Annotated in this window: 59 protein-coding genes and 3 pseudogenes (1 of these 62 cut by a window edge); 27 read left to right on the forward strand and 35 right to left on the reverse strand. The window is 69.2% G+C overall.

The genetic code is table 11. The features are described from left to right. Positions 1–99: 99 nt before the first annotated feature. Positions 100–849, forward strand: a complete 750-nt coding sequence (locus MHN84_RS08875) for a GntR family transcriptional regulator (protein WP_241204550.1) — start codon at positions 100–102, stop codon at positions 847–849. On the opposite strand, the gene MHN84_RS08880 is transcribed toward MHN84_RS08875, so the two are convergent. The 3 genes from MHN84_RS08880 to MHN84_RS08890 all read right to left on the reverse strand — a co-directional run bounded on the left by MHN84_RS08880 (position 815) and on the right by MHN84_RS08890 (position 2,931). After that, positions 815–1,255 (reverse strand): SRPBCC family protein, encoded by a 441-nt coding sequence (locus MHN84_RS08880; RefSeq protein WP_221353008.1) that lies wholly within the window; start codon positions 1,253–1,255, stop codon positions 815–817. The two genes, MHN84_RS08875 and MHN84_RS08880, sit on opposite strands and share 35 nt — an antisense overlap. Positions 1,256–1,462: 207 nt before the next feature. Beyond that, positions 1,463–2,218, reverse strand: a complete 756-nt coding sequence (locus MHN84_RS08885) for a DUF72 domain-containing protein (protein ID WP_241204280.1) — start codon at positions 2,216–2,218, stop codon at positions 1,463–1,465. A gap of 41 nt (positions 2,219–2,259) precedes the next feature. Further along, a complete protein-coding gene (locus MHN84_RS08890; RefSeq protein ID WP_241204281.1) occupies positions 2,260–2,931 on the reverse strand; it encodes a TetR/AcrR family transcriptional regulator in 672 nt (223 codons plus the stop codon). Between the two features lie 135 nt (positions 2,932–3,066). Here MHN84_RS08890 and MHN84_RS08895 point away from each other — a divergent pair. Next, positions 3,067–3,183 (forward strand): annotated as a pseudogene (locus MHN84_RS08895) (CAP domain-containing protein); the annotation flags it as partial. On the opposite strand, the gene MHN84_RS08900 reads toward MHN84_RS08895, so the two are convergent. The 5 genes from MHN84_RS08900 to MHN84_RS08920 form a co-directional block, all read right to left on the reverse strand. Then, the gene (locus tag MHN84_RS08900) at positions 3,180–3,533 is read right to left on the reverse strand and encodes a hypothetical protein (RefSeq protein ID WP_241204551.1); all 354 of its coding nucleotides are present in this window, start codon (positions 3,531–3,533) and stop codon (positions 3,180–3,182) included. The pseudogene MHN84_RS08895 and the gene MHN84_RS08900 overlap by 4 nt on opposite strands. A 94-nt stretch (positions 3,534–3,627) precedes the next feature. Next, positions 3,628–4,404, reverse strand: coding sequence for an ABC transporter ATP-binding protein (locus MHN84_RS08905; protein ID WP_241204282.1), 777 nt, complete (start codon positions 4,402–4,404; stop codon positions 3,628–3,630). Then, on the reverse strand, positions 4,388–5,425 hold the full coding sequence (locus tag MHN84_RS08910) for a glycine betaine ABC transporter substrate-binding protein (protein WP_241204283.1): 1,038 nt from the start codon (positions 5,423–5,425) through the stop codon (positions 4,388–4,390). The genes MHN84_RS08905 and MHN84_RS08910 overlap by 17 nt, the downstream gene beginning before the upstream one ends. Continuing rightward, positions 5,422–6,291 carry an ABC transporter permease gene (locus tag MHN84_RS08915; protein ID WP_241204284.1) on the reverse strand — a complete coding sequence of 290 codons (870 nt, stop codon included), beginning with the start codon at positions 6,289–6,291 and terminating at the stop codon, positions 5,422–5,424. The genes MHN84_RS08910 and MHN84_RS08915 overlap by 4 nt, the downstream gene beginning before the upstream one ends. 66 nt (positions 6,292–6,357) lie before the next feature. After that, entirely contained in the window at positions 6,358–7,446 is a 1,089-nt protein-coding gene (locus MHN84_RS08920) for an NAD(P)-dependent alcohol dehydrogenase (RefSeq protein WP_241204285.1), read from the reverse strand. A gap of 201 nt (positions 7,447–7,647) precedes the next feature. On the opposite strand from MHN84_RS08920, the gene MHN84_RS08925 reads away from it, so the two are divergent. Beyond that, on the forward strand, positions 7,648–9,171 hold the full coding sequence (locus tag MHN84_RS08925) for a Re/Si-specific NAD(P)(+) transhydrogenase subunit alpha (protein ID WP_241204552.1): 1,524 nt from the start codon (positions 7,648–7,650) through the stop codon (positions 9,169–9,171). 5 nt (positions 9,172–9,176) lie between these two features. Next, positions 9,177–10,616 carry a Re/Si-specific NAD(P)(+) transhydrogenase subunit beta gene (pntB, locus tag MHN84_RS08930; protein WP_241204286.1) on the forward strand — a complete coding sequence of 480 codons (1,440 nt, stop codon included), beginning with the start codon at positions 9,177–9,179 and terminating at the stop codon, positions 10,614–10,616. A 1-nt stretch (position 10,617) separates the two neighbouring features. On the opposite strand, the gene MHN84_RS08935 is transcribed toward pntB, so the two are convergent. Further along, positions 10,618–11,808: a sensor histidine kinase gene (locus tag MHN84_RS08935; RefSeq protein WP_241204287.1), complete on the reverse strand. Its 1,191-nt coding sequence runs from the start codon at positions 11,806–11,808 to the stop codon at positions 10,618–10,620. A gap of 7 nt (positions 11,809–11,815) precedes the next feature. After that, entirely contained in the window at positions 11,816–12,466 is a 651-nt protein-coding gene (locus MHN84_RS08940) for a response regulator transcription factor (protein ID WP_241204288.1), read from the reverse strand. Between the two features lie 125 nt (positions 12,467–12,591). Here MHN84_RS08940 and MHN84_RS08945 point away from each other — a divergent pair, with 125 nt between their 5' ends. Further along, entirely contained in the window at positions 12,592–13,548 is a 957-nt protein-coding gene (locus MHN84_RS08945) for an AraC family transcriptional regulator (protein WP_241204289.1), read from the forward strand. A gap of 1 nt (position 13,549) precedes the next feature. Here MHN84_RS08945 and MHN84_RS08950 read toward each other — a convergent pair whose 3' ends face one another. Continuing rightward, positions 13,550–15,067, reverse strand: a complete 1,518-nt coding sequence (locus MHN84_RS08950) for an FAD-dependent oxidoreductase (protein ID WP_241204290.1) — start codon at positions 15,065–15,067, stop codon at positions 13,550–13,552. A gap of 78 nt (positions 15,068–15,145) precedes the next feature. Between MHN84_RS08950 and MHN84_RS08955 the strand changes: the two genes are divergently transcribed. From MHN84_RS08955 to MHN84_RS08965, 3 genes are all read left to right on the forward strand, one after another. Further along, complete coding sequence (locus tag MHN84_RS08955; RefSeq protein WP_241204291.1) at positions 15,146–15,814, forward strand: phosphodiesterase; 669 nt, start codon at positions 15,146–15,148, stop codon at positions 15,812–15,814. 72 nt (positions 15,815–15,886) lie between these two features. Further along, the gene (locus MHN84_RS08960) at positions 15,887–17,110 is read left to right on the forward strand and encodes an acyl-CoA dehydrogenase family protein (protein ID WP_241204553.1); all 1,224 of its coding nucleotides are present in this window, start codon (positions 15,887–15,889) and stop codon (positions 17,108–17,110) included. Then, positions 17,110–17,910: a tyrosine-protein phosphatase gene (locus MHN84_RS08965; RefSeq protein ID WP_241204292.1), complete on the forward strand. Its 801-nt coding sequence runs from the start codon at positions 17,110–17,112 to the stop codon at positions 17,908–17,910. The genes MHN84_RS08960 and MHN84_RS08965 overlap by 1 nt, the downstream gene beginning before the upstream one ends. Here the strand turns inward: MHN84_RS08965 and MHN84_RS08970 are convergent. From MHN84_RS08970 to MHN84_RS09010, 9 genes are all read right to left on the reverse strand, one after another. Further along, positions 17,907–18,254, reverse strand: a complete 348-nt coding sequence (locus tag MHN84_RS08970) for a hypothetical protein (protein ID WP_241204293.1) — start codon at positions 18,252–18,254, stop codon at positions 17,907–17,909. The genes MHN84_RS08965 and MHN84_RS08970 overlap by 4 nt on opposite strands. A gap of 157 nt (positions 18,255–18,411) precedes the next feature. Then, complete coding sequence (locus tag MHN84_RS08975; protein ID WP_241204294.1) at positions 18,412–18,897, reverse strand: DUF456 family protein; 486 nt, start codon at positions 18,895–18,897, stop codon at positions 18,412–18,414. Between the two features lie 6 nt (positions 18,898–18,903). Then, complete coding sequence (locus tag MHN84_RS08980) at positions 18,904–19,311, reverse strand: PPOX class F420-dependent oxidoreductase (RefSeq protein WP_241204295.1); 408 nt, start codon at positions 19,309–19,311, stop codon at positions 18,904–18,906. A gap of 12 nt (positions 19,312–19,323) precedes the next feature. After that, complete coding sequence (locus MHN84_RS08985) at positions 19,324–20,025, reverse strand: haloacid dehalogenase type II (protein WP_241204296.1); 702 nt, start codon at positions 20,023–20,025, stop codon at positions 19,324–19,326. A gap of 25 nt (positions 20,026–20,050) precedes the next feature. Next, entirely contained in the window at positions 20,051–21,013 is a 963-nt protein-coding gene (locus MHN84_RS08990) for an NADPH:quinone oxidoreductase family protein (RefSeq protein ID WP_241204297.1), read from the reverse strand. A 7-nt stretch (positions 21,014–21,020) separates the two neighbouring features. Continuing rightward, complete coding sequence (locus tag MHN84_RS08995) at positions 21,021–21,884, reverse strand: SDR family oxidoreductase (RefSeq protein WP_221352971.1); 864 nt, start codon at positions 21,882–21,884, stop codon at positions 21,021–21,023. Between the two features lie 19 nt (positions 21,885–21,903). Then, the gene (locus MHN84_RS09000; RefSeq protein WP_241204298.1) at positions 21,904–23,322 is read right to left on the reverse strand and encodes an aldehyde dehydrogenase family protein; all 1,419 of its coding nucleotides are present in this window, start codon (positions 23,320–23,322) and stop codon (positions 21,904–21,906) included. Positions 23,323–23,398: 76 nt separating this feature from the next. Next, positions 23,399–24,328: a class I SAM-dependent methyltransferase gene (locus MHN84_RS09005; RefSeq protein WP_241204299.1), complete on the reverse strand. Its 930-nt coding sequence runs from the start codon at positions 24,326–24,328 to the stop codon at positions 23,399–23,401. Positions 24,329–24,365: 37 nt separating this feature from the next. Continuing rightward, positions 24,366–25,001, reverse strand: coding sequence for a TetR/AcrR family transcriptional regulator (locus MHN84_RS09010; RefSeq protein ID WP_241204300.1), 636 nt, complete (start codon positions 24,999–25,001; stop codon positions 24,366–24,368). A 141-nt stretch (positions 25,002–25,142) separates the two neighbouring features. On the opposite strand from MHN84_RS09010, the gene MHN84_RS09015 reads away from it, so the two are divergent. From MHN84_RS09015 to MHN84_RS09025, 3 genes are all read left to right on the forward strand, one after another. Then, positions 25,143–25,706 (forward strand): TetR/AcrR family transcriptional regulator, encoded by a 564-nt coding sequence (locus MHN84_RS09015; protein WP_241204301.1) that lies wholly within the window; start codon positions 25,143–25,145, stop codon positions 25,704–25,706. A gap of 69 nt (positions 25,707–25,775) precedes the next feature. Further along, a complete protein-coding gene (locus MHN84_RS09020; protein WP_241204554.1) occupies positions 25,776–26,240 on the forward strand; it encodes a hypothetical protein in 465 nt (154 codons plus the stop codon). 44 nt (positions 26,241–26,284) lie between these two features. Further along, positions 26,285–28,408: an FUSC family protein gene (locus tag MHN84_RS09025; RefSeq protein ID WP_241204555.1), complete on the forward strand. Its 2,124-nt coding sequence runs from the start codon at positions 26,285–26,287 to the stop codon at positions 28,406–28,408. On the opposite strand, the gene MHN84_RS09030 is transcribed toward MHN84_RS09025, so the two are convergent. Next, the gene (locus MHN84_RS09030; RefSeq protein ID WP_241204302.1) at positions 28,397–29,371 is read right to left on the reverse strand and encodes a pirin family protein; all 975 of its coding nucleotides are present in this window, start codon (positions 29,369–29,371) and stop codon (positions 28,397–28,399) included. The two genes, MHN84_RS09025 and MHN84_RS09030, sit on opposite strands and share 12 nt — an antisense overlap. A 125-nt stretch (positions 29,372–29,496) precedes the next feature. On the opposite strand from MHN84_RS09030, the gene MHN84_RS09035 reads away from it, so the two are divergent. After that, positions 29,497–29,721 (forward strand): hypothetical protein, encoded by a 225-nt coding sequence (locus MHN84_RS09035; protein ID WP_241204303.1) that lies wholly within the window; start codon positions 29,497–29,499, stop codon positions 29,719–29,721. Here MHN84_RS09035 and ptsP read toward each other — a convergent pair. Continuing rightward, a complete protein-coding gene (gene ptsP, locus MHN84_RS09040; RefSeq protein ID WP_241204304.1) occupies positions 29,718–31,487 on the reverse strand; it encodes a phosphoenolpyruvate--protein phosphotransferase in 1,770 nt (589 codons plus the stop codon). The two genes, MHN84_RS09035 and ptsP, sit on opposite strands and share 4 nt — an antisense overlap. A gap of 42 nt (positions 31,488–31,529) precedes the next feature. Between ptsP and MHN84_RS09045 the strand changes: the two genes are divergently transcribed. The 5 genes and pseudogenes from MHN84_RS09045 to MHN84_RS09065 form a co-directional block, all read left to right on the forward strand. After that, positions 31,530–32,309 (forward strand): DeoR/GlpR family DNA-binding transcription regulator, encoded by a 780-nt coding sequence (locus MHN84_RS09045; protein ID WP_241204305.1) that lies wholly within the window; start codon positions 31,530–31,532, stop codon positions 32,307–32,309. Then, positions 32,306–33,283 (forward strand): 1-phosphofructokinase family hexose kinase, encoded by a 978-nt coding sequence (locus tag MHN84_RS09050; RefSeq protein ID WP_241204306.1) that lies wholly within the window; start codon positions 32,306–32,308, stop codon positions 33,281–33,283. Before MHN84_RS09045 ends, MHN84_RS09050 begins: the two co-directional genes overlap by 4 nt. 23 nt (positions 33,284–33,306) lie before the next feature. After that, positions 33,307–35,337 (forward strand): fructose-specific PTS transporter subunit EIIC, encoded by a 2,031-nt coding sequence (locus tag MHN84_RS09055; protein ID WP_241204307.1) that lies wholly within the window; start codon positions 33,307–33,309, stop codon positions 35,335–35,337. A gap of 41 nt (positions 35,338–35,378) precedes the next feature. Further along, positions 35,379–35,636 carry an HPr family phosphocarrier protein gene (locus tag MHN84_RS09060; protein WP_241204308.1) on the forward strand — a complete coding sequence of 86 codons (258 nt, stop codon included), beginning with the start codon at positions 35,379–35,381 and terminating at the stop codon, positions 35,634–35,636. A 191-nt stretch (positions 35,637–35,827) separates the two neighbouring features. Beyond that, positions 35,828–36,439 (forward strand): annotated as a pseudogene (locus tag MHN84_RS09065) (S8 family serine peptidase); the annotation flags it as partial. On the opposite strand, the pseudogene MHN84_RS09070 reads toward MHN84_RS09065, so the two are convergent. From MHN84_RS09070 to MHN84_RS09080, 3 genes and pseudogenes are all read right to left on the reverse strand, one after another. Next, positions 36,435–36,785 (reverse strand): annotated as a pseudogene (locus tag MHN84_RS09070) (ESX secretion-associated protein EspG); the annotation flags it as partial. The pseudogenes MHN84_RS09065 and MHN84_RS09070 overlap by 5 nt on opposite strands. Next, complete coding sequence (locus MHN84_RS09075) at positions 36,785–37,087, reverse strand: type VII secretion target (RefSeq protein ID WP_241204309.1); 303 nt, start codon at positions 37,085–37,087, stop codon at positions 36,785–36,787. The pseudogene MHN84_RS09070 and the gene MHN84_RS09075, both read right to left, overlap by 1 nt. A gap of 23 nt (positions 37,088–37,110) precedes the next feature. After that, positions 37,111–38,214 carry an EspA/EspE family type VII secretion system effector gene (locus tag MHN84_RS09080; RefSeq protein ID WP_241204310.1) on the reverse strand — a complete coding sequence of 368 codons (1,104 nt, stop codon included), beginning with the start codon at positions 38,212–38,214 and terminating at the stop codon, positions 37,111–37,113. Positions 38,215–38,503: 289 nt separating this feature from the next. On the opposite strand from MHN84_RS09080, the gene MHN84_RS09085 reads away from it, so the two are divergent. Then, positions 38,504–39,649 (forward strand): MinD/ParA family protein, encoded by a 1,146-nt coding sequence (locus MHN84_RS09085; RefSeq protein WP_374238345.1) that lies wholly within the window; start codon positions 38,504–38,506, stop codon positions 39,647–39,649. On the opposite strand, the gene MHN84_RS09090 is transcribed toward MHN84_RS09085, so the two are convergent. The 3 genes from MHN84_RS09090 to MHN84_RS09100 all read right to left on the reverse strand — a co-directional run bounded on the left by MHN84_RS09090 (position 39,631) and on the right by MHN84_RS09100 (position 42,364). Beyond that, complete coding sequence (locus MHN84_RS09090) at positions 39,631–40,398, reverse strand: class I SAM-dependent methyltransferase (protein WP_241204557.1); 768 nt, start codon at positions 40,396–40,398, stop codon at positions 39,631–39,633. The genes MHN84_RS09085 and MHN84_RS09090 overlap by 19 nt on opposite strands. A 4-nt stretch (positions 40,399–40,402) precedes the next feature. Further along, the gene (locus tag MHN84_RS09095) at positions 40,403–41,413 is read right to left on the reverse strand and encodes a methylenetetrahydrofolate reductase C-terminal domain-containing protein (RefSeq protein WP_241204311.1); all 1,011 of its coding nucleotides are present in this window, start codon (positions 41,411–41,413) and stop codon (positions 40,403–40,405) included. Positions 41,414–41,635: 222 nt separating this feature from the next. Continuing rightward, on the reverse strand, positions 41,636–42,364 hold the full coding sequence (locus MHN84_RS09100) for a transcriptional regulator (protein ID WP_241204312.1): 729 nt from the start codon (positions 42,362–42,364) through the stop codon (positions 41,636–41,638). A gap of 314 nt (positions 42,365–42,678) precedes the next feature. Between MHN84_RS09100 and MHN84_RS09105 the strand changes: the two genes are divergently transcribed. After that, positions 42,679–42,972, forward strand: coding sequence for a WhiB family transcriptional regulator (locus MHN84_RS09105; protein ID WP_241204313.1), 294 nt, complete (start codon positions 42,679–42,681; stop codon positions 42,970–42,972). 151 nt (positions 42,973–43,123) lie between these two features. On the opposite strand, the gene MHN84_RS09110 is transcribed toward MHN84_RS09105, so the two are convergent. Both MHN84_RS09110 and MHN84_RS09115 read right to left on the reverse strand, forming a co-directional pair. After that, positions 43,124–44,668 carry an acyl-CoA carboxylase subunit beta gene (locus tag MHN84_RS09110; protein ID WP_241204314.1) on the reverse strand — a complete coding sequence of 515 codons (1,545 nt, stop codon included), beginning with the start codon at positions 44,666–44,668 and terminating at the stop codon, positions 43,124–43,126. Continuing rightward, positions 44,661–44,804: a DivIVA domain-containing protein gene (locus tag MHN84_RS09115; RefSeq protein WP_241204315.1), complete on the reverse strand. Its 144-nt coding sequence runs from the start codon at positions 44,802–44,804 to the stop codon at positions 44,661–44,663. The genes MHN84_RS09110 and MHN84_RS09115 overlap by 8 nt, the downstream gene beginning before the upstream one ends. An 80-nt stretch (positions 44,805–44,884) precedes the next feature. On the opposite strand from MHN84_RS09115, the gene MHN84_RS09120 reads away from it, so the two are divergent. The 4 genes from MHN84_RS09120 to MHN84_RS09135 are packed head-to-tail and all read left to right on the forward strand — an operon-like array spanning position 44,885 to position 46,938. Next, positions 44,885–45,325 (forward strand): EVE domain-containing protein, encoded by a 441-nt coding sequence (locus tag MHN84_RS09120; RefSeq protein WP_241204316.1) that lies wholly within the window; start codon positions 44,885–44,887, stop codon positions 45,323–45,325. After that, positions 45,325–46,299: a pirin family protein gene (locus MHN84_RS09125; RefSeq protein WP_241204317.1), complete on the forward strand. Its 975-nt coding sequence runs from the start codon at positions 45,325–45,327 to the stop codon at positions 46,297–46,299. Before MHN84_RS09120 ends, MHN84_RS09125 begins: the two co-directional genes overlap by 1 nt. Before the next feature lie 7 nt (positions 46,300–46,306). Continuing rightward, positions 46,307–46,609, forward strand: coding sequence for a GNAT family N-acetyltransferase (locus tag MHN84_RS09130; protein ID WP_241204318.1), 303 nt, complete (start codon positions 46,307–46,309; stop codon positions 46,607–46,609). Next, positions 46,606–46,938 carry a GNAT family N-acetyltransferase gene (locus MHN84_RS09135; protein ID WP_241204319.1) on the forward strand — a complete coding sequence of 111 codons (333 nt, stop codon included), beginning with the start codon at positions 46,606–46,608 and terminating at the stop codon, positions 46,936–46,938. The genes MHN84_RS09130 and MHN84_RS09135 overlap by 4 nt, the downstream gene beginning before the upstream one ends. A 2-nt stretch (positions 46,939–46,940) precedes the next feature. On the opposite strand, the gene MHN84_RS09140 is transcribed toward MHN84_RS09135, so the two are convergent. Beyond that, complete coding sequence (locus tag MHN84_RS09140) at positions 46,941–47,438, reverse strand: pyridoxamine 5'-phosphate oxidase family protein (protein ID WP_241204320.1); 498 nt, start codon at positions 47,436–47,438, stop codon at positions 46,941–46,943. Between the two features lie 188 nt (positions 47,439–47,626). Between MHN84_RS09140 and MHN84_RS09145 the strand changes: the two genes are divergently transcribed. Beyond that, positions 47,627–47,833 carry a DUF3072 domain-containing protein gene (locus MHN84_RS09145; protein ID WP_241204321.1) on the forward strand — a complete coding sequence of 69 codons (207 nt, stop codon included), beginning with the start codon at positions 47,627–47,629 and terminating at the stop codon, positions 47,831–47,833. 7 nt (positions 47,834–47,840) lie between these two features. On the opposite strand, the gene MHN84_RS09150 is transcribed toward MHN84_RS09145, so the two are convergent. Next, positions 47,841–48,449, reverse strand: a complete 609-nt coding sequence (locus MHN84_RS09150; protein WP_241204322.1) for a hypothetical protein — start codon at positions 48,447–48,449, stop codon at positions 47,841–47,843. Between the two features lie 65 nt (positions 48,450–48,514). On the opposite strand from MHN84_RS09150, the gene MHN84_RS09155 reads away from it, so the two are divergent. Further along, complete coding sequence (locus tag MHN84_RS09155; protein WP_374238349.1) at positions 48,515–49,231, forward strand: cutinase family protein; 717 nt, start codon at positions 48,515–48,517, stop codon at positions 49,229–49,231. Position 49,232: 1 nt separating this feature from the next. Here MHN84_RS09155 and MHN84_RS09160 read toward each other — a convergent pair whose 3' ends face one another. The 3 genes from MHN84_RS09160 to MHN84_RS09170 are packed head-to-tail and all read right to left on the reverse strand — an operon-like array spanning position 49,233 to position 52,579. Further along, a complete protein-coding gene (locus tag MHN84_RS09160; RefSeq protein WP_241204324.1) occupies positions 49,233–50,399 on the reverse strand; it encodes a zinc-dependent alcohol dehydrogenase in 1,167 nt (388 codons plus the stop codon). Positions 50,400–50,410: 11 nt separating this feature from the next. Further along, positions 50,411–50,920 carry a hypothetical protein gene (locus tag MHN84_RS09165; RefSeq protein ID WP_241204325.1) on the reverse strand — a complete coding sequence of 170 codons (510 nt, stop codon included), beginning with the start codon at positions 50,918–50,920 and terminating at the stop codon, positions 50,411–50,413. Between the two features lie 36 nt (positions 50,921–50,956). Further along, on the reverse strand, positions 50,957–52,579 hold the full coding sequence (locus tag MHN84_RS09170; RefSeq protein WP_241204558.1) for an ATP-dependent DNA helicase RecQ: 1,623 nt from the start codon (positions 52,577–52,579) through the stop codon (positions 50,957–50,959). Positions 52,580–52,678: 99 nt separating this feature from the next. On the opposite strand from MHN84_RS09170, the gene MHN84_RS09175 reads away from it, so the two are divergent. Beyond that, on the forward strand, positions 52,679–54,022 hold the full coding sequence (locus MHN84_RS09175; RefSeq protein ID WP_241204559.1) for an aldehyde dehydrogenase: 1,344 nt from the start codon (positions 52,679–52,681) through the stop codon (positions 54,020–54,022). A 38-nt stretch (positions 54,023–54,060) separates the two neighbouring features. Then, positions 54,061–54,389, forward strand: partial view of a ChaB family protein gene (locus MHN84_RS09180; protein WP_241204326.1) — the 5' portion only. Its footprint extends 91 nt past the window's final position; 329 of the gene's 420 nt are visible here — the first part of the coding sequence; the start codon lies at positions 54,061–54,063; its stop codon lies off the right edge, out of view.

Consider the following 54,389-nt stretch of genomic DNA (forward strand, 5'->3'; position numbering starts at 1 on the left):
CTGATATTTGATCAAACATTGTGTTGCCGCGGTCACACTATGGCCCAGGTGGCGTCGGGACAACCCGTCGCACCCGCAGGGGGGAAGGGCGTCATCGCCATGTCAGCTCCGGCCAGCCCGCTGTCAACGGGTAAGCCGTCCGGCAGGGTTCGGCGGGAGCAACTGTCCGACGAGGTGGCCGGCCGGCTGCGCACCGAGATCATGACCGGTGCACTGCGGCCGGACAGCTTCATCCGTCTCGACGAGACCGCTGCCCGCCTCGGCGTGAGCATCACCCCGGTGCGTGAAGCCCTGAGGACGCTGCGCGGCGAGGGCATGGTCGAGCTGGAACCTCATCGGGGCCACCGCGTGATGCCGCTGTCGCGCACCGACATCGAAGACATCTTCTGGATGCAGTCGACGATCGCGCAGGAACTGGCCGCCACCGCCACCCGGCGCATCACCGACACCCAGATCGACGAGCTGGTGGACCTCAACGCCGCACTGGCCGATGCCGTGCACCGCGACGACGCCGACGGGGCCGCGCGGGCCGAGTTCGCGTTCCACCGCGCCGTCAACCGGGCCTCCGGACGGATCAAGCTGGCCTGGTTTCTGCTGCACGCCAGCCGCTACCTACCGCCGCACGTGTTCGCCTCGGACCAGAGCTGGGGTGCCGACGCAGTGGCCGGTCACGTGGTGCTGATCGACGCGCTGCGCCGGCGCGACGTCGCCACCGTGGTGCGGCTGACCGAAGGTCAGTTCGCCGACGGGTTAACACGGCTTCTGGAGTACCTCGACCGGATCGGTCTGTGGGGGCCGTCCACCCAGGTCGAACCTAGGTCGCAGCGAGCTGCTCGGCGCGCGCCTTGAGGTTGTCGGCGAGGTAGTCCAACGTGTCGCCGATGGCTTTCTTGACCATCGGTTTGGGCAGCGGAAGCGTCGTCTCGACGTCGAGGTCGACGGTCAGCAGGGACGTCGGACCCATGGCGACCACGGAGAACTTCTGTTCCTGCTTCTCGAAGTGGTCGCCCTGCTGCAGCATCGTGAAGATCTGGTTCTCTCCCGGGTAATACACCGCGGTGATGAACGTGCCCGCCTGGCCCTGCACCACCACGTCGAGCCGCAGCTGGCTCGGTCTGCCGTCGGGATAGCGCGCCAGAATCCAGCAGCCCTTGATCTCCTCGTTCCACTGCGGGTAGGCCTCGAAGTCGGCGACGATCGCCATGATCGACTCGGCGGGGGCTGCGACCTCCACGGTCTTACTCACCAGCGGCATCGGGGAAGCATAGCGAGTTCGCGTGGGGCCTCACGCCGTCGCGGCTGCTTGCTCGCCGGGCGGCTCAGTGCCGAGTGCCGCTGGTCGTCGGGGGCAGTAACGCCAGTGCGGCGATATGGCCCTGCCGCGGTGCTGCGGCCGGGTAGCCGGTGCGCACGAAGGTGCGCATCCGCGCAAGGATCTTCGGGGCCGTCATAGCCGGGGGGACTACCCCGACGTCGACGCCGCCAAACCCAGGGCGGCCTTGAGAGTCCGGGCGTTGCGCACGGCATGTCCACCGAGGTCGTTGTTGAAGTACACGAGCACGTCGCGGCCCTGGTCGTCCCATTCTCGAACCCGGTCGGCCCACCAGCGCAGGTCGTCGTCGCTGTAGGAGCCGCCGTAGAGCGCATCGGGATCGGGACCGTGCAACCGCACGTAGACGAACGACGTCGTGGCGCGCAGCACACACGGCAGGCCCGAACCGCTCATCACCACGTACGCCGCACCGTGGCGTTCCAGCAGGTCGAACGCGGCCGCGTCGTGCCACGACGGGTGCCGGAACTCCACGGCGACGGGGATCGCGGCGGGCAGGCCGCCGAGGAAATGGTCGAGCCGCTCGAGCGTCGCCGTGTCGCGCTCCAACGTCGGCGGCAGCTGCACCAGCAGCGGTCCGGCGTGCGCTGCGAGCTCACTCCATCCGCGGTGCAGACGCTCGACCCACACCTCGGGTGAGCGCAGCCGACGCGCATGCGTCAGGCCGCGTGGCGCCTTGACGGCCATCGAGAATCCCGGCGGCACCTGCTCGCGCCAGCGGGCGAACCAGGCGTCCGGCGGCCACCGGTAGAAGCTGCCGTTGAGTTCGACGGTGTCGAACTCGGCGGCGTACCGGGCCAGACGCTGCCCGGCCGGCAGTCCCCGTTCGTAGAGCACCCCGATCCAGTGGTTGTAGGACCACCCCGAGGTGCCGATGTGGGTTGCCATACCGCACCGAGTACCCCGCCGCGTGACGTGCAGTGCACGTCCTAGGCGCCGGAGCTGGCCTGGGCCTGGTCCACGCCGAGCGGGGTGGTCTCCCGCACGGCCTCGTCACGGATCAGGCCGCGCAGCAGCGCGGTGGAGAACTCGACCGCGATCTCCTGGGCGGTGCGGCGGCCGTGGGGGCGCAGCCAGCGGTAGGAGCCCAGGGTCATGCCGATGTAGCCGAGCGCGAGCACGTGGGAATCGCAGTCGTAGAACTCGCCGCTGGCGATGCCGCGGTCGATGACGTCGCGCACGTGCTCGTAGACCTGGGTCTCCTTCTCCCGGATGTAGGCCACCTGCTCCTCGGTGAACCACTCGGTGATGTACGGGCCCTCCTGGAAGTAGACCGCCGCGCGTTCGATGTTGCTGGCGATCCCGACCAGCAGGCGCCGGGTGAAGTGGTAAATCGTCTCGCGGGCCGACGCCGACGGGTCGTCGTGCAGTGCGTCGACGGTGAAGTCCGCCGCCCCTTTGTAGATGTCGTAGAGGATCAGCGCCTTGCTCGCGTAGTAGTGGTAGACGGTCGCCTTGTTCAGCCCGACCGCGTCGGCGACGTCGTCCATCCGGGTGCCGTGGTAACCGCGGGCGGCGAACAGCCTGGTGGCGACGGCCAACAACTCCTCGCGACGGGACATCCCGTTGCCCGTGGCGGGCGGCACAGCGGTCTCGGACATGGTGCCCCACTCTAGAAGGGACCGGCAGGTCCGCGCTCCACTAACTGGTTGGTCCAGTCTAGGTGGTTGTTCTGTGACCGCGGTCGCGTCCGGTCTAGACTCGGCACCAGCGTGCACGCCCGGCCCGACGGAGGTATTGCGGTGGACCCGAATCCCGATTACGACGCGAGTGACGAACTCGAGTACGGCATCAACTGGTTCGCCTGGATCCTGCGCGGGGTGTACCCGCCGCCGGCCTACCCGCCGGTCTAGTCCGCGGCCAGCATCCGCCCAAACCGACGTTTGGGCGCGATTGTGCGAGTGCGACGCACCATTTCGTCGATCTCGGCACGGCTCCACACCACCGCGGCGGACACGTGGCCGCGGATCTCGGCGGCCCAGTCCCTCGGCGGCACCGGCTCACGGTCGGGCGGCCAGAGCAGCCGGGGCTCGACGTGCACCAGATCCGCACCCGGCGCCGGCCACATGTCCTCGGAGTAGCGCTCCCCGCATTTGCGGCACCGCACCTCGTACCGCATCCCGTGCGGTGCGGATTCGATGAAGACGTAATCGGCCATCGACACGCACCGCGGACACCTCGCCAGACCCCGCTCCACCACCATGCTCACGCGGTTATCGTGCGACTCACAGCCCAGCGGGCGCACCGGTCCGGTCCGACTCGATGCGGTTTCGGTGCCGTTTCGAGACCCACCGACCTCAGGCCGCAGCGGCTTTGACCGCCCGGCCGACCTCGGCCCGCAACCGGCCGTACTCCGGGGAGCGCCGCAGCTCATCGGGGTCGACGCCCGAGCGCGGGAGGTCGACGGGGAGGTCCAGCGCCACCTGCCCCGGCCGGCGGCTGAGCACGATGATCCGCGAGCCCAGGAACGCCGCTTCGTCGGCGCTGTGCGTGACGAACACGGTGGTGCGCCCGGATTCGGCGCTCACCGCCCGCACGTCCTCCTGCAGCCGCTCGCGCGTGAGTGCATCGAGCGCAGCGAACGGCTCGTCGAGCAGGAACAGCGGTGTCTCGGCCGCGAGGGCCCGGGCGATCGCCACCCGCTGCTGCTGGCCACCACTGATCTCCCAGATGCGGCGTTTCACCAACCCCGCCAGGCCCACCCTGTCCAGCAGTTCGTCGCGCCGCTCAGCCCGCCGCTCCCGCGGCACCTTGGCGTAGGTCAGCGCCAGCTCCACGTTGCCGCCCACGGTCCGCCACGGGAACAGCCGCGGTTGTTGGAACACCACACCCGCACTGACGCCGGGAGTCGGTGGTGCACCGCCGATCTCGACGGAACCCTCGGTCGGCGACTCGAATCCGGCGAGCAGTCGCAGCAGCGTGGATTTTCCGCACCCCGACGCGCCGACGAGCACCACGAACGAACCCGGCTCGACGGTCAGGTCCACCGGGCCGACCGCGGTCACGGCATCGCGCCCACTGCCGTATCGGTGCGACACCGATTGCAGCGCAATCACATCACTGCGCGAGGACACCCGGCAGGCCCTTCGTGTAGATCGCCTCGGTGAACGTCTGCAGCGGCGCGGCCTCCGGGATCTGCTTCTGCTCGGCCAGGAACTGCGATGCACTCTGCAGGTTCACCGCGATGTTGCCCGGTTTGCCCTCTGTGCCAAGCCATTCCGGCGACGTCACCTGTTCGGGTGTCAGGTAGACGCCCTGCTCGAGTTGGCCGGCGACATCCTCGGGGCTCAAGCCGATCTCGGCGGAGATGGCCTTGGCGGCGGCCGACGGATCCTGGTGGATCTGCGCGAGCGCACGGGCCTGTTGCTGACGCCAGATGTCGACGACATCGGGATGACGTGCGGCGAAGTCGTCGGACACTGCACCCAGATCCAGCGTCGGCTTCCCGTCCTCGGCCAGCTGCCGGCTCGTGATCAGATCCTTGCCGGTCTTGCGCAACTGGTCCAGCGTCGGCAGCCAGGTGTAGGCCGCGTCGATGTCACCACGCTCCCACGCCGCGAGGATGGCCTGCGGCTGCAGGTCGATCAACTGAACGTCGTTGGGCGACAATCCGTTCTGACTCAACGCAGCGAGCAGACTGTAGTGCGCGGTGGACGCGAACGGCGTGCCGATGCGCTTGCCCTTCAGCTGGGCGATGGTGTCGATGCCGGTCCCGTTGCGGGCCACCAGTGCTTCGTTGTCGCCCGCGACGTCGAGCACGAACGCGACCTTGTACGGGATGTTCAGCGGAGCCGACAGGCCACGCGCCACCGGGCTCGACCCCAGGGCACCGAAGTCGAGTTCATTCGCGATGAACGCGGTGTTCACGTCGGCGCCGGAGTCGAACTTCGTCCACTTGATGGTGTAGTCCGGCAGCGCCTCCTCGAGCCACCTGTTGTTCTTGACGATCAGGTCCCCGCTGGGGAAGGCCTGATAGCCGATGCGAATCGTCTCCTTCGAGCTGTCCTGACCACTGCTACCGACCGAGCAGCCGCTCAGCGTCAGCACCGCAACGAGTGCCGAAATCAGCACGGCCACCGACCATTTCCGATTCATATCTTTCCTCTCCAGGGGACCGCGCGCCGTTCGGCGGCGCGCAGCAGACCGTCGATGACCAGGCCCGAGATACCGATCGCGAAGATGCCGACCAGCACGACGGGGGTGTTGTTGTAGTTGCTCGCGTCTTTGACCAGACCGCCGATGCCGGGAATGCCGTTGAACAGCTCCGCGGCGACCACGGACGAGTACGCCATCCCGACGGCCAGCCGGATACCGGTGAACGTCTCGGGCAGCGCCGAGGGGATGACGACGTCGCGAATCACCTGTCCCCGTGTCGCGCCGAGCGCGCGGGCGGCTTCCTGCAGCGCGACGGGCGCGGCGACGACGGCGGCAGTGGTGGCGACCGCGGCGGGCGGCAGAGCGGCCAGCGCCAGCAGCGTGATCTTGGGTGCCTCGTCGATGCCCAGCCAGATGATCAGCAGGAAGAAGTAGGCCAGGGGCGGCAGCGCGCGCAGGAACGTCAGCCACGGTTCCAGCACCGAACGCAGCCAGCTCACCGAGCCCATCAGCAGCCCGAGCACGACGCCCAGCGCGACGCCGATCACGACGCCGGCGAGCACCCGGCGCAGCGTCATGTAGAGGTGCTCCCACAGCAGGTATCCGGCATAGCCGCGGGCGCCGTCGTGGGTGGTGGAGACATCGAGGAAGGCCCGCCACACCGTGGCGGGGTAGGGCACGAACGTCTGGTTCCATATGCCGCTGGCGGCCGCGAGCTGCCACACCACACCGAAGACGACCACCGACAGCAGCGGCAGCGCCGCCCGCGTCAGCCCGGAACGCCACCGGCCCGCGCGCGGACGCGCGTCAGCGACGGGCCCCGCGGTGGCGGCGTCTTCGGGCGTGATGTCGACGAAAACGGACACCGGCAGATGCTGACGGACACGTCAGGGCTGCGAAAGTGCTGTGCTCACCGCGAATTTTAGTGCCGCTCAACAGGTGAGGACGGGTTTGACGACGGCGCCGCTGCGCTGCGCCGCGAGCGCTTCGTTCACGTCCGTGTGCGGGAACGCGGTGACCAGGCGGTCGATCGGCAGCCGGCCCTGCGCGTGGAGCTCGAGCAGCTGCGGGATGAACGTGTCGGGCACCGAGTCGCCCTCAAGGCAGCCGTGCACCGTCTTGCCGCGCAGCACGAGGTCCCGCAGATCGATCGCGGGCACGCCCGCACCCAGTCCGACAGCCACCGCCGATCCCCCGACGGCCAATGCGGCGACGGCATTGGCGAGGACGTCGGCCCGGCCAGTGGTGTCCAGGGCGTGGTCGGCGCCGCCGCCGGTGAGCTCGCGCACGGCGGCCACCACGTCGTCGCCGGGCGCCAGGCTCACGTGCGCTCCGAGGCTCTCGGCCAGGGCGCGGCGGTGCGGGGACGGTTCGACCACCACCACGATCTCCGGATCGACGGTCAGCGCGGCGAGCATCCCCGCGAGACCGACTGCGCCCCCGCCGAATACGACAACCGAGCTGCCCGGCCGCGGTCGCATCAGGTTGAGCACCGCCCCGGCGCCGGTCTGGAATCCGCACCCGAGCGGCGCCGCGACCACGGGGTCGACGTCGGCGTCGACCACCACCGTGTTGTCGGGCGTGCTCAGCGCGTATCCCGCGAAGCTGGACTGGCCGAAGAAGCCGTCGAGCACCCGGGTCCCACCCGCCGTCACGCGCGCTGAACCGTCGTCGCGCTGTCCGAAACCATTGAGGCGCAACGCGTCACGACAGTAGGCCGGTCTGCGCGCAAGGCAGTTGCGGCACCGGCCGCAGCACCGGAACGTCAGCACCACCCGGTCACCCGGCCGTACCGTGTCGACCGACTCCCCCACGCTCTCGACGATCCCGGCACCCTCGTGACCGAGCAGGACCGGCCGATCTGGCGCTCCCGCAGCGCGATTGACCAGATCGGTGTGACAGATGCCCGACGCCTCGATGCGCACCAGGATCTCGTCGCCGCGCGGTTCGTCGATGCGAACCTCGGTCAGGACGAAGGGATCGGCCGCGTCATAGGACAGTGCCGCAGTGGTCGTCGGCATCAGCCCATCGTCCGTCGAACAGGGGGAACGGAGCCACGACGCGTCACCGCGCGAGGGTATCCCCCGCCCCTCCCCCGTCCGGGGGATACCCCGCATCGGGTTGTGAGCAGCGCGGGGAGTCTCTTTACACTGACATCCTCCACGTCCAGCGACGTGCCCTTCGGCGGCACGGTGCGCGAAGCCAAGATCGGATCGACATCGATGATCATCGGGATACCGAGAGAGTCCCTGCCCGGGGAGACGCGCGTCGCCGCGACTCCGCAGACAATCGCGCAACTGCTCAAGCTCGGCTACGAGGTGACGGTCGAGTCCGGCGCAGGTGCCGCGGCGAGCTTCTCCGACGCGGCGTACACCGAGGCCGGCGCGACTGTCGGTGACCCGTGGGCGGCCGACATCGTTCTCAAGGTCAACGCTCCGAACGACTACGAGATCGCCCTGCTGCGCGACGGCGCCACCCTGATCAGCCTGATCTCCCCGGCCCTGAAGCCGGAGCTGGTGGAGAAGCTGTCCGCACGGCCCGTCACGGTGCTGGCGATGGACGCGGTGCCCCGCATCTCGCGGGCGCAGTCGCTCGATGTGCTGTCCTCGATGGCCAACATCGCCGGCTACCGCGCGGTGGTCGAGGCTGCGCACCGCTTCGGCCGGTTCTTCACCGGCCAGGTCACCGCGGCGGGCAAGGTGCCGCCGGCCAAGGTCCTCGTCGTCGGCGCCGGCGTGGCCGGCCTCGCCGCGATCGGCGCGGCGGGCAGCCTGGGCGCCATCGTGCGCGCCACCGACCCGCGGCCCGAGGTCGCCGACCAGGTGAAATCCCTGGGCGGTGAGTACCTCGCGGTCGATCCGGCCGCGGCCGAAGTCTCGGCGACCGGATACGCCAAGGAGATGGGCGACGACTACAAGGCACGCGAGGCCGAGCTCTACGCCGAGCAGGCCAAGGACGTCGACATCATCATCACCACGGCGCTCATCCCCGGACGGCCCGCACCCCGCATCATCACCGCCGACATGGTCGCCTCGATGAAGCCGGGCAGCGTGATCGTCGACATGGCCGCCGCCAACGGCGGCAACGTCGAGGGCACCGTCAAGGACCAGGCCGTCGTCACCGACAACGGCGTCACGATCATCGGCTACACCGACCTCGCCGGCCGGCTGCCCGCGACCGCGTCGCAGCTCTACGGCACCAACCTGGTCAACCTGCTCAAGCTGGTCACCCCCGAGAAGGACGGCCAGCTGACGCTCGACTTCGACGACGTCGTGCAGCGGTCCGTGACCGTCGTGCGCGACGGTGAGGTCACCTGGCCGCCCCCACCGGTGCAGGTCTCTGCCGCCCCCGCGGCGAAGGCGGCCGAGCCGGTCGCCCAGAAGCCCGCGAAGCAACCGATGACAATGGGCCGACGGCTGGGCATCACGTTCGCCGCCGCAGCCGTGCTGTTCGCGCTGATCGCCCTGTCACCCGCCGCGCTGCAGGTCCACCTCACGGTGTTCGCACTCGCGATCGTGATCGGCTACTACGTCATCGGCAACGTGCACCACGCATTGCACACCCCGCTCATGTCGGTGACCAACGCGATCTCCGGCATCATCGTCGTTGGCGCCCTGCTGCAGATCGGGCACGGCAATCCCGTCATCACCGCGGTGGCCTTCGCCGCGATCCTGCTCGCCAGCATCAACGTCTTCGGCGGCTTCGCGGTGACCCGCCGCATGCTGGCCATGTTCTCGAGGAGCTAAGGACCATGTTCACTCTCGAAACCGCCGCGACCGCGGCCTATGTCGTCGCCGCCCTACTGTTCATCCTCGCGCTGGCCGGCCTGTCCAAACACGAGACCTCGCGCGCGGGGAACTCGTTCGGCATCGCAGGCATGGCGATCGCGCTCGTCGCGACGATCGTGCTGGCGCTGGCCCGTCACATCGAGCCGCTCGGGATCGCGCTGCTCGTGGTCGCGATGGCCATCGGCGCCGCGATCGGGCTGTGGCGCGCCAAGGTCGTCGAGATGACGGGCATGCCGGAGCTGATCGCCCTGCTGCACAGCTTCGTCGGCCTGGCCGCCGTGCTGGTCGGCTGGAACGGCTACCTGCACGTCGAACGGGACCTCGCCGGCGCCGAGGCGGTGCAGCTCGGCAGCGAGGGCATGCTCGGCATCCACTCCGCGGAGGTCGTGATCGGCGTGTTCATCGGCGCGGTGACGTTCACCGGCTCGATCGTGGCCAACCTGAAGCTCTCGGCCCGCATCAAGAGCGCGCCGATGATGCTGCCCGGCAAGAACGCCCTCAACGTGGGCGCGCTGGTGCTCTTCGCGACACTGACCGTGTGGTTCGTCATCGACCCGCAGCTGTGGCTGCTCGTCGTCGTCACAGTGCTGGCGCTGCTGTTGGGCTGGCATCTGGTCGCCTCGATCGGCGGCGGCGACATGCCCGTGGTGGTGTCGATGCTCAACAGCTACTCGGGCTGGGCGGCCGCGGCGTCGGGCTTCCTGCTCGGTAACGACCTGCTCATCATCACCGGCGCGCTGGTCGGCTCCTCGGGTGCCTACCTGTCCTACATCATGTGCAAGGCGATGAACCGGTCGTTCATCTCGGTGATCGCGGGCGGGTTCGGGATCGAGGCGGGGCCGGCCGACGACAAGGACTACGGCGAGCACCGCGAGATCTCCGCCGACGGCGCCGCGGAACTCCTCGCCAACGCCAGCAGCGTGATCATCACGCCCGGGTACGGCATGGCCGTCGCGCAGGCGCAGTACGGGGTGGCCGAGCTGACCCGCAAGCTGCGCGAGCGCGGTGTCGAGGTCCGCTTCGGCATCCACCCCGTCGCCGGCCGCCTGCCCGGCCACATGAACGTGCTGCTGGCCGAGGCGAAGGTGCCCTACGACATCGTGCTCGAGATGGACGAGATCAACGACGACTTCGACGGCACCTCCGTCGTGCTCGTGATCGGCGCCAACGACACCGTCAACCCGGCCGCCTCCGAGGACCCGGGCTCACCGATCGCCGGCATGCCGGTGCTGACGGTGTGGAACGCCGACAACGTGATCGTGTTCAAGCGGTCGATGGCGTCGGGTTACGCCGGCGTGCAGAATCCGCTGTTCTTCCGCGAGAACACGCAGATGCTGTTCGGTGACGCCAAGGACCGGGTCGACGCGATCAACGCGGCTTTGGGAGCCACTCAGACCGTCTGACTCAGCCCGTCTGAGGTTCCCGCGGGGACGTGGCGACGATGCGGCTGCCGCGTCCGGCTGCGGACTCGATGCGCATCGACCCGCCCATCGCGTCGAAGCGGGCCTGCAAGGAGCCTAGCCCGATGTGGCCCGCAGCCAGGGACCTGCCGACGACCCCGGGGTCGAACCCGCAGCCGTCGTCGGCGACGGTGAGGACGACGCGGTCGTCGCGACGCACCAGATCGACGTGCACGGTCGTGGCGGCCGCGTGCTTGCCGACGTTGGTGAGCAGCTCCCGGGCCGCGCGGTACAGCAGTGACTGCGACGCCGGGTGGCCCACCTCCTCGAGGTCGGCGATCACGTCGATGCCGTGACGAGTCTGGAACTGCCGCAGCAACTCTCGGACCCCCGCGGTGAGGCCGAGCTGCGCGAGCACCTGCGGGTGCAGCTCGGACACCGTCGAGCGCAGCCCGGCCGCCGTCTCCTGCAGCGCGGAATAGACGAGGTCCAGCGCGGGGTCGGGGTGCCGCTCGCGGGCCTCGTCGAGTTCCAACCGGGCGGCGAGCAGCGTCTGCAGAGGCCCGTCGTGGAGGTGCTCGGCCACCTCGCGGCTGTGCCGCTCGTCGGACTGCATGGCCTCGGACACGAGCTGCCTGCGCACCTCCTGCAGCGCGGTCAGCCGGGCGGCGCGCCAGGCCAGCACGAGGCTCAGCGCGGTCGTCGCCACCGCCATCCACACCATGAAGCCGAAGTGGGTGTAGACCATGTTCGGTAGCCCGACGCGATCGTCGCGCTTGGAGTAGAAGATCCACACCGTCAGGTAGCCGAGCGCCGTCACCCCGCCGAAGAGCGCCGACAACCCGGGTCGGTCCTGGAACGCGACAGTGATCGGGAGCAGGAAGAACACCGGCAGCAGCGCGGCCGTCGCCCCACCGGAGACCAGGCAGAGCGCGATGATGACCGTCAGGTCGATGACGGTCGACGTCCAGTCCGCCCAGCGCGGCACCGGCCCGCGCACCACCGCGATCAGCCACACCACGGCACCGATCGCGTAGCAGCCCAGGATCGCGGCGTAGAGCTGCGGCAGCCAGTGGTCGACGTCCCAGATCCACACCAGCACGCCGATCAGGGCGATCAGGGGGAGGCGCAGCAGCGCCGAGACGCGCACCGGTTCGGCGGCGAGGAAGTCTCGCCAGAGGCGCAACCGCTCCATGTCCGGGTCAGTCCAGTAGCTTGCGACGCATCGCCTCGGCCACCGCGGCGGCCCGGTCGCTGACACCGAGCTTCTCGTAGAGCCGCTGCACATGCGTCTTCACCGTGGACGGGGCCAGAAACAGCTCCTTGGCCATCGCGGGGATGCTGGCCCCGCCGGCGATGAGCACCAGCACCTCACGCTCGCGGGGGCTCAGCGCCGGGGCGTCCGGTTCGGCGCGCCGCCGGATCTCGCCGGCCAGCCCCGCTGCCAGGCTCGGCGCGACCACGTCGCGACCCTTCGCGCAGTCCAGCACCGCGGTGACCAGCTCGCCGCGCGTCGACTCCTTGGGCAGGAACCCGGCCGCGCCGTCCTGGAGCGCGCGGTACACGATCGCGGACTCGTCGTGCGCCGAGATCAGCAACACCCGGGTGGGCAGCGCGTCGCGGACCACCGCCGCGGCGACCGCGGCGCCGTCCATTCCGGGCATGCGGTAGTCGAGCAGCGCGACCTGGGGCCGATGCTCGCGGATGGCGGCCAGCGCGGCGGTCCCGTCGTCGGCTTCGGCGACCACCTCGATGGAGCCGCTGGACTGCAGGGCCCGCACCACACCGTCACGGAACATCGGGTGGTCGTCGCCGACCACCACACTGACCCGCTCCGCCATGGCGATCAGCATTCCACAGCAAACCGTCCGCGCGCCTTGTTTCCCCGCCCGGGTCCGGCGCCGAGTAAGCTGTCGCGACGTTAAGGGGGCAAAGCCATTCGCCCCGCGGCACCGCTGTCTGTTGGCGGGAGGCTGTGTTGACCGCTGCGCATGAGGATCTGGACTTCGAGAGCCGGGATCTCGCCGCCACCGAGGATTTCCTGGTCCGTGCCTACACCAAGATGTCGATCGGTGCCGGTAGCGGTGAAGCGGCGTCGACCCGCATCGAACGTCACTGGCTCGGCGAGATCAGTTACGACGAACTCGACATAGGTTTCTCGATGTCGTACGACGCGGATCCGCTGGGACGCATCTGTCTGTGCCGGATGCGGGACGGGCGCATCGAGGAGAACTTCATCGGGGAGCCGACCGACGTGTTCGTTCCCGGCGACGTCGCGCTGGTCTCCCCGCCCGAGCTGCCGTATTCGGGCCGCGTGCTGAACGCGCGATACGACCTGACGATGTTCGACCCCGCGCTGCTCGACCGGGTTGCCTCGGCATCCCGCGAGGACACGGACGTGCGGTTCACCGGTCACCGGCCGGTGTCCGCCGACGCGCAGCAGCGCCTGGATCGGGTGCTGTCCTACGTTCGTGACGTCGTGACCTCCGACGGTGTGACGGTCACCCCGCTGGTGGCCTCGACCACGGAGTCGATGCTCGCCGCGGTCGTGCTGGACACTTTCCCGACGACCGCGGTCATCGAGCCCACCGCTGTGGACCGGCTCGACGCGAAGCCCGAGATCCTGCGGCGTGCAGTGGCTTTCATCGACAGCAGCGTGGAAAGCGACATCGCCGTGACGGACATCGCCGAGAGCGTGCACGTGACACCGCGGGCACTGCAGTACATGTTCCGCAAGTACCTGGACATGACCCCGATGCAATACCTGCGCCGCGCGCGGCTCGACCAGGCCCACCGGGAGTTGCGCCGCTCCGATCCCGCGGACACGTCAGTGGGCATCATCGCGGCCCGCTGGGGATTCGCCCACACCGGCCGGTTCGCGGCGATGTACCGCCGAACCTACGGATCGAATCCGTCGGACACGTTGCGGGACTGACCTATTCGGATGCTGTCAGCCCCCGGGTCGCGGGCCCTTCGAGGAGCGCGCCGTCAGGGGCGAACCTCGATCCGTGCAATGGGCATTCCCACGCGAGGTCGGAGTCGTTCCACGTGACGACGCCGCCGAGGTGCGGGCACACCGGGGACACGGTGCGGGTCACGCCGTCGACGACGCTGGTCGCGGTCATCCGCCACGGCGCGCCGCTGACCACGCCCTGCCCCTCTTCGGGAACCTGCGACGACGCGGTCACCGGGGTGATCCACCCCTTGGCCAGGTGGAAGCCCACCTCCATGTTCAGTTGCAGCGCGGTGGGGATGCCCGTCAGTTCGTGCGGGCTCCAGCTGGCGAAGGCCGCCGCCCAGTCCATGCGTCCGCCCAGGATGCGGGAGGACAGGGCGAGCGCCGCAGCCACGCCGTTGGTCATGCCCCACTTGTCGTAACCGGTTGCCACGAGGATGTTCTCCATCTTCGGCAGCAGCGGGCCGACATAAGGCAGTTCGCCGATGGGGTGGTAGTCCTGCGCCGACCAGTAGTGGGTCTGCACCGCGCCGGGGTAGTGCAGCCCCGCCCAGCGGGCCAACTCCGAGACCGCGTCCTTCGGATGGGAGGACCGCCCGACAGTGTGGCCCGCGCCGCCGACGATGAGTTTGTCACCGGCGTCGCTGGGTGCGTAACGCACCGAGCGGCTCGGCGAGTCGACCGACAGGTACATCGACCGGGTGATGTCCCCTGGCACGTCGAAAGCCATGCAGTAGGAGCGTTTCGGTTCCATGCGGGCGAAGAAGAAGCCTCGATCGAGCACGGGGATCCCGGTGGCCAGCACCACGCGCTGCGCGGTGACGGTGTGCTCGGCGGCGCGGGTGTCCTGCTCGTCGGCGGTGCGCCGCAGCCTCACCTGCAGCGGTCCGCTGCCGGAGACCGAGGTGGCGCGCACCCCCTGCAGCAGGGTGCCGCCGTGGCGTTCGATTTCGGTGACCAGGCTCGACAGGTACGGAATCGGATCGATCTGCGCCTGGTTGCGCAGCCGCACGCCGCCCGCGAACGGAAACGGCACGTCGGCCTCGTCGACCCACTGCGCATCCAGTCCGGCCTCCCGGCAGGCGGACATCACATCCCGCGCCGTACCGAGGCCCTGCGCGTTCTGCGCATACGCATGGTCGTCTTCGCGCTGGAAGCTCAGTCCGTGCTCCTCGCAGTGCCGCACCAGCCAATCCCGGCCCTCCGTGTTGCCGGTGACGTAGGCGCGCAGCGTGTCGCTGCCGTGCTTGCCTGCGATGCTCGCCAGCTTGCTGCCCTGCAGGACACTGACCTTGCCGGTGGTGTTGCCGGTGGTCGCGGCGCCGACGTGGCGGGCTTCCACGACGACGACCGACTTGCCGGCTCGTGCGAGCAGTGCGGCGGTGGTGAGGCCGGTGATGCCGGCACCCACGACGAGCACGTCCGCGGTGGAGACGTCGTCGATCACGCTGGCCGAGGTGGGGGCTTCCAGACGCCCGTCGGTCCACAGAGAAGGCATGGCGCGCCGGATACCCGCGGCCCTTTCGGTCAAACGATGCCGCGTTTGGACGCCTCGGATCTGGGCAGACATCGTCAGGTGAGCATTTCCGACCTGACCACGCTTCCCCTCAAGGCCGGATCGGCCCTGCGCGACCGACGCGTCTTCCACCCCACCGGGGTGTTATGCGCCGGGACGGTCACGCGGGTCGCCCCCGACGGTCAGGGCCTGCCGCTGGTGTCCGGCGATGTGGTCGGCCGGATCTCCAAGGGCGCGGGCACCCCCGGCTGGCTGCCTGACTTCGCCGGTCTGGCCTGGCGCATGCAACGCGACGCCGACGCACAGGTGCCGTGGGACGTGCTGATGGTGTCGTCGACGGCACGGATCGTGCTGCGGCCCACCCGGACGTGGCCGGCCGCGCAGTACTCCACGCTGATGCCGTTGGGCTACCGCGGCGGCGTGTTCTGGTTGCGGGCTCACATGGTCACCCCGCTCGACGACGACGGCCTGTCCGTGGACGCGGTGCGCACCCGGCTGGCCTCGGGGCCGATCGAATTCAGCGTCGAGCAGGCCCGCGGTGGCGGCGCCTTCACGCCGTTGGCGACGCTGCGGTTCGATCGCGCGCTGTGCGGCGACGAGCCCGAGTGCGATCAGCCGTTCGACCCGACGCAACGCAGCGGGGCCGAGGTGGTGCTGTTGCCGCATTGGCTGACCTCGCTTCGCAAGGCCGCATACCGCAACAGTCGTGAGGGCCGCGGCGCGCAGTGATCCGCAGGTCCTGACCGCCTCGACGCTGCCTGCTTTTACAGGTGTCATATCGTGGCGGGCATGGACTTCGCGATGTCTGCCAAGGCGGCCGATTATCACCAGCGGTTGACCGATTTCATGGTCGAACGCGTCATCCCGGCCGAGGAGTCCTACGAGCGGTACCGACATGACGCGGGCCCCGACGACCACACGGTGCCGCCGGTGATCGAGGAGCTGAAGGCCGAGGCCAAGAGCCGTGGGCTGTGGAACCTCTTCCTGCCCGACGAATCCGGGTTGACCAACCTGGAGTACGCGCCCCTGGCGGAGTTGACGGGCTGGAGCATGGAGATCGGTCCCGAGGTCACCAACTGCGCGGCCCCCGACACCGGCAACATGGAGACGCTGCATCTGTTCGCGACGCCGGAGCAGCGCACGCAGTGGCTCGAGCCGTTGCTCGCCGGCGAGATCCGCAGTGCGTTCGCGATGACAGAGCCCGCGGTGGCCTCGAGCGACGCGCGCAACATCGAGACCACGATGCTGCGCGACGGGGACGACTACGTCATCAACGGTCGCAAGTGGTGGATCTCGGGGGCCGCCGATCCGCGCTGCAAGCTCCTGATCGTGATGGGCCGCACCAATCCCGATGCGGCCAGCCATCAGCAGCAGTCGATGATCCTGGTGCCGGTCGACACTCCCGGGGTGTCGATCGAGCGGTCCCTGCCGGTGTTCGGCTGGCAGGACCAGCACGGCCACTGCGAGGTCACGTTCGACAACGTGCGGGTGCCGTCGTCGAACCTGCTCGATTCCGAGGGCAGCGGGTTCGCGATCGCCCAGGCTCGTCTGGGCCCGGGCCGCATCCACCACTGCATGCGGGCGATCGGCGTGGCCGAACGGGCGCTGGCGCTGATGGTCGACCGGGTGCAGAAGCGTGTCGCGTTCGGCAAGCCGCTCGCCGAGCAGGGTGTGGTTCGAGAGTCGATCGCGTTGTCTCGCAACCAGATCGATCAAACGCGGCTGTTGTGCCACAAGGCAGCGTGGACCATCGATCAGCACGGTAACAAGCACAAGGACGCGCAGGTGCTGGTGGCGCAGATCAAGGCGGTGGCGCCGAAGATGGCGTGCGACGTCCTCGATCGGGCGATTCAGGTGCACGGCGGCGCGGGCATCTCGGATGACTTCCCGTTGGCCCGGATGTACGGCTGGCACCGTGCGATGCGGCTGTTCGACGGACCCGACGAGGTGCACATGCGGACCATCGCCCGCGCCGAACTCGGCAGGGAGAAGTCAGCTCTGGCCGCGGCGGCGGTGGCCGGCTAGTGGCGTTTTCCGGCGACGAGCTGTCGGGCGCCTGGAACTTCCGTGACGTCGCCGAGCAGACGCCGATCGTGCCCGGCCGGTTCTTCCGTGCCAGTGAGCTGTCCAAGCTCGACGACGCGGGGCGAACCGCGTTGCGTGGGTTCGGCGTGACAGATGTCGCCGATCTGCGGACGCTGCGCGAGGTGGAGCGGCATGGTCCGGGGCTTGTGCCCGAGGGGGTGGACATCCACCATCTGCCGTTCGTCGAGACGGCGGCGTCGGACGGCGAGGCGCCGCACGAGCACGCGTTCCAGCGGATGATGACCGACAAGCCGGACGGGGAGTCGGTCGCGGATGCAGCGGCGCGGTACATGACCGAGGAGTACGGGCGGATCGCGAGCGCACCGCTCGCGCAGCGGGTGGTACGCGAGGTGATCACGCTGCTGGGTTCGGGGCGACGGGTGCTGGCGCACTGCTTCGCCGGGAAGGACCGTACGGGGTTCACCACCGCGGTGGTGCTGGAGGCAGCCGGGGTGGGCCGTGACGCGGTGATGGCCGACTACCTGCGCAGCAACGACGCGGTGCCGCGGCTGCGGGAGAGCATCCTGGCCAATCTGCGGCAGCGGGCGGCGGAGGCGCCGGAGGTGCTCGAGCTCGCCGAGGCACGACTCACCGATTCGGTGCTCGGGGTGCGGGAGCAGTATCTGGCTGCGGCGCTGCGCACGGTGGATGACCACTACGGTTCTCTGACAGGCTATTTGGAGGCCAGTGGGCTCACCGCGGCGGATCTGGATCGGTTGCGCGCTCAGCTGACGGACTAGTCGAGATAGAGCGCGACTCTGTCCCAGAAGTGTTCATCGTCGCGGCCGGCGGCGATTCCGGCGCGGGCCCGAAGTTCCATGGCACGGCGACGGATGCGCTGCTCGGTGGTACGCGGCATCTCCGCGGGACCGTACTTACCGCGGCGAAGTCGGCGAACTCGGCCGCGTTCGCGCTCCCACCGCAGCGCATCGGAGACCGTCTTGGCACGTCGGCCGTTGACGGTGAAGCCCTGGTGCTCGAGCGCGTCGAGGAGATCGGGGATGGTCTGGGGGCCGACGCGGAACAGGTGGTCGGTGATCACGGATCGCAGACCGATCCCTCGGATCTCGTAGAGCTCGGACATGACGGAAGGCTCGCACGGCGCACCGACATCGCGCCGCGACGGACGCGGGTTGCATTGCTCACCGGCCCACCCCCAGCGACACAGTCGGCGGTTACTTAGCCCCGCTACCCGGGCGCCGACAAAGTCGCTCATGGCGGGCCGCTGCCACACATGACTCTCAGATCGTCAGGTACACCCCGACTGCCCACGCGACCGTCGCCAACAGCGCGCCCGTCAACTCGACGCCCACCGACAGCGCGACCCCTTTGACCGCGTGCACCGTCGACGCCCACGCGCGCCTCAGATCGCCCCGCGACGCCAATTCGGCGACGAACACCCCACCGACGAATCCGATCACCAGCCCGACCACCGGGATCACGAAGAACCCGACGATGCCGGCCAGCGCGCCGACCACCAGAACCGACGTCCGCACCTGCGCATCCCGCATCCGGCGCGCCGGCCAGGTGTACTTGACCACCGCAGCCGCCCCGAAGAACGCCGCCGCGACACCGAACGTCACCCACGCGGTCACGCCGCCTTCGATGAACGCCCATACACCGATCGCCGCGATCACCAGGATCCCACCGGGCAGGATCGGCACCAGGATGCCCACCAGGCCCACTGCGATCACCAGCCCGACCAGGACGATGCCGGCGCTGCTCACTCCCGATCAGCCCGCTATCGGGGTGTTGACCTTGTCGGCCTCGATCGTGACGATGAGCCGGGTTTCGTCAGGGTTGCCGCTGAAGTAGGGATACGGGATACCCAGGTACTTCTGCGAGAGCTCGTCGATGTGCGCTTTGCCGCCCTCGCTGGTCATCGACGTCACCCGGCCACGCACCTCGTAGAAGCGCGCGACGTTGTCAGCGTCGGCGATGTTGACCGCGATGCGCGGGTCACGGCGCAGATTCTTCTCCTTCTGCATGCCGCCGACGATGTTGAGGACGACGTTGGCGCCATCGGTCGTCACCCACGTCTCGGTGAGTTGGGGTGACCCGTCGGCCATCAGCGTCGCCACGAAGCACGGGCTCGGCTTGTCCAGCAGCTCGATCAGATCATCGGGTAGCGCAACAGCCATGGGTCAATCCTCTCAGCAGTTCAGTTGCTCGGCGAGATCGCCGAAATCATCTGCCATGACGTCGAATTCGGACTCGGCAGGTCGGTGGAGGGTACGCTCCGGGCCGTACTCGGTGGGCCGGAACACGAACCCGGTCCGCAGGCCGGCGTCGCGCGCGGCGCGCAGGTCGGATGGATGCGCGGCCACCAGCATCAGCTCGTCGGGAGCGACGTCGAGGATGTCCGCGCAACCGAGGTACGCCTCGGGATCGGGTTTGTAGTGCCGGAAGATCTCGGCGGAGAGGACGCAATCCCACGGCAGACTCGCGTGTTTGGCCATGTTCGTCAGCAGAGAGACGTTGCCGTTGGACAGCGTGGTGATGACGAACCGCTCCTTGAGCCGCGTCAGCCCGGCGACGGCGTCCGGCCACGGATCGAGGCGATGCCACGCCCGGTTCAGGTCGTCGATCTCTGCGTCGTCGACGGTGATTCCGCGGTCATCGAGGAGCTCGACGAGTCGCCCGCGATGCAGGTCGTCGATCCGCGTCCACGGCAATTCGCCCCGACGCACACGGTCCATCGCCGGGACGTAGCCGGCGCGCCAGTCGTCGGCGAACGCAGGCCAATCCTCGTCGATCCCGTGCCTGGCGCCGAACGCCGCCAGCTCGCGGCTGACGCTGGAGCGCCAGTCGACGACGGTGCCGAACACGTCGAACGCCAGCGCCCGGATCGTCATCGTCTGTTCTTCGCGCGAGTGCTCATCACGTTTCGAGGACCAGCTTCCCCTTGATCTCACCGTCGGCGAGCTTCTGCAGTGCCTCGGCCCCGTTCGAGAGCGGGAACCGCACCGGCTCAGGGGGTCTCAGACCCTGCCTCACCAATTCGCCGAGCCCGGCGCCGATCTCGGCCTGAGCGCTGGGAGTGCGCCTGACGAACTCACCCCAACCGACCCCGACGACGCTGACGTTGCGCAGCAGCAGCCGATTCACCTTCACGGTCGGAATGCCACCGGCCGCGAACCCGATCACCAGCAGCCGACCCTCGGTCGCCAACGCGCGGACCGCGTCGTCGAATGCCGATCCGCCGATCGGGTCCACCACGACGTCGACGCCGCGGCCATCGGTGTGCTCCTTGACCGCATCCAGCCACCCGTCGGACAACGGCAGAACCGCGTCGGCACCGAGGGATTCGACGAACTCGACGGCCGAGGGCCGGTGCACCATCGCGATCACGCGGGCGCCGAGGCCTTTGGCGATCTGCACCGCTGCGGTTCCGACTCCACCGCCCGAGCCGAGCACCAGCACCGTCTCGCCGGGGCGTAGGGCCGCCCGCCGCTGCAGCGCGAAATACATGGTGTAGTAGTTGCCGAGCAGCGCCGCCGCGGACGCATCGTCCACGTCAGGCGGCGTGGACACCACGCTGCCCGGGTCCACCGCCACCTGCTCGGCGTACCCACCGAGCATCGTGAACGCCGAAACCCGTTGGCCCACATCGAACGGTGACCCAGCAGGCGCGGACCGAACCGTACCCGCGACCTCCATGCCCGGTACGAAGGGCGGATCGAGCCGTAGTTGGTATTCCCCGCGCAGCAGGAGCAGATCCGGGAAGCACACCCCGGCCGCTCGCACGTCGATCACCACCTGCCCGTTGCCCGCGGGATCGGCCATGTCCATGTAGGACAACCCCGCGGGCCCGGACAACTCCTGCGCGACAAGCGCTTTCATGCAGTGGTCAGCCGAGGTTGAACGACGCGCGCTCGGCGGCCGACAGATCGGTGATCTCGCCCCACTTGCCCGCGACGTCGTCGACGGACGGCACCTCGGTGAACGTCACGCCCTTGTTCTGGAACAGCGCCACCCGCTGCACCTTGCCGCCGCCGACGATGAACACCGACGCAGTGTCGGGCACCTCCTCGGTGCACAGGTAGGCCACCACGGGTGCCACGTACTCGGGGGTGAGCTTCTCGAAGACCTCCGGCGGCAGGATGTCCTGCGTCATGCGGGTGGCCGCGATCGGGGCGATCGCGTTGGTCTTGATGTTGTACTTCGCGCCTTCCTGGGCCAGCGTGTTGATCATGCCGACGAGACCGAGCTTGGCCGCGCCGTAGTTGGCCTGACCGAAGTTGCCGAACAGACCGCTGGTCGAGGTCGCGACCACGACGCGGCCGAAACCGTTCTCGCGGAAGTGCGGCCACGCCGCGCGGACCACGTTGTAGCCGCCGTACAGGTGCACCTTCAGCACGGCATCCCAGTTGGCGAACTCCATCTTGTGGAACGTGCCGTCACGCAGGATGCCGGCGTTGCTGACGACGCCGTCGACCTTGCCGAACTCGTCGACCGCGGTCTTGATGATGTTGGCCGCACCCTCGGGCTCGGCGACGGAGTCGTAGTTCGCCACTGCCCGGCCACCGGCGTCTTTGATCTCCTTGACCACCTCGTCGGCCATGTTGTGACCGGCGCCGGTACCGTCACGCGCCCCGCCGAGATCGTTGACGACGACGCTGGCGCCTTCACGCGCCAGGGTCAGCGCGTATTCGCGCCCGAGACCGCCTCCGGCACCGGTGACGACGATGACCCGATCCTGCACTCCTGGCATGACTATCCCTTCCCGTTGTTCAGAAAAGCCGTCTGGCGAGCTTCCACGCCTTCTCTGTATACGGGGGGTAGATGAAGCCGCCGACGTCGGGTCGGGTCGACTTCGTCATCACGCTCTTCTTGTGGCTGAACGTCTCGAAGCCGAACTTGCCGTGGTAGGCGCCCATGCCGGACGGGCCCACTCCGCCGAAAGGCAGCTTGTGCGTGGCGAAGTGGAAGAGCAGGTGGTTGATCACCATGCCGCCGGAGGAGATGTCGCGGACCACGCGCTCACGCACCGCTTTGGTCTTGGTGAACAGGTAGGCGGCCAACGGCTTGGGCCGTGCGTTGACGAAACGAATTGCCTCGTCGAGGTTTTCGACGGTCACCACGGGCAGGATCGGGCCGAAGATCTCGTCGGTCATCAGTGGTTCGGCCGGGTCGGGGTCGACGACGACGGTGGGTTGGATCCTGATGTTCACCGCATCGGAGTCACCGCCGACGGCGACTGTGCCTTTCGTGGCCGCCAGCGCGTTGGTCAGCCGGTTGAAATGCCGTTCGTTGACGATGCGCTTACCGCTCGGGTTGTTCGCCTCGAACTCGGCCACGGCGTCGCGCAGCTTGTCGACGAGCTGATCGCGGATCGGGGCCTCGGCCAGCACGTAGTCGGGGGCGATGCAGATCTGCCCGGAATTGATCAGCTTGGTCCAGGCGATGCGCTTGGCGGCGACCTCGATGTCGGCGTCTGCCGACACGATCACCGGGCTCTTGCCACCGAGCTCGAGCGTGACCGGGGTCAGGTGCGCGGCTGCGCTCTCGTAGACCTTGCGGCCGACTTCGGTGCCGCCGGTGAAGAGCAGGTAGTCGAAGCCCTTTTCGATCAGTTCCTGGCTGACCGCGGCGTCGCCCTCGATCACGGCGATGGCGTCATTGTCGAGATAGCGCGGGACGAGCTCGGCCATCAGCGCCGACGATGCCGGAGCCACCTCAGACGGCTTGAGCACCATGGTGTTTCCGGCCGCGATGGCGCCGACGGCGGGGCCCAGCGTCAGGGCGAACGGGAAGTTCCACGCGCCGATGATGAGCACGGTCCCGTAGGGCTCGTACTCCACCCACCCGCGCCCGGGTAGTTGCGAGATCTCCAGCATCCGGTAGCTGCGCTTCATCCATCGCCCCACGCTCTTGGCGGCGGACTTGGCTTCGCCCGCGGTGCTCGCGACGTCGGCGAGCCATGCTTCGAACGGAGTGCGGTCGAGGTCCTTCGCGAGCGCGTCGGCGATCGCGGCCTCGTTCTCCAACATCAGCCGTTCGAGGGCGCGCAGCTGCTGTTTGCGCCATTCGATGCTGCGTGTGCGGCCACTGGCGAAGGTCTCCCGGAGCCGGCGGACGGTCGCGGCGATGTCGGGGGAACCGGCGACGTCATCGCCGACGGCGACGGGGACGGCGGAATCGGTGGTCATGAAGGGTCTCCTTGTTCTGACCGGCGGAGTACCCCGAATGGTAGCCAACCAGCCAGTTGGTGAACAGGAGGTCGGGTCAGTCCCGCACTGCGGTGGTGAAGGTGGAGAACGACCCGCTGTCGGCGTCCTCGACCTCGACGTAGCGATCGAGCCGCTGCATCTCGTCGAGCGAGGCCACGGCCATGGCGTGCCATCCGTGCGCGTCGAGCCAGTCGGCCACGTCGGCCCGATCCGGGTCCTCGTAGGTCAGCTCACTGATGTCCATCGGCTGGACGTCGAACTGCGCGGTGATCCGGGCGAACCGCTCCCGCATGCGTTCGCGGCGCTCCTCGGAGTGCAGGCCCATCGACTCCGCGGCGACGCGGCTGCCGGGTGCGCTCAGCTCGGTGACTTGTGTGAACAGCCGGTCCTGAGCGTCGGCAGGCAGGTACATGAGCAGGCCCTCGGCGAGCCACGCCGTCGGCTGGGTGGGGTCGAAACCGGCGCCGGTCAGCGCGGCGGGCCAGTCCTGGCGCAGGTCGATCGCCACCGCGCGGCGGTCGGCCGACGGACTGACGCCGTGCTCGGCGAGGATGGCGGCCTTGTACTCCAGCACCTTGGGTTGGTCGATCTCGAAGACCGTGGTGCCCGCGGGCCAGGACAGCCGGAAGGCGCGGGAGTCCAGCCCGGACGCGAGGATGACGACCTGCCGGATGCCCCCGGCCAGCGCCTCGGCGAAGAAGGTGTCGAAGAAGAGCGTGCGCACGGCCTGATAGCTCTTCATGTTCTCGAACATCGCGCCGATCTCGGGGTCTGACGCGGTGGCCTTCGCGACGAAGTCGTCGTCGAGCATCAATCCCCAGACGCCCTCGCCGGCCTGGGCGATCAAGATCTCGGCGTAGGGGTCCTGGATCAGCGGGTCGGCTCGCCGGGTCTCGGCCGCGCGCGCAGCGGCGACCATGACGGCCGTGCTCCCGACGCTGGTGCTGATGTCCCACGTGTCGTCATCGGTGCGCGCAGTGCCCATACTTCGGGAGTCTAACTATTGCAGCGGGTGAGTGCCTCTAGGCACCGAGATGCCACAGCTTGTTGGCGAGCAGGAGCTCGAGCTTGTGGACCACGGCGCCCAGCGCGGCGCGATCCCCGACGAACCCGGCGTAGAAGCCCATCCCCCACAGCACCGCGACCAGCATCTCGACCAGATGGTCGACATCGGTGTCCGAACTGAGCTCACCGCGCTCGATCGCATCGTTGACCGCCCACGCCACGAAGGAGCGGGAGTTCTTCAGCGGATCGTGTTCGTCGCTGACCAGCTCGGGATGCCGCTGGGTCTCCAGCACCGAGGTGACCAGGAACGCCGCCGCGGAGCGGTCGTCGGTGTCGACCTGGGTGGTGGCCGCCAGGAAGGTCGCCAGCCGGTCGACGAGGCCGGTTCGCTCCCGGGCGCGGGACACACCGGTGCTGACGATCGTCGTGTTCGTCTGCTCGACGACTTCACCCCACAGCACACGCTTGCTGGCAAAGTAATGATTGATGGCGGGTCGGGTCAGATCGGCCCGCACGGCGATCGCCTGGAACGTCGCGGCGTCGTACCCCAATTCGCTGAACACCTCGCGCGCAGCAAGCAAAATGCGCTCCCGCGTCTCGGCAGCCTTCGCCGCGGGGGGTCGACCTGGGCCTCTACTCGCCGTGTACGGCACCCCGAAATTGTGCCACACGTCACCGGGGCCTCCTGCACGCTGTCGTTTGCGGCCTCCGAGGCGTCGATTCGAGCAAACCTCGGACCGAATTCCCAGGGTGCACAGCGGTCGCGCGCGGGCCCGCCGAATTACAGTTTCGACATGGGGGCGACGGGGTCACGGGAGTTGTTTTTTCAGGCGGGGTTCGATGTGCTGGCCGAAGCCGGATACGGCGGGCTCAAGCTCGCGTCGGTGTGCGGTCGGCTCGGCGTCACGAGTGGATCGTTCTACCACCACTTCGCGAGCTGGTCGGAGTACACGCGCCAGCTCGTCACACACTGGCAGATGCAGATGACGGTGCGAGTGGAGGAGGCAGGCGAGGAACCCGACCCGAGGCGCCGGCTGGACCAGATCATCAAGGGTGGGTTGGCACTGCCGCACGGGGCCGAGGCGGCCATTCGCGTCTGGGGCTCGATCGATCCGCACGTGCGCGAGGCGCAGGCGGCGGTCGACCGTCACCGTTTCGACGCGGTGTTCGCGGCGGCTTTGCAAGTATTGGGGAACAGACGGCAGGCTGAGATGTTCGCGTCGTGGTCGATCTACCTGCTCGTCGGGTACGAGCAGGCGCTGTTGCCGCGCAACCCGGACGGATTGGAGTGGCTGGTGACCCAATTGCTCGACAGTCTGGACGCCGGGCGGTTCGCGTCGGTGCCCGACGGTGACTGACAGTGACTGACGGTGACTGACACAGCGGGTAACGAGACCGAGGCGGCGCCCGTCGAGCACGTCGTGGCGATGCTGCGGGAGCGCCTCTACGGGGCCATCTCGTGTCTGGCCACGCTGGTGGTCCTGACGCGCTACACCGAAGACGACACCAGCGGCTGGGCCCGGATGCTCGATGTCGCGGTGACCATGGGCGGGCTGTGGGCCGCCAGCCTGCTGGCCGACTGGGTCGCCCATCTGGCCGTGCACGAGCAGGCTCCGCACGGGGTGGAGCGCTGGCGGATCATGCAGGCGTCGGGTCAGATCCTGCAGGCCGCTGTGCTACCGCTGGCGGCGCTGGCGACCGCCGGTCTCGGCCTGCTCGACACCGATACCGCGATGTGGGCCGCCAAATGGATCCTCGTCGGTGAGCTCGGCCTGATCGCATTACTGGCGGTGCGCCGTACCCGGTTGCCGTGGTGGCAGCAAATCGCCACCGTCGCCACCCTGGTCATGGTGGGATTGCTCGTCATCGCCGTGAAGGTGCTCGCGCATTGACGACCGCACCGACCCTCGACGTGCGCGCGCGCATCGTCCGGCGGATGCATCAGCGCGACCCGGACAACGACGCGCTGCGCCGCGCCGTGCGGGCAGCGACCGTGGTGCCGATCGCGGCCGGCACGAGCTTCCTGCTCGGCGGCGGTAATCCCCAGACCTCGCTGTTCACGTTGTTCGGGTCCGTCGCGCTGCTGGTGTTCTCCGATTTCCCGGGCAATCGGCAGAACCGTGCGGTCGCCTACGCCGGACTGGGCGTCAACGGCTTCGTGTTGATCACCGTGGGCACGCTGATCGCGCCCTATCCGTGGCCGGCGGTGGCGCTGATGTTCGCCCTCGGTGTGGCGGTGACGTTTTCCGGGGTGTTGAGCGAGACGATCGCCGCGGGGCAGCGGGCGACGTTGCTGACGTTCGTGTTGCCGGCCTGCACGCCGCCCGGTCCGGTCGGTGAGCGGCTGGCCGGTTGGGCGATCGCGTTGGCGGTGTGTGTGCCTGCCGCGCTGTTCGTGCTGCCGCCGCGGCACCACGGTGAGTTGCGCCGGCGCGCCGCCCGGGCGTGCCGCACGCTGGCCGACCGCATCGACGGCTCGGCGAGCGCGGAGGACGTGCGCCGCGCGATGGACGGACTGCGTGCGACGTTTTTGGGGGCCGATTTCCGGCCGGTGGGGCTGACCGCGGGGAGCAGGGCACTGGTCCGGGTGGTCGACGACCTGGAGTGGGTGGCCGATCGGGTCGGACAGGACACCGGGGTCACGCTGCGCGACCGGAACGCGGTGGTGCGTGTGTTGCGCTGCGCTGCCGCCGTGCTCCGGATCTCGCGGCCGACCGACAGGGACGTGGCCCGCATGGATCTGGACGCGGCGCTCGAGACGTTGCGCGCCACCGCGCGGGGCCGGTGGCGGGAGGACCTGGACGAGATCCTCAGTGCCCCGGACGACGACCGCGCCGTCGCGTTGGGCCGTGAGTTACTGCGTCGTCGCACCATCGCCGCGATGATCGGCGCGACGGGGCGCATCATCGCCGCGGCCGCGGCCGCGGACGCCCGCCCGGTGTGGGCCCGCGCCCTGGGGCTGCGCCTGCCGCCGACCGGTGCATCGGACCGATTGCTCCCCGAAGCCGTTGCCGCAGCGCAGATCACGTCGGGCTTCGTCGCGAATCGCGCGGTGGCGGTGCGCAACAGCGTGCGTACCGGCCTCGGGCTGGCCATCGCGGTGGCCGTGACGCACATCTTCCCTGTCGAGCACGGGTTCTGGGTGGTGCTGGGCGCGTTGTCGGTGTTGCGCAGCAGCGCGTTGTCCACCGGGACGCGGGTGTGGCGCGCGGTGATGGGGACGACGATCGGGTTCGTGCTGGGCGCCCTGTTGATCGGCTTGGTCGGGGTGGATCCGGTCGTGTTGTGGGTGCTGATGCCGTTGGCGGTGTTCGGCTCGGCCTACGTTCCCGAGATCGCGTCGTTCACCGCGGCACAAGCCGCGTTCACGATGATGGTGCTGATCTTCTTCAACCTGATCGTGCCCACGGGCTGGCAGGTGGGGTTGATCCGGGTCGAGGACGTGATCGTCGGCGCGCTGGTCGGGGTCGTGGTCTCGGTGCTGCTCTGGCCTCGGGGTGCGACGGCGTCGGTGACGCGGGCGATCGACTCGGCGCGGGCGATCTTCGCCGCCTACCTGTGGACGGCGGTGCTGCGCATCACCCGCGGCGCATTCGAGGAACGCAACGACGAGGTGGCGATCCTGAGCCATCAGGCGCTGGCGGCCTCCCGTGTCATCGATGATGCTGTCCGCCAATATCTTTCGGAGAGCAGCGGTGATTCCGACTTCCGGGCGCCGGTGGTGCGCTCGTTCAACCGGGCGATCCGGCTGCGCGCCGCGGCCGATCTGATCGCCGACATCCCGACTCCACCGCCGCTGGCGGCCTACCCGACGGTGCGCGCCGTCGTGGAATCCCACGCCGAGGCGATCCGTGAGCGGGTGGTCGGCAGTATCGACGCCGGGCGCGCGAGCCCGCCGATCAGCGACGACTTCGTGCTGGCACTACGCAGCGAGCGGCGCGCCGAGATGCGCGAGAAGGCCACCGCCAACGATCTCGGCATCTCGGCCGCGCTGCCGCTGCTGACGGTCGCGGCGCTGCTGGGCGAGCTGGAGCTGATCTACCCGGCGTCAGCGTCCTGACCGGTGCGGCATCAACGCGCCGGGCGGGATGGTGCCGAACCGGCCGGCGTTGAAGTCCTCGACCGCCTCGATGAGCTCCGACTTGGAGTTCATCACGAAGGGGCCGTACTGGAACACCGGTTCCCGCAGCGGTTGCCCGCCGAGCAGCAGCACTTCCAGCGCGGGACGGTGCGACTCCTGGGTGGGTGCCGCGGCGACGCCGATGCGGTCGCCCGGGCCGAGAACGGCCAGCTGGCCCTGTTCGATCGGGTGACCGACGGGGCCGACGGACCCGCGGCCGGACAGCACGTAGACCAGCGCGTTGAAGTCGCGGTTCCACGGCACGTCGAGCCGGGCGCCGGGCTGGATGGTGGCGTGGGCCAGTGTGATCGGGGTGTGGGTGGCGCCGGGGCCGGCGTGCCCACCGATGTCGCCGGCGATCACCCGGAGCAGGGCGCCGCCGTCCTGGGAGGCGACCAGGCCGACCTGGGGGCCCTCGATCGACTGGTACTTGGGCGCGGCGAACTTGTCACTGCGCGGAAGGTTCACCCAGAGCTGGATGCCGTGGAAGAGTCCACCGCTGTCGACCAGTTCGGCCGGCGGGGTCTCGATGTGGAGGATGCCGGAGCCGGCGGTCATCCACTGCGTGGCGCCGTCGGTGATCATGCCGCCGCCGCCGTGCGAGTCCTGGTGGGCGAAGCGGCCGTCGATCATGTAGGTCACGGTCTCGAAGCCGCGGTGCGGGTGCCAGTCGGTGCCGCGCGGTTCGCCGGGCTGGTATTCCACCTCACCCATCTGGTCCATGTGGACGAACGGGTCGAGGTCGCGGGCGTTGACGCCGGCGAAGGCGCGGACGACGGGGAAGCCCTCCCCTTCGTAACCGCGGGGGCCGGTGGTCACCGAGCGCACGGGGCGTTCGGTGTCGGCGGGCGAGGGCGCTGACAGCCGGGGCAGGGTCAGGGTGTCTGCGGTGATTGCGGGCATGTCTCATTGAACCGGACCGCGGTCCGATTCATTCCGGACTCCTGGTGTGCAATCAGATCGCGCAGTCGGCCGGACTGGCGCGCTGGCTGCACACTAGACCCTCGCGCCGTGGGTACTCGGCGGCCATGACAGAGCACTGGCAGGTCATCGCCGCGACACCGTACGACCGGGCCGACCCGGAGCACGCGACCCGGCAGAGCACGGTGATGAGTGGGACCGAAGCCGAAGCCCGGCGGGTGTACGCCGACACGATCTCCTCGGCCGACGAGCACGGCTACTCCGCGGTGACGCTCACGCGCGGCGGCGTCGAGGTGGAGTCCTGGCCGCAGGCCACCGGCTGGACCGTCTAACCGAGGATCTCGAGCGCGGCGGCGCGGGCGTCGGCGGCGCTCGCGGTGGCCAGCACGGCGTCGGCCGCTTCGCGGCACTGCTGCAGCGTCACCTGCGCGAGTTTCGCACCGACACCCTGGACTGCCGCAGCGGCCGCCGACAGGGAGGTCACCCCCAGTCCGGTGAGCACGCAGGCCAGCAGCGGATCGGCGGCGGCCTCACCGCACACCCCGACGGGCTTGCCCGCGGCGGTCCCGGCGCGCACGGTCATCGCCACCAGCGCCACGACGGCCGGCTGCCACGGGTCGGTGAGAGTGGCCAGGTCGGCTGACATCCGGTCCGCGGCCATCGTGTACTGCGCGAGATCGTTGGTGCCGATCGACAGGAAGTCGACGTGCTCGAGAATGCGGTCCGCGAGCAGCGCGGCGGCTGGCACCTCGATCATGACGCCGGGAGTCAGCCCGCGTGCTCGGACCTCGGCCGCGAAGTTCAAGGCCTCGGACGCCGTCGCGATCATCGGCGCCATCACCCACGGCTGCTGCCCGGTGCGTTCGGCGGCAGCGGCGATCGCGTCGAGCTGATGGGCCAGTAGCCCGGGGTTGTTCTCGGCGATGCGGATGCCGCGCACGCCGAGCGCCGGGTTGGCCTCGTCCGGGTGACCCGCGAACTTGAGCGGCTTGTCCGATCCGGCGTCGAGCGTGCGGATCACGACCTTGCGCCCGGCGAACGCCTCGAGCACCTCGCCGTAGATGTGCGCCTGCTCGTCGACCGTGGGCTCGGCGTCGGTGTTGAGGAAGCACAGTTCAGTGCGGAACAGGCCGACGCCCTCGGCGGGTGTCTCCCGCGCGGCGCGGGCGGCTGCGCCGTCCTGCACGTTGGCCAGCACCGCGACCTGGTGTCCGTCGGCCGTCGCGCCCGGCCCGGTCCACCCCGCCGCCGCGGCCGCCACGCGCGCGGCGTCGTCCACAGCAGCCCGCGCCTCGGCGTCGTCGGGCGTCACGGTGACGGTGCCGCGGGTGCCGTCGACCAGGACCGTCGTCGCGGCGGGCACGTCATCCAGTCCGGCGACGGCGACCACACACGGAATGCCCAACTGCCGGGCGATGATCGCGGTGTGGCTGGTCGGGCCACCCAGCGTCGTGGCCAGCGCCACGATCAGCGCCGGGTCCAGGCCGGCGGTGTCGGCGGGGGCGAGGTCCTCGGCACACAGCACCGACGGCTCGTCGGGCAGGGGCACGCCGGGTTCCGGTAGTCCGTTGAGCTCGGCGATCACGCGGTCGCGGATGTCACGCAGGTCGGTCACCCGCTCGGCCATCAGGCCGCCCATCTTGGTGAACATCTCGACGAACTGATCGATCGCCCCGCTGACCGCGCGGACAGCGGGCGCACCGTCGGTGATGCGCTTCTCGGCGGCGCCGAGCCACCCGCGATCCTGCGCGAGCGTGGCCGTCGCGGCGAGAACCTCTGACGCCGCACCGGTCGCGTGGGCGGCGCGCTCGCGCAGCCGGGTGGCCACGGTGGCCGCTGCCGCAGCGAAGCGGTCTTTCTCGGCCGGCCGGTCGCCCTCCGCGATCTCGGGCAGGGCGGAGAGGTCCACCTCGGGCAGCCGCCCGGGGCGGATCACGGGCGCGTAGGCGACCCCGGTCACGACGGGAACGCCATGCAGAACGGTGCCGGCTGCCGGTGCTTCGGTGGCCTGTGAGCTAGACAGAGACGTCGCGGTCATGTGAACCAGGTTACAAGAATCCATTGACAAGTCAACACGTTCAGGAGTAAAACCAAACATATCAACAACCAATCGCACGAAACCCCACACAAACGGAGCTCCATGTACCCCGAAGAGCGGCAGCAGGCCATCGCCTCGCTGGTGATGGCCAGGGGCCGCGCCTCGGTGACGGAGCTCGCCGCCGCCTACGACGTGACCACCGAAACCGTCCGCCGCGATCTCGCCGTCTTGGACAAAGCCGGCATCGTCCGGCGGGTGCACGGCGGCGCCGTGCCGGTGCGGGCGCTGCACCTCGTGGAACCCGGGGTCGGAGAGCGCGACGTGACCCGCTCCGAACACAAGGATGCGATCGCCGCCGCGGCCGCCGAGTTCTTCCCGCTCAGCGGCGCGACCGTGCTGCTCGACGCCGGCACCACCACGATGCGGATCGCCGCTCACCTGCCCACCGATCGCGAGCTCGTCGTCGTCACCAACTCCGTGCCGATCGCCGCACGCCTGGCCACGATGCCGACGGTCTCGCTGCAGCTGCTGGGCGGGCGGGTCCGCGGTGTCACGCAGGCGGCCGTCGGTGAGCAGACGCTGCGGGTGCTCGACACCTTGCGCGTGGACATCGCGTTCATCGGCACCAACGCCATCAGCGTGCGGCACGGGCTGTCGACTCCCGACAGCGACGAGGCCGCGGTCAAGCGCGCCATGGTCCGGGCCGCCAACTACGTTGTCGTCGCGGCTGATTCGTCCAAGGTAGGCCGGGAAGACTTCGTCAGCTTCGCACCCATCACCAGTGTCGACACCCTCATCACCGACCCGGAGATCAGCGCCACCGACCGGTCCGCGCTGACCGATCAGGGCATCGAAATCGTCTGCGCAGGAGACCAGCTGTGATCGTCACCGTCACCCCGAACCCGAGCATCGACCGGACGGCGTCGCTGCCCTCGCCGCTGACCCGCGGCGCGGTGCACCGGGTCACGTCGGTGACCGACCAGGCCGGCGGCAAGGGCGTCAACGTCGCCCGGGCGCTGACACTGGCCGGGCTCGACGCGCTCGCCGTGCTGCCCGCCGCCGCCAACGACCCGTTGATCACCGCGTTGCAGACAGCGGCCGTGTCCTTCCGAGTCGTCCCCTCCGCCGAACCCGCCCGGACCAACTTGACGATCACCGAACCCGACGGCACCACCACCAAGATCAACGAACCGGGCGCAACGCTCGACGAGGCGACGGTGAGCGCACTGACCGACGCCGTGCTGGCCGCCGCCGAGGACGCCGACTGGGTGGTGATGTCCGGTTCGCTGCCGCCGGGCATGGCGGCGTCCTGGTACGGCGACGTCGTGGCGATGCTCGCCTCGCGTCGGTGCCGCGTCGCCGTCGACACCTCGGACGCGCCGCTGGCCGCGCTCGTGGGATCGCTCGAGCGCGGCGCACCGGATCTGATCAAGCCGAACACCGAAGAGCTGGCCAGCGTGCTGGGCCTCTCCCCCGAAGTTCTCGAACAGGCTGTCGCACAGGGGGATTACGAGCCCGTAGTGGTGGCCGCGCGCCAGCTCGTCGACCGTGGTGTCGGCGCGGTGCTCGCCACGCTAGGCGCCGAAGGTGCCGTGCTGGTCGACGCCAACGGCGCGTGGATGGCGACCCCGCCGCCCATCGTGCCGCGCAGTACGGTCGGCGCAGGCGACTCCTCGCTGGCCGGCTACATCCGCGCAGAAGTCGGTGGCGCCGTCGCCCCGCAGCGGCTGCAGATGGCCGTCGCCTACGGCAGCGCCGCCGCGGCCCTGCCCGGAACCACCCTGCCCTCGCCCTCCCAGATCGACCTGGCCGCCGTACACGTCGCGCCGATCTCCCCGATTCCTGCCACTCAGTAACACTCGACGACGAAAGTAGTGTCATGACCAGCTCCACCGCTTCTCCGCCGATCATCACCTCCGATCTGGTCCTCCTCGATGTCGCCGTCGATGGCGACAAGCAGGCCGTCATCGAGCGGATGGCCGGCGCCCTGGGCGCAGCCGGTCGCGCGACCGACACCGACGGCCTCGTGGGGGCGGCGATGGCCCGCGAGCAGCAATCGGCCACCGGTCTGCCGGGCGGCATCGCGATCCCGCACTGCCGCTCGCCGTACGTCGACACCCCGACCATCGGGTTCGCCCGGCTCAGCCCCGCAGTCGATTTCGGCGCCCCCGACGGCCCGGCCGATCTGGCGTTCCTCATCGCCGCACCGGATTCCGGCGGCCAGGAGCACATGAAGCTGCTGTCCAGCCTGGCGCGGGCGTTGGTGCGCAAGGACTTCGTCGAATCGCTGCGCACCGCGTCGTCGGCCGACGAGGTCGTGAGCCTGGTCGACGGGGTGGTGAACCCGGCGCCCGCCGGCGCCCCGGCCACGCCCGCACCGGCTCCGGCGCCCGCCGAGAAGCAGTCCGCCAAGACGCTGATCGCGATCACCGCCTGCCCCACCGGCATCGCCCACACCTACATGGCTGCCGATGCGCTCGCCGCCGCGGCCAAGGAGGCGGGCGTGACGATGGTGGTCGAGACGCAGGGATCGTCCGGCAGCACCCCGGTGCCCGCGGAGACCATCGCCAAGGCCGACGCTGTCATCTTCGCCACCGACGTGGGCGTCAAGGACCGCGGCCGCTTCGCCGGCAAGCCGGTGATCGCCTCCGGGGTCAAGCGTGCGATCAACGAGCCGGCCAAGATGGTCGCCGAAGCCGTTGCCGCAGCTGATAATCCGAACGCGCCGCGGGTTGAGGGGTCCGCGGCGACGGCATCGGCAGGGTCCGCACCCGGCGGCAACGTCGGGTGGGGCACCCGCACCCGGCAGATCCTGCTGACCGGCGTGAGCTACATGATCCCGTTCGTCGCCGCAGGTGGTCTGCTGATCGCGCTCGGCTTCCTGTTCGCGGGATACGAGATCGCGAACAAGCCCGAGGGCGAGTCACAGTCGCTGGGCAACATCATCGCGTTGAACAACTCGCTGACCAATCTGCCCAGCGGTGGCTTCACCCAGTACCTGGGGGCCATTCTGTTCAGCCTCGGCGGCCTGGCGTTCAGCTTCCTGATCCCCGCCCTGGCCGGCTACATCGCCTTCGCGATCGCCGACCGGCCGGGCCTCGCACCCGGCTTCACCGCGGGTGCGCTCGCCGGATTCGTCGGTGGGGGTTTCATCGGCGGCATCGTCGGCGGTGTCATCGCCGGGTTCGCCGCGCTGTGGATCAGCAATATCAAGGTGCCGCAATGGTTCCGCGGGCTGATGCCGGTGGTCATCACGCCACTTGGCGCGTCCCTGGTGGTCGGCTTGATCATGTTCTTCCTCGTCGGCCGTCCGCTGGCCCTGATCAACACCGGCCTCACCAACTGGCTGAGCAGCATGTCGGGCACGTCGGCGATCCTGCTCGGCGTGATCCTCGGCCTGATGATGTGCTTCGACCTCGGCGGCCCCGTGAACAAGGCCGCCTACGCGTTCGCCACCGCAGGGCTTGCCGCCTCGACCACCGCCTCGTTCCAGATCATGGCCGCGGTGATGGCCGCCGGCATGGTGCCGCCGTTGGCGATGGCACTGGCCACCACGGTGCGGCCTGGGCTGTTCAGCGAGCCCGAGCGGGAGAACGGCCGCGCCGCATGGCTTCTCGGCGCCTCGTTCATCTCCGAAGGGGCGATCCCGTTCGCCGCGGCCGACCCGCTGCGCGTCATCCCGTCGATGATGTTCGGCGGCGCCATCACCGGCGCGCTGTCCATGGCCTTCGGCGCCACGTCGAGAGCCCCACACGGCGGCATCTTCGTGCTGTTCGCGATCGACAACAAGCTGGGCTTCGTGATCGCCCTGCTGGCCGGCACCGTCGCGGCAGCAATCGCCGTCGTCGCAGCCAAGCAGTTCATCAAGCCCAACGCCGCCAAGGCCGAGCGCGAGCTCGTCGCGGCCTGATCCAGTCCGTCCACCACCACCCATCACATAGAGGAGAGTTCATGCCCACCAAGACCGTCATCGTCGGCTCGTCCATCGGACTGCACGCCCGGCCCGCCGCGATCATCGCCGAGGCCGTGGTCAACGCCGGTGTACCCGTCACGCTCTCGGTCGAGGGCGGTGAGCCGGTGGACGCCGGCTCGGCGCTGATGATCATGACGCTGGGCGCGGGCAACGGCGCGCAGGTCACCGTCGCCTCCGACGACGAATCTGCGGTGAACACGATCGCCGAGCTCGTGCAAAAGGACCTCGACGCCTGAGGGTCCGCCGGCGCCGAAAGAAAGCGGAACGACCTCCCTCCGCGGCCCCTTAGGCTTGCCGATGTGCCCGCAGCTCAGCCGTTTGACGTGACCTTTTACGCCGCGAACGAGGCGGCGCTATGTTTGCTGACGTCGGTGCGAGCGCGGCCCGTCAGGGTCCACGGAACGGGGGGTGACCAGTAGTGCGGCGACTGGCTTCTCTGTTTGCTGCTTTGCTGCTGGTCGTTTTGCTCGCTCCACCGACGGCAGGGGCGATCGAACCACCGGTCATCGACCCGGGCGCGATCCCTCCTGATGAGACGGGTCCGGATCAGCCGATGGAGCAGCGGCGGGTGTGTGCCGCGCCCACGGTGTTCCCGAACTCCAACTTCGCTGATCGGCCCTGGGCCAGCGACTATCTCCGGCTGGCCGATGCGCAGCGGTTCGCGACGGGCGCCGGGATAACTGTTGCTGTCATCGACACGGGGGTCAACGGGTCGCCGCGCGTGCCCGCCGAGCCGGGCGGTGATTTCGTCGACCAGGCCGGGAACGGCATGTCCGACTGTGATGCGCACGGCACTCTGACCGCCGCAGTGATCGCGGGCCGGCCGGCCCCCACCGACGCGTTCGTCGGTGTCGCGCCGGACGCCCGCCTCCTGTCGCTGCGCCAGACCTCCGACAGCTTTCAGCCGGTGGGTGCCCGGACCGACCCCAACGATCCGAACGCGACCCAGACCGCGGGGTCGTTGCGGAGCCTGGCCCGCGCGATCGTGCATGCGGCCAACCTGGGTGCGCAGGTCATCAACATCAGTGAGGCCGCTTGCGACAGACCACGAACCGCACCATCTTTCCGCCGAGGTCCCGGCGCCACCACCGGCAGTCGAGTGTGCGGTCGGGCCGGCTCAGTACGTCCGCCATGGCCGCCACCTCGGGGTGCGGATCGCCGAACGCGGTGAGGATGCCCTGGGCGGTGAGGTCACGGGTGACCTGCTCGGCGACGATGCGGCGCTGGTCCTCGTAGGGAATGTTGGGCCGGATCCCGAGCGCCAGCGGGAAGTCCACCAGGTGCAGCAGGTCCGCGATGACGAGCATGCCGTCGATGGTCACTTCGACACCCACCACGTCGTCGTAGTGGGTGGGTTCGGCATCGCCGAAGAGGGGGCTGGCCATCACTTCAGCCGCCGGGCCGACACGTAGTCGGTGGCTTCGTAGCGGTACGCGGCGCCGACCAGGTGCTCACCCAACGATTCCGACCGGGCGGCGAGCGCCGCGACGGCGGCGGCGCGGGCACGCTGCACGATCTGCAGCGCCCCGGCCGTACCGGATGCGATCGGGCCGTGGGACGTCAGAACCCCGGCGGCGCCATCGCGCACGCGGCCACCGGCCGACACGACCTCCGCGGCGACCCGCTGCTGGTGGATGGCCAGCTCATGCAGGTGCGCCGGGGTCACTCCGAGTTCGACGTGGGACATGACCGGTTCGTCTCCTGCTGTAGTCACTGGGGTGGGCGCGTGGCGGCCGGCGCCGGTGGCGACGGTGGCGGACTCGGCACCTGTTCCGGCGGTGTCTCAGGCACCACCGCGTCCTCGGAGTCGGCCGGTTCGGTCTCGGCCTCCGCCGCAGGATCACCCGTGTCGTCGGGGCTCTCCTTCTCTTCTGCCCGCACGTCCACCGGGGGTGCCTGCGGCGCGGCTGCCTGCGAGGCCGGCGACGGGAGCTGCCCGACGGCAGTGACCACTGCGCCCAATGCCGCGGCCAGGGGTGCCACGGCGGTGCCGATCATCCCGCCCACCGCCCCGAACGCCGATGTCAGCCCCGACAGCATGTCCCCTTGCATCGGTGACTGCTCGGAGGTGGTGACCGGACCGGGGGCCGGGCACGTCGGCGACGGGAGGAGCGGGGCCGATGTCCCTGAACCCGGCTCGGGAAGGTCATCAGGAGCTGCTGGCAAGTCGGTCGATTCGGTGTCGATCGACGCGGCCTCGCTGTCAGGCGAGTCGATGGGCCCGGCCTCCCCGACGAGCGCTTCGTACTCGCCGGCGATCCGTCGCAACCGACTCGCGTTGTCTGCGGTCTCTGCTGCCAGATCGCCCAGTTCGGTACTGCACACGCCCACGGCCGCGGTCACCGCCGCGAGCTCGATGGATGACTTCATCGCAGGCCCGACACCGGGAATCGCGGCGAGCGAGCCCGTCACGCGGCGCAGCGATGAGAGCTGGTGGGCGTGATCGTCCAACGTCTCGCGCCGGCGGATTATCTGGGTGGCCTCCCGGTCGATGACGGTGTGAACGTCCCGATCCAGCACTGCGAGCGCCTCGGCGGCGCCGGCCAGGCGACGGGTGGCCACGGTGTACGACTGAGCGGCGCCGCCCTCCCACTCGTCGCGCGGATAGGCGCATTCCACCGTCCGTGCCGCAGCGAGGAAGCCGGTCGCGCCGTACTGGAAAGATTCACCGGCGTCGGGCCGGCCGTGTCCCGTCGTCGAACGCATCCCGGCGATCACGCGTTGCCCGGCACCGAGGATGTCGGTAACGGCAACCGCGCCGCACGCGCCATCCGTGAATTTGCCCGGCGCACCGGCGGCATCGGACACAACCATGCTCGACCACCCCTTCCCACGGGGAGCCTACCAGCGCTCAACCCCCTGACCGGACACCAATTTTCTCCAGCGACAGCGCAGCAGCACTCCACTGGCAGGCTGTCCACCAGCCAGAACACTGCGCTCGCCGCCTGATGTCATGGGCACACCGGGCCGTCGCGGGCGGCCTGGCCGCCGATGGCAGCGCTGTCGATCAGCGGAGCGGCCGGCGGTCGCGGACTTCTTTGCTCGTGCGGCCGACCCGTACTCTGAGAAGCTGCCGCGGACCGCATCGAGGAGGAGACCCGCTGTGACTGACCGCGACGAGGTGGCGCGCCGAGAACACGACGACACACCGCCGACGCCCCAGCCGCCCGTCTTCGGGTCGCAGCCTCCGAACGAGGGCAACACCGGACCGGTGCCGCGACTTCACACTCCTCTGCGGCCACCGCAGGGCCCCCAGGGCCCGCCGCCCCCGCCGTGGCCGGCCGCTCCGCCCGAGCCCGACACCACCGTGCTGCCCGCGCAGCCCAATTCCTACGCCGAACGCATCCGGCCGGCCGATCTGTTGCCGACGCGCAAGAGCGTGCCGGCCCGGGGCTGGCGGCGATGGCTCTACAAAGCCACCTTCGGTGCCGTCAACGTGGGTCCATCACCGGCCGAGCGACGTATCGCGGCTCTCGAGGCGGCGATCCGCGCGCCGCTGCGCGGCCACTTCAAAGTGGGCGTACTCGGCAAAGGCGGCGTCGGAAAGACCACGGTTTCGGCCTGCATCGGCTCGGTCTTCGCCGAACTCCGGCAGGACGACAGGGTGGTGGCCGTCGATGCCGACACCGCGTTCGGCAAGCTGGGCAGCCGGGTCGATCCGCGTGTGCAGGGCTCGTTCTGGGAGCTGGCCACCGATCGTCATCTCGAGACCTTCGCCGACGTCCGAAACCGCGTCGGCAGCAATGCCGCAGGATTGTTCGTCCTCGCGGGCGAGGCGACTCCGGCCCGGCGCCGCGTGCTCGACCCGCCTCTGTACCGCGAGGCGGTGTCCCGGCTCGATCGCTACTTCACGATCGCGGTCGTCGACTGCAGCTCCACGATGGACGCCCCGGTGACCCAGGAAGCTCTGCGCGATCTGGACGCGCTCGTGGTCGTGTCCTCTCCGTGGGTGGACGGCGCCGCCGCGGCGGGTCAGACGCTGGATTGGCTGGCCGCGCGCGGGATGAACGGCCTGTTGCAGCGCACCGTGGTGGTGCTCAACGACTCCGACGGTCACGCCGGTAAGCGAACGAGAACCATTCTCGCTCAACAATTCTCGGGGCACGGCCAGCTGGTGGTCGAGGTGCCCTTCGACGGGAATCTACGGCCCGGCGGCATCATCGACGGCACGGCTGACATGTCGGCCGCCGCGCGCGTCAAGTTCGTCGAGATCTGCGCCGCGCTCGCCGCTCACTTCCCTCCGCGCTGAGCCTCGGCCCGCCGCAGACTCAACACCTCCCCGGTGATGCGGTGGGCGGAGAGCAGATCACCCATCTGAGCCGACTGGCGCTCCGCCGTCTCCCACGCGGGGTCTCCGCCGTGGCGGTGGGCGAGTTCCTCCTCGACGCGTGTCACCCGCGTCTGCCAGTGGTCGGGAATGGCCGGCAGGTCCGGCGTCTGCAACCGCGCATCGACGACCAGCCCTGCCGCCGTCAGCGCGCCGCGCAGAGATGCCTGCGTCGGAAAGTGATTGCCTTCCGGCCGGTCTGCGGCGGCAAGTTGCTTCTGCGCGACGAAGACCAGCAACCCGATGCGGCCCGGCGCGCGGACCACGCGGCGCAATTCGGCCAGCACAGCGGTGTGCGCCCGCATGGTGCACAGCACGCCGAGACACCAAGCGGCATCGACGGATTCGTCAGCCAGCGGCAGGGCGTCGGCGCTGCCCTGCAGCGTCGGATAGCCGAACAGCGACACGGCGGCCCGGCACGCGCCCGCCTCCGGTTCCACGAGCACGGGTCGGAGCGCCCGTCGCTCAACGGCGTATGCCGCCGGCCCACCCACTCCGGCACCGCAGTCCAGCAGCGTCTCACCCGCGCGCAACCCTAGACGCTCGATCAGCCAGTCGAGCGCGGCGGGATTGCCGCTACCGCGGCACCCGGCGGGAACGTGGTAATCCGGTCCCAGGTCCCTGGCGACCTCCGCGGTCCACTCGGCGACGGTGTCGAACTCCGCCGACATCGCGTCATCGCCCACGGCCGGCCTCCTCGAGCACGCGTCGACCGACCTCGGCCTTGATCTCCGCACCCGCACGGGTGCCTGCAGCCGAGGCCAACCCGGAGATGTTCACGCCGTACACACCGTCGATGGCCAGCAGGGCATGTGCCTCGGCGACAGCGGCATCGATGCCCGCCTGCACCGGATCCGGTGCGTCCAGGATGGTTGCGACGACGGCAGGGTCGAGCTCGAGGCCGGGCAACCCGCGCAGGACCGCGGCCGACACGTCGTCGGTGACCACCGCGACCGCTGCCAGCACCGGGATGGTCAGGCCCTGTGCCCGAGCCGCAGCCATGAATTCCCCCACCACACCCGGGGTCGGCGTGTGGTTCAGCACCGCGAGGGCCGCTCCCGCGTGCTGCTTGGCGACCAGGCGCGCGGGCCGACCCGAAACCGGTGGCGCGGTGACGGTTTCGGGGACGGCTGCGGTGATGCCCAACGAGGCGGCCAGGGCGACCAGCCGCGGGCCGTCCAGGTCGAAGGTCTGCGTGACGTCGGGGCGGACGTCGTACGCGCGCCCGTCTCCGGTCACACACAGCACCGTCGGAACGTCCAGCAGCGACAATCCGCGCAGCTCCTGTTCGAGGACCACCCGATTTCGGTCCCGACACGACAGCGTGATCCAGGGGGAGGCACCGGCCTCTTGCAGGAGCGCGGCCATCACTGCGGGCGGGTAATCCGGGCGGTTCTGGTGTTCCCCCACGAGGACCGCATCGCAGGACCCCGCCAGCGCCGCGGCGGTGGCGGCCAGATCGACCGGGTCGAAGGGAGTGCAGCTGAAGTCGGTGAGAACCAGTGGCACTGTCGCCGGGCGGGGCGGATGTGTCACCACCCCGTCCCACGGCACGGCCGCCGGGAACGCGCAGGGACCTGCCCGCATCTCGCACTGGCCGTCGGCGCGCACACCCCCGCACGGGCCATAGCGCATGTGCTTCGGGCAGTCGTCCACGCCGAGGCCGTCTGTCCGTGCTGCCGCCATCGAACCTCCGTCTCGGTTCGCATCGTGCCCACCTTGGCGCGGACGAAACCCGGTGATGTCCTCTGGCGGGGCCGGAGGGACTTTTGGCCCCTTCGAGCCGCGACAGCACTGCCTACCGTGGGAGGAAGCGCAGGACGGACGGTTGCCTCCAGTCCGGCGTCAGGCGACGACCGGAGGCAACTCCGCCGTTAAGCAGCAGCGACGGCCCTGTTCTCGCCGACCTCAGACAATCCCCGCGATCAGCGTTTCGAGCGCTTCCACCGCGCTGGGCGCGACCGGTTCACCGGCCTCCGCCTGGGACACCACCTGCTCGGCGACGCCGGCGGCCTGCGCCGTCTCGGCAACGGTCAGGTTGGCCCCACGGCGCGCGGCGTAGAGGCGTGGACCCAGCGCAGCACCGGGCGCACGGGCAGCGCGCAGCATCAGATCGTCGTAGAGGCTGCGCACCCTGCCCAACGCCTTGATCAGGGGCGGGGTGACCCTGCCGATGCGTGCTGCCCTCGCCGCCACAGCTTCGAGCTGCCGCAGATCGGCGAGCGTCGCCTCGATCCGGATGGGAAACGTCGGATCGTCGTCGGCGGGCAGTGCCGACACGGTGCCCGCCATCGTGCCCACCGCCGCGAGAACCGCCTGGGCGATCAGCGAGGACTCGTCTCCGCCGGGAGGAGGGACCGGTTCTCTGCGGCGGTCCGGTGCACCGGTGCGCAGTCGCTCGATCGTGCCGGGCGGCCACTGCAGCACCTCCTCGAGCTTGGCGCGGGTGCGCTCACGTGGCCAGCTGCGTCCCTTCTCGAAGGCGATCAGCGCGCCCGCGTTGATGATGCCCTCGGCCGCCAGCCGACGCTGACTGATGTCGAGCTCGCGTCGGCGCGCGGCCGCCGCGGCGCCCGCCCTGACCATTCCGGCGTCGGCCGCATCGGCGTGCGCACCGACCGACTCCGTGTTGGTCATGTACCGGCGATCCTCGATGTCGTTGGAGCTCGATGTCGCAGGCGCCCAGCGCTACGGCTGATGCGGGTACTGCAACGGTTTCCCCGTAAAACTACACCTTCACCAACCGCCCAACCGCATCATCGCGACAGAATTCATGTGACATCTGACTTTGCCCCATTGGGCACGTGACATGGCCTTTTATTGCCACTCCGGGGTGGCGCAACACCTTCCCGCCACAGTTCCGATGACCAAACTGTTGCGATGCTACGGTTTGTCCGTTAGCTTTCCTTGCATCGCGGCGGAAGCGCCGCCCAGGCACAAGGAGCTACCCGATGACCGCAACACCATGGGACGACACCCCGATCGGCGAATGCACCCGGGACCCTGACCGGTGGACCACGACGGCCGATGACGACGCGAAGGCGATCTGCCGGTCCTGCCCCCGGCGATGGCTGTGCGCGAAGGAGGCGTGCGAGTCTCCACGAGCCGAAGGGCTGTGGGCGGGGATCTATGTGCCCGAGGCGGGCCGGGGCCGCTCTTTCGCACTCCGCCAGCTCAAATCGCTGGCCGAACTGAACGGTCACCCCGTCGGCGAACGCCGCGTCTACTACGCCGACATCGCGTGACCATCGGCCGGGGAATAGCCCGGCCTTCCCACCCGTTGAGGACTTCGGCGGTGCCGGACATGCCCCCGGGCACCAACCACTTTCGTCGCTTCGAGCGACCACTCGCCGAGAGGCGCCATGCCGGTACCGCCCCTTCTTCTTCGCCCCGCGCTCACCACGTGTCGACGAACCGCCCGCTGATGCGGTGCGGCGTTTCGGCGGCGGTGAGGGTCGAGGCGATCACTGATCGGGTCTCGGCGGGATCGATCACATCGTCGATCTCGAACAGCATCGCCGCGTTGAGCGCCTTCGCGTTGTCCTGGGCCGCGGCAGTCGCCTCGCGGACGCGATTCTCCCGTTCTGTCTCGTCGGCAATCGCCTCGAGTTCCTTGCGCAACCCGAGACGCACCGCCCCTTCCAGACCCATCGGGCCCAGATGCGCCCCCGGCCATGCCACCGTCAACACCGGTTCGTGCAGGCTCCCGCCCGCCATCGCTTGAGCACCGAGGCCATATCCCCGGCGCAGCACCACCGAGATCATCGGCACCTGCAGGGCTGCCCCCGCCACGAGCATGCGCGAAGCGCGGCGTACCAGCGACTCCGCCTCCGCGGCGGGACCCACCATGTATCCGGGGCAGTCGATCAGCGAGACGACCGGGAGCGCGAAAGCGTTGCACAGCTGGAGGAATCGAGCAGCCTTGTCGGAGGCGGCCGCGGTGATGGCGCCGGCCATGAACCTGGTGTCGTTGGCCAGGATCCCGACTGCGCGACCCTCGATCCGGGCCAGCGCGGTGACCAATTCGCGTGCGAACCGCGGGCGCAGGAATGTCACGGAGGCGGTGTCGGCGAGCGTCTCGATGATGGGAGCCACGTCGTAGGCGCGGCGCTCCCGCTCCGGGACGGCGGTGCGCAGCCCGGTCTGATCGGAGGCGGTCCATTCGGTGCGGCCCGGCCGGAAGTAGCTGAGCAGTTGCTTGGTCACGTCGACGGCTGCCGCTTCGTCGTCGACGAGGACGTCGACGTTGCCGTTGGGTTCCTGGACGCTCATCGGGCCGACGTCATCGGGTGCCACGTCGCCGAGCCCACCACCGGCGATCATCGCCGGCCCGCCCATCCCCAACGACGCGTCACGCGTCGCCACGATCAAGTCCGACGTCCCGGCGAGCACCGCATTACCGGCGAAGCAGCGTCCCTTCACCACGGCGAGCCGCGGGACGATCCCTGACAGCCGCGCCCACAACGCGAATGCGCGCGTGTCCAGCGCGGAGACCACCGGGTAGTCGGTGTCGCCGGGTCTACCGCCTCCGCCCTCGGCGAAGAGCACTGTCGGCAACCGCATTCGCTCGATGAGCTCGAACAACCGGTCTTTCTTCCGATGCCCCAGTGCCCCTTGGGTTCCCGCGAGAACCGTGTAGTCGTAGGAGAGTACGGCGCATGGACTGCCCGCGACACGCGCGGTGCCGCCGATCAGGCCGTCGGCCGGGGTCCGGGCGATCAGATCGTCGAGATCGCGCCGCATTCGCTGCGGGGCGACGGCGAAGCGCCCGTATTCGACGAACGACCCCGCATCGACCAAGTCGGCGACGTTCTCCCGCGCGGTGCGGCCTCCGCGCGCGTGCCGACGCGCGACGGCATCGGGGCGGGCCGCGTCTTCGGTCAGCGCACGCCGACGCAACATCTCCGCCAGATCGGGCCGAATCTCGCCGGGGTCAGCCATCGAGATGGGCGATTGCCGAGGCGATCTCGTCGAGCAGCGCGTCGACCTGGTTCTCGTCGCACCCGCGCTGACCCCAGGGTGGTTTGCTGAAGGTGACGTTGCGGAGTTCGTCGGCCGTCAGGCCTTGCTCGCCCATGGCGTCCGACTCTAGCGAGTTATCCACAGGGACTGTGCACAAACCAGTCGGCCGTCGGTGGGTGTCCTTAGGTTGGCCCCATGACGAACTGGATCAACACGGTCAGCCGTGACCACGTCGAGCGCGGGGTGCGCGGGCGCTTCACGCAGGCCAACCACGGCAAACCGCACATGCTGCGCAAGATGGCTCGGGGCGACTGGCTGGTGTTCTACTCGCCCCGGACGGTCTATCCCGATGGTCCGCCGCTGCAGGCGTTCACGGCCATCGGTCAGATCGTCGACGACGAGCCCTACCAGGTGGACTTGCCTGATGGGTTCACGCCGTGGCGGCGCAACGTCGATTTCCTCGACTGCAGCGAGGTCCCCATCCGGCCTCTGATCGAGCATCTGGATTTCATCGAGGACAAGTCGCGGTGGGGCTACAAGTTCCGGTTCGGGGTGTTCCGTATCGAGGATCACGACCTCGAGGTCATCCGTTCGGCGATGGTCCAGCCGCTGCGGGAGGAGACTACGGTGAACTGATGAGCAACACCGACGCGGCGCCCACCGAAGTGGATTGCGGCCCTTCGGCATTGGGTGCCGGATTCGGGGTGCTGCATCCGCGCGAGGTGCCCCTTGGCGGCCCGCGTGCCATCCGGGTGCGGCGAACGCTTCCGCAGCGGGAACGGTCGCTGATCGGGGCATGGTGCTTCGCCGACCACTACGGCCCGCATGATCTGCGCGGCGGGCAGGGGATGGATGTCCCGCCGCATCCCCACACCGGGCTGCAGACCGTGAGCTGGCTGTTCAGCGGGTTGATCGAACACCGGGACAGCGCCGGTGTGCACGCGATGGTGCGTCCCGGCGAGCTGAACCTGATGACAGCCGGAGCGGGCATCTGCCACTCCGAGGTGTCGGTGCCCAGCAGTCCGATCCTGCACGGCGTGCAGCTGTGGGTGGCGCTGCCCGACTCCGACCGGGACACCGCCCGCGATTTCGACCATCATGCGCCTCGCCCTCGCACCCGCGGCGGGGTCACGGCGCGGGTCTTCCTCGGTGAACTCGAGGGCGATCGGTCGCCGGTGCACACCTTCACCGCGTTGGTCGGCGCTCAGCTCGATCTGGAGCCCGGTGCGCGGGTGGCGCTCGACGTCGATGCGGCCTTCGAACACGGTGTCCTCGTCGACCAGGGCCGGGTCGACGCCTGTGGTGCGGAGCTCGCCGGCGCCGATCTCGGATTCCAGGGCACCGGCCACGACACCCTCCACCTGACCAATCGCGGCGACGAGCCCGCCCGGGTCGTGCTACTCGGCGGCGTGCCCTTCACAGAAGAGCTGGTGATGTGGTGGAACTTCGTCGGCCGCAGCCACGACGAGATCGCCGACTACCGGGAGCAGTGGCAGAGCCACGACGTCCGGTTCGGCGCGGTGGCCGGGTACGACGGTGCCGGGACCCGGTTGCCGGCGCCACCCTTGCCGCACGCCACCTTGAAGCCACGGCCCCGACCCGGGGTATAGAGGGGTCATGACCCAGGACAGAACCGGCGCACCGACAGAGGTCGTCGCCGAGCAGGATCGCTTCACGATCTCCGTCGACGGCCACCAGGTCGGTCTGGCCGACTTCTACGACCGCGACGGCGCACGGGTGTTCCCACACACCGAGGTGGACCCGCGCTATCAGGGCCGCGGACTCGCGACCATCCTGGTGCGGGAAGCGCTGACGGCCACGCGCGCAGCGGGGCTGCGCGTCGTTCCGCAGTGCTGGATGGTCGCCGAATTCATCGAGAAGAACCCCGAATTCGCCGACATGACAGGAGACGCTTCGTGACCACCGACAAGACGGGCGCACCCACCGAGGTCGCGGCCGAGCAGGATCGCTTCACCATCTCCGTCGACGGGCGCACGGCCGGCTTCACCGAGTTCATCGACCACGACGGTCAACGCATCTTCCCGCACACCGTCGTCGACGACGAGTTCTCCGGGCGCGGCCTGGCGACCATCCTGGTTCGCGAGGCCCTGGAATCCACCCGCGACGCGGGACTCCGCATCGTGCCGGTGTGTTCGATGGTCGCCGGATTCATCGAGAGGAATCCGGAGTTCAACGACATCGTCGACCCGATCACGACCGACGTGAAGCGAGTGCTGTCGCGCCGGTGACCTCAGAGGTACTGCGCGGTGCTGCCGGCGACCGGCATGGCCCCCATACCGAGCTTGCGATGATCCCAGCTGCGCATCCGGGACGGCACCACCCGCACGCTGACCCGGTTGTTCATCATCTGATCGACGAACGGGCGCATGTCCTCGGTGTAGGGCCCGGTGTAGCGCTCCCACACGCTGATCCCGACACGTAGGTTCGTGTCCGGATCGTCGTGGATCTCCGCGGTCCCGTCGATCGACACCCCGCGCAGCGTGTCGTAGGTCAGCCCGTCCTCGATCATCACCGTGACGGTCGGGTCGCGGCGGATGTTGACCGCCTTCTGCGACTTGGCCTTGGTCTCGAACCAGATTTCGCCGTCGATCACGGCGTACCACATAGCCACCAGATGCGGACGGCCGCTCGGCAACACCGTCGCCAGCGTGGCTGTGCGACTGTGGTCGATGAATTCGGTGATCTCGTCGTCGCTCATCACGATCTTCGCGCGTTCGTTCTTGCCCACGCTCGCATACTTCCACCTCACCCGGGACGCCGACGGCCGGGTTTGATCCTGTGCGGAGGTGGTACCGAAATTGCGGGGTAGCTACGGGGCGGCCGTAGTCCCAAGGCCTCGCGGGTTGAGCAGCAGCCCGTGGGGCCGCCTCCGTTTCATCAGGTTTCGAACGTCTGTGCGATGGGCATTCCGCGTGCATGAGTGACAACCAAGCGCCGCAGGAGAATCCCGAGAAAGAACCGTCGCAGTGGGTGACGGGCGATGAGCCCATGACGGGAGCGCAACGCAGCTATCTGCACACACTGGCCCAGGAGGCCGACACCGAGATCCCCGAGGACGCCACCAAGGCGCAGGCCTCGGAGATGATCGACCAGCTGCAGCACAAGACCGGCCGCGGCACGTGAGGGCGGCTCAGTAGAACGCCACCGGCGGCAGCGGGCGGATGCCACCGCCACTGTGGCTCCCGGCGAAGCGGACCGTGCCATGGAACGGTCCCGTCAGCGTCAGGGTGCCGATGGGGCGGAAGCGTCCGACGGGTGCACTGATCATGAAGCTGAGCTCGCTGCCCGGGGCGAACCGTAGATCCCGACCGGTGGTCCGTGGGCGCGCGCCGAACAGAATCGGTTGCAGCCCGGCGAGATACAACCACAGCGACGAGTAGAGCGATGCCACCGGATCGCCCGGCACCACTGCGTGGTGCAGCGGCGCGCCGTCCGCGGAGGACGCCAGCAGGAAGTCCTGGTTGCGCCCGGGCCCATAGACATCGGGGAGCGAGATGCACAGCTTTCTCGCCGCCTGTCCGCGATCATCGGGACCCGCCTGCACGACGGCGTCATGCGCCGCGCCCGGGCGCAGCACCTCCACAGCCGGTACGGCAGCGTCGTGGTCGATGGTCAACGTCGCGGTGAAGTATTCACCGTCGACACCGAAGACCTCTCCGGCGAAACCGACCGCTGCCGTTGCCGTGTCGCGCACGGCGCGGGCGCCGGCGATCAGGTCGGGTGGTTCGGCGATACCCATGGTCCCTTCATACCCGGGCCGTAGCGGGCGCGAAGCGGCGCCATCCGTGCCACGATTGTTAGGTGATCTCCGTTCACGTGTTCCGCGTTGCCGTCACGATCGCCGCCTGCGTCATCCTCGGTCCCGCCGCATCGGCGACCGCCGAACCCGGCGTACCGCCCGCTCCCCCGCCGCCGGGGTGTCCCGATGTGCAGGTGTTGTTCGCGCGCGGGACAACGGAGCCGCCAGGACTCGGGGCGGTCGGCGATGCCTTCGTCGACGATCTGAAGTCGCGCGTCGCGCCGAAGTCGGTCGCCGTCTACCCGGTGAACTATCCGGCGAGTCCGGACTTCCCGACCGCACTGCAGGGTGTCGTCGACGCCAGCACCCAGATCCAGAACACCGCGAACGCCTGCCCGAAGACCTCGATGGTGCTCGGCGGGTACTCGCAGGGCGCGGCTGTCATGGGTTTCGTGACCTCCGAGGTGATCCCCGACGGCGTGACCGCAGCGGATGTGCCGGCGGTGATGCCGCCGACCGTCGCCGACCACATCGCCGCGGTCGCGCTGCTCGGCACGCCATCGGACCGTTTCATGGGCGTCATCAATCAGCCCACCATCAAGATCGGCTCGCTGTATCAACCGAAGACCGTCGAGCTGTGCGTGCCCGGAGACTTCGTCTGCTCACCCGGCAACGACATCGGCGCCCACGCCCGATACATCTCCGACGGTCTGGTGGATCAGGCCGCCGACTTCGCGGCCAGCAAGGTCGCCGAACATCCGGAGTCCGAGCCCGCGCGCTGACTCAGGGTCGCAGAGCCACTCGGATGCACCCGTCGGTCTTGTTCTTGAACATCTCGTAGGCGCGCACACCGTCGGACAGCGGTAGATCGTGGGTGATGAGCACCGACGGATCGAGGTCGCCCTGCTCGACGTAGTCGAAGAACTGAGGGATGTAGCGCTGCCCGTGCTGCTGAGCCGAACGCAACGTCAGGCCCTTGTTCATCAGCGCGCCCATCGGGAACTTGTCGGTGACACCGTAGACGCCGAGAACGGAGACCACACCGCCCTTGCGGCATGCCAGGATCGCCTCCCGCAGACTCGCCGCGCGATCGGTCTCCAACCGCAGTGCCTGCTTGGTGCGGTCGTAGATCTGCTGGATGCCGGTGCTGTGGCCTTCCATACCCACCGCCTCGATCACCGAGTCGGGGCCGCGGCCACCCGTCTTCTCACGCAGCACCTCTGCCACGCTGTGCACCTCGGCGTAGTTGATCGTCTCGGCACCCAATTGCTCTGCCAGAGTGAGCCTTTCAGGTATGCGATCGATGGAGATGACGCGACCCGCTCCGTTGAGCACGGCGCTGCGTGCCGCCATCAGGCCCACCCCGCCGGCTCCCCACACCGCAACCACGTCACCGGCGGAGATGTCGCAGAAGTCAGCTCCCATGTAGCCGGTCGGGACCGCATCGGACATGAACAGCGCTTGCTCGTCGGTGACGTACTCGGGTACGGCGAAGCAGTTGACGTCGCCGAACGGGACCCGGACGAACTGTGCGTGGCTGCCCGCGTAACCACCGAACTCGTGGGTGTAGCCATAGATGCCCGCTGTGGGCGCCCCGAGCAGCGGGGCCTGTAGTTCGGCGTTGGGGTTCGTGGTGTCGCACAACGAGTACAGGTCGTGGTCGCAGTACCAGCAGCTGTTGCACGCGATGAACGACGGCACCACCACCCGGGTGCCCACGCTGATCCCGGTGACCTCACGCCCCACTTCGACCACCTCCCCCATGAACTCGTGGCCGAACACGTCGCCCTCGCGCATCCCGGGGAGGTAGCCGTCGATGAAGTGCAGGTCCGATCCGCACGTGGTGCTCAATGTCACCGCGACGATGACGTCGTGCGGGTTGAGGATCTCGGGGTCGTCGACGGTCTCGACCGCGAGGTCGTTGACGCCGTTCCATACGAGTGCCTTCATGTCATGTCCTCTCAGCGCGCCGACGGGCGAGCGCTCGGGTTGCGGGCGATGGTGGGTACCTCGCCGGTCGTCAGGAGGGCGCGAGCCCGGTAGAGCGCCTTGAAGGTCAGCGCGCCGGTCAGCGTTCCCGGGCCGGGGCTACTGAGCCGGGCGATCACCTCCGTGCCCCGCTCCCCCGGAGCGTCGCGGAACATCAGCACCATCTGCGTCGCGCCGTCCGGATGCACATCGACGAACCTCACCTGGTCGTCGTGCACATCGACCACGCACTCCCAGGCGGGGCCGTCGGTGCCGAACGCGAAACGCAGCCGGTCCGCGCCGACGCTCTCGACGTCGGCGACGTCGCCGAACACGACGGAGAGCAGGCCGGGATCGGTGAACACCCGCACGACTTCCTGCCGCGGGCGCCCGATGGTGACGGCTTGGACGGGTGAATCCGTGCTGATGACCTCGGCCACCCGGTCGGTGACTTTGGTGACGAGATGCTTGGCCTGCTCTCGGGCCTTGTCGACAACGCTCATGCGCTCGCTGCTACCCGGGGCGAATCCGCCGAAACGTCACCCGTCGGCGACAGTGAGGATTTCGGTGTCGCGAATGACCTCGACGGCCAGCGTGCGATAGCCGAACTCCTCGAAAAGCACGGTGATGCGATCCGATTCGCCACTGATGACGACACCGCGTCCCCACTCGCGATGCTCGACAGCGGTGTTCGGCGGCACCGCGGGTTGCTCCTCGGTCGCCGGATGGCCGCGGGCGGTGTTGTCGTCGCACGTGTCGCAGAAGCCACAGGGCCGACTGAGCTGCTCGCCGAAGTAGCCGAGAAGGTTGCGGCGACGGCAATCCGTGGTCTCGGCGTACCCGCGCATCATCTCCACCCGGGTCCGGTCGACGCGTTCGGTCGCCTCGGTGATGCGGCGCACCCGCGCGAGGACCTGCTCCACGTCCTCGTCGACGAGGACGAAGCCCCGGCGTCCCGATCTCGCGGCGGCCGCCTGCTCGAGCAGGTTCACCGCCTGCGTCAGCGCCCGGCCTGCGATGCCCGTGTCGTCGCGCAGTCGTGTCAACCGTTTCGGCCGTGATGTCGACAGTGCTGCCAGCACGGCCCGGAGTCGCTCCTCGTCGGCGTGCGCGGTCATGAAGAATTTCGCCAGCGACAGATCCTCGGGTCGGTAGAACAGCGTCGCCACCGCGTCGTCGCCGTCCCGTCCCGCACGACCTATCTGCTGGTAGTAGCTGTCCACGGAGTCGGGGATCGACTCGTGTACGACGAATCGCACATCCGGTTTGTCGATTCCCATCCCGAACGCCGACGTCGCCACCACCACATCGATCTCATCGGTACGGAACCGGCGATGCACGTCGTCGCGCTCTCTGGCCCGCAGTCCCGCGTGATAGGCGGCGGCAGACACACCCGCGTCGCGCAGTGCGTCTGCGCACCGCTCAGCGTCCTTGCGGGTAGCGGTGTAGACCAGACCGGGCCCGGCCATGCCGGCCACCGCGTCGAGCACGGCGGCGCGCTTGTCGCGGGCGCCGACATGGTGGCTGACCTCGAGCCGAATGTTCGGCCTGTCGAATCCCGTGGCGATGACGACCGGGTCGCGCAGGCCAAGATGGGTGATGATGTCGCTGCGCACCACCGGTGACGCCGTCGCCGTCAACGCCACCACCGGCACCTCGCCGACCTGTGCGATCGCGTCGGCGAGCCGCAGATAGCTGGGCCTGAAGTCGTGTCCCCACGCGGAGAGGCAATGCGCCTCGTCGACCACGAACATCGCCAACGGCAGCGTGCAGAGTTGTTCGACCACATCGTCTTTGGTCAGCTGCTCCGGTGACAGGAACACGTACTCCGAGTCTCCTGTGCGCATCTCCGCCCAGCTGCGATCATTGCGCCCCGCGCTCTGCCGGGAGTTGACCGCCACTGCGCGCGGCGCGCCGGTGTCCGCCAAACCCTCGATCTGATCCCGCTGCAGGGCGATCAGCGGTGACACCACCACCGTCACCCCCGGCATCACCGTCGCGGGCACCTGATAGATCGCCGACTTGCCCGACCCGGTGGGCATCACCGCCAGCACGTCGCGTCCCTCGACCACCGCGACCATCGCATCGAGCTGCTCATCGCGCAGCGTGTCCCAGCCGAACACTCGCGCCGCCGCGTCCTGCAGGTCCGTTCGCCCGATCATCGCCCGCAGGTACCCGACGACCGTCGTCTCAACCCGCTCACATCGCCGGGTGTCGATCGTCGACACCCGGGTAACCGAACCCGGGTGCACGCGATGGAGATGACAGTCCTGGACCCGCGCACCGGCGATACCGTCGCTCGGGTTCCGATCGCCGGCGACGCTGACTGCGATGCGGCCGTCGATCGGGCGAGAACCGCCCAGCCCGCATGGGCGCGTACAGCAGCAGCCGACCGTTCGGCAGCGATCAGCGCTGCGGCGGACGCCGTTGCGGCCGCCGCCGCCGAGCTGGCCGAGCTGAACGAACGGGAAACCGGAAAGCCTCGCGACGATGCCCTCGGTGGTGTGGAGGCCGGCATCGGGACCCTGCGGCAGTACGCACAGCTCGGACCCGTGCACCGCGGCCGCAGCCTTCTCGGTGGCTGGGCCGCCACCGACTTGATGGCGCCCGAACCGCGCGGAGTGGTCGCGGTGCTCACCCCGTGGAACGATCCGGTCGCGGTGGCCGCCGGCCTCATCGGAGCCGCGCTGGTCACCGGAAACACGGTGGTGCACAAGCCCAGTGAGCGGTGCCCCTGCACCGGGCGCCGTTTCGCCGAGCTGGTGGCGCAAGCGCTTCCCGACGGCGTCCTCGAAATCGTCGACGGCGACGGTTCTGTCGGCGCTCACCTCGCCGCGGCGCCGGGTGTCGACGTGGTGGCGCACGTCGGCAGCAGCTCTACCGGGCGCGCCATCGCGCAGGCCTGCGCGCAGCGCGGCGCCAAAGCACTGCTCGAGAACGGGGGTAACGACGCCCTGATCGTCGACGACAACGTCTCCGCGAAATGGGCGGCCGAGCAGACGGCCCAGGGCGCGTTCGCCAATGCGGGACAGATTTGCGTGGCGGTGGAACGGGTGTTCGTCGTGGCCGGGGCGGCGGACGCCTTCCTCGCCGCACTCGCCGACGAGGCGTGCCGTTGGGAGACCCGCATCGGCCCGCTGGTCGACCAGCGGCACCGCGACCATGTGCACAGCCACGTCACCGACGCGATCGAACGCGGCGCGCGCGTGTTGGTGGGCGGTGCGCCACGCCCCGGACCGGGGACCTACTACCCGCCAACCGTCCTGACCGCCTGCACACCGGACATGCTGCTGATGCGCGAAGAGACCTTCGGACCGATCGCGCCGGTGCGGGTGGTGCCGGACTTCGAGACTGCGCTCGCCGAGGCTGCCGACGACCGCTTCGGACTGGCAGCGACGGTCCTCACCGCCGACATGGCCCGCGCGCAGGAGGCCTGGCACAGCCTCCCGGTCGGGACGGTGAAGATCAATGCGGTGTTCGGTGGCGCACCCGGAGGATCCGCCGAGCCGCGGCGCGCCAGTGGCTCCGGAATCGGTTACGGCCCCGAACTGCTCGACGAGATGACGGCTCTGAAAGTGCTGCACTGGTCATCGCCCGGTCAATAGTTTCTTGTGACAACACTTTTCGAGAAAGGAGGACCGCGATGCCGAAGACCACGAAGTCGGGTGAGGCCAAGCAGAGCGAGCTCCCCAGCACACTGAAGAAGTCCGACGACAAAGCTCAACGGACATTCGCCAAAGCCCACGACGCAGCGGCCGAGGAGTACGGCGAGGGCGAGCGGGCGTACCGGACCGCATACAGCGCGCTCAAACACAGCTACGAAAAGGTCGGCGACCGCTGGGAGGAGAAAGAGGACCGGGGGCCGTCCGATGAGCGCGCGCGCAGCGGCGGCCCGAACGCATCCGGGGAGACCGCCGAGGGCGTCAATGCCAACGCCACCAAGAAGCACCTCATGGACGTTGCGAAACGGCT

This window comes from Mycobacterium sp. PSTR-4-N, assembly GCF_022348085.1.
In the GTDB taxonomy this organism is placed as follows: Bacteria; Actinomycetota; Actinomycetes; order Mycobacteriales; family Mycobacteriaceae; genus Mycobacterium.

Bases quoted from the DNA above. Each gene is read 5' to 3' on its own strand.
- MHN84_RS08875 (WP_241204550.1), top strand. From the start codon at position 100: ATGTCAGCTCCGGCCAGCCCGCTGTCAACGGGTAAGCCGTCCGGCAGG.
- MHN84_RS08880 (WP_221353008.1), bottom strand. From the start codon at position 1,255: ATGCCGCTGGTGAGTAAGACCGTGGAGGTCGCAGCCCCCGCCGAGTCG.
- MHN84_RS08885 (WP_241204280.1), bottom strand. From the start codon at position 2,218: ATGGCAACCCACATCGGCACCTCGGGGTGGTCCTACAACCACTGGATC.
- MHN84_RS08890 (WP_241204281.1), bottom strand. From the start codon at position 2,931: ATGTCCGAGACCGCTGTGCCGCCCGCCACGGGCAACGGGATGTCCCGT.
- MHN84_RS08900 (WP_241204551.1), bottom strand. From the start codon at position 3,533: ATGGTGGTGGAGCGGGGTCTGGCGAGGTGTCCGCGGTGCGTGTCGATG.
- MHN84_RS08910 (WP_241204283.1), bottom strand. From the start codon at position 5,425: ATGAATCGGAAATGGTCGGTGGCCGTGCTGATTTCGGCACTCGTTGCG.
- MHN84_RS08920 (WP_241204285.1), bottom strand. From the start codon at position 7,446: ATGCCGACGACCACTGCGGCACTGTCCTATGACGCGGCCGATCCCTTC.
- MHN84_RS08925 (WP_241204552.1), top strand. From the start codon at position 7,648: ATGATCATCGGGATACCGAGAGAGTCCCTGCCCGGGGAGACGCGCGTC.
- pntB (WP_241204286.1), top strand. From the start codon at position 9,177: ATGTTCACTCTCGAAACCGCCGCGACCGCGGCCTATGTCGTCGCCGCC.
- MHN84_RS08935 (WP_241204287.1), bottom strand. From the start codon at position 11,808: ATGGAGCGGTTGCGCCTCTGGCGAGACTTCCTCGCCGCCGAACCGGTG.
- MHN84_RS08940 (WP_241204288.1), bottom strand. From the start codon at position 12,466: ATGCTGATCGCCATGGCGGAGCGGGTCAGTGTGGTGGTCGGCGACGAC.
- MHN84_RS08950 (WP_241204290.1), bottom strand. From the start codon at position 15,067: ATGCCTTCTCTGTGGACCGACGGGCGTCTGGAAGCCCCCACCTCGGCC.
- MHN84_RS08960 (WP_241204553.1), top strand. From the start codon at position 15,887: ATGTCTGCCAAGGCGGCCGATTATCACCAGCGGTTGACCGATTTCATG.
- MHN84_RS08970 (WP_241204293.1), bottom strand. From the start codon at position 18,254: ATGTCCGAGCTCTACGAGATCCGAGGGATCGGTCTGCGATCCGTGATC.
- MHN84_RS08980 (WP_241204295.1), bottom strand. From the start codon at position 19,311: ATGGCTGTTGCGCTACCCGATGATCTGATCGAGCTGCTGGACAAGCCG.
- MHN84_RS08985 (WP_241204296.1), bottom strand. From the start codon at position 20,025: ATGACGATCCGGGCGCTGGCGTTCGACGTGTTCGGCACCGTCGTCGAC.
- MHN84_RS08990 (WP_241204297.1), bottom strand. From the start codon at position 21,013: ATGAAAGCGCTTGTCGCGCAGGAGTTGTCCGGGCCCGCGGGGTTGTCC.
- MHN84_RS08995 (WP_221352971.1), bottom strand. From the start codon at position 21,884: ATGCCAGGAGTGCAGGATCGGGTCATCGTCGTCACCGGTGCCGGAGGC.
- MHN84_RS09000 (WP_241204298.1), bottom strand. From the start codon at position 23,322: ATGACCACCGATTCCGCCGTCCCCGTCGCCGTCGGCGATGACGTCGCC.
- MHN84_RS09005 (WP_241204299.1), bottom strand. From the start codon at position 24,328: ATGGGCACTGCGCGCACCGATGACGACACGTGGGACATCAGCACCAGC.
- MHN84_RS09015 (WP_241204301.1), top strand. From the start codon at position 25,143: ATGGGGGCGACGGGGTCACGGGAGTTGTTTTTTCAGGCGGGGTTCGAT.
- MHN84_RS09020 (WP_241204554.1), top strand. From the start codon at position 25,776: ATGCTGCGGGAGCGCCTCTACGGGGCCATCTCGTGTCTGGCCACGCTG.
- MHN84_RS09025 (WP_241204555.1), top strand. From the start codon at position 26,285: ATGCATCAGCGCGACCCGGACAACGACGCGCTGCGCCGCGCCGTGCGG.
- MHN84_RS09030 (WP_241204302.1), bottom strand. From the start codon at position 29,371: ATGCCCGCAATCACCGCAGACACCCTGACCCTGCCCCGGCTGTCAGCG.
- MHN84_RS09035 (WP_241204303.1), top strand. From the start codon at position 29,497: ATGACAGAGCACTGGCAGGTCATCGCCGCGACACCGTACGACCGGGCC.
- ptsP (WP_241204304.1), bottom strand. From the start codon at position 31,487: ATGTTTGGTTTTACTCCTGAACGTGTTGACTTGTCAATGGATTCTTGT.
- MHN84_RS09045 (WP_241204305.1), top strand. From the start codon at position 31,530: ATGTACCCCGAAGAGCGGCAGCAGGCCATCGCCTCGCTGGTGATGGCC.
- MHN84_RS09055 (WP_241204307.1), top strand. From the start codon at position 33,307: ATGACCAGCTCCACCGCTTCTCCGCCGATCATCACCTCCGATCTGGTC.
- MHN84_RS09060 (WP_241204308.1), top strand. From the start codon at position 35,379: ATGCCCACCAAGACCGTCATCGTCGGCTCGTCCATCGGACTGCACGCC.
- MHN84_RS09075 (WP_241204309.1), bottom strand. From the start codon at position 37,087: ATGTCCCACGTCGAACTCGGAGTGACCCCGGCGCACCTGCATGAGCTG.
- MHN84_RS09080 (WP_241204310.1), bottom strand. From the start codon at position 38,214: ATGGTTGTGTCCGATGCCGCCGGTGCGCCGGGCAAATTCACGGATGGC.
- MHN84_RS09090 (WP_241204557.1), bottom strand. From the start codon at position 40,398: ATGTCGGCGGAGTTCGACACCGTCGCCGAGTGGACCGCGGAGGTCGCC.
- MHN84_RS09095 (WP_241204311.1), bottom strand. From the start codon at position 41,413: ATGGCGGCAGCACGGACAGACGGCCTCGGCGTGGACGACTGCCCGAAG.
- MHN84_RS09100 (WP_241204312.1), bottom strand. From the start codon at position 42,364: ATGACCAACACGGAGTCGGTCGGTGCGCACGCCGATGCGGCCGACGCC.
- MHN84_RS09105 (WP_241204313.1), top strand. From the start codon at position 42,679: ATGACCGCAACACCATGGGACGACACCCCGATCGGCGAATGCACCCGG.
- MHN84_RS09110 (WP_241204314.1), bottom strand. From the start codon at position 44,668: ATGGCTGACCCCGGCGAGATTCGGCCCGATCTGGCGGAGATGTTGCGT.
- MHN84_RS09115 (WP_241204315.1), bottom strand. From the start codon at position 44,804: ATGGGCGAGCAAGGCCTGACGGCCGACGAACTCCGCAACGTCACCTTC.
- MHN84_RS09120 (WP_241204316.1), top strand. From the start codon at position 44,885: ATGACGAACTGGATCAACACGGTCAGCCGTGACCACGTCGAGCGCGGG.
- MHN84_RS09125 (WP_241204317.1), top strand. From the start codon at position 45,325: ATGAGCAACACCGACGCGGCGCCCACCGAAGTGGATTGCGGCCCTTCG.
- MHN84_RS09130 (WP_241204318.1), top strand. From the start codon at position 46,307: ATGACCCAGGACAGAACCGGCGCACCGACAGAGGTCGTCGCCGAGCAG.
- MHN84_RS09145 (WP_241204321.1), top strand. From the start codon at position 47,627: ATGAGTGACAACCAAGCGCCGCAGGAGAATCCCGAGAAAGAACCGTCG.
- MHN84_RS09150 (WP_241204322.1), bottom strand. From the start codon at position 48,449: ATGGGTATCGCCGAACCACCCGACCTGATCGCCGGCGCCCGCGCCGTG.
- MHN84_RS09160 (WP_241204324.1), bottom strand. From the start codon at position 50,399: ATGAAGGCACTCGTATGGAACGGCGTCAACGACCTCGCGGTCGAGACC.
- MHN84_RS09165 (WP_241204325.1), bottom strand. From the start codon at position 50,920: ATGAGCGTTGTCGACAAGGCCCGAGAGCAGGCCAAGCATCTCGTCACC.
- MHN84_RS09170 (WP_241204558.1), bottom strand. From the start codon at position 52,579: ATGATCGGGCGAACGGACCTGCAGGACGCGGCGGCGCGAGTGTTCGGC.
- MHN84_RS09175 (WP_241204559.1), top strand. From the start codon at position 52,679: ATGACAGTCCTGGACCCGCGCACCGGCGATACCGTCGCTCGGGTTCCG.